Annotated in this window: 54 protein-coding genes and 2 tRNA genes (1 of these 56 cut by a window edge); 31 read left to right on the forward strand and 25 right to left on the reverse strand. The window is 65.8% G+C overall.

All coding sequences use genetic code 11. From position 1 onward, the window contains the following. A partial coding sequence (locus VIR62_RS10800) for a helicase HerA domain-containing protein (RefSeq protein WP_431871175.1) occupies positions 1-1,418 on the reverse strand: 1,418 nt, incomplete at its 3' end. A gap of 41 nt (positions 1,419-1,459) precedes the next feature. On the opposite strand from VIR62_RS10800, the gene VIR62_RS10805 reads away from it, so the two are divergent. The 7 genes from VIR62_RS10805 to VIR62_RS10835 all read left to right on the forward strand — a co-directional run bounded on the left by VIR62_RS10805 (position 1,460) and on the right by VIR62_RS10835 (position 6,755). Then, the gene (locus VIR62_RS10805; RefSeq protein ID WP_431871176.1) at positions 1,460-1,831 is read left to right on the forward strand and encodes a hypothetical protein; all 372 of its coding nucleotides are present in this window, start codon (positions 1,460-1,462) and stop codon (positions 1,829-1,831) included. Positions 1,832-1,871: 40 nt separating this feature from the next. Then, positions 1,872-2,123 (forward strand): hypothetical protein, encoded by a 252-nt coding sequence (locus tag VIR62_RS10810; protein WP_431871177.1) that lies wholly within the window; start codon positions 1,872-1,874, stop codon positions 2,121-2,123. A 121-nt stretch (positions 2,124-2,244) separates the two neighbouring features. Beyond that, positions 2,245-4,026: a copper resistance system multicopper oxidase gene (locus tag VIR62_RS10815; protein ID WP_431871179.1), complete on the forward strand. Its 1,782-nt coding sequence runs from the start codon at positions 2,245-2,247 to the stop codon at positions 4,024-4,026. Continuing rightward, positions 4,023-5,069 (forward strand): copper resistance protein B, encoded by a 1,047-nt coding sequence (locus VIR62_RS10820; RefSeq protein ID WP_431871181.1) that lies wholly within the window; start codon positions 4,023-4,025, stop codon positions 5,067-5,069. The genes VIR62_RS10815 and VIR62_RS10820 overlap by 4 nt, the downstream gene beginning before the upstream one ends. Beyond that, positions 5,069-5,686 (forward strand): DUF2231 domain-containing protein, encoded by a 618-nt coding sequence (locus VIR62_RS10825; protein WP_431871183.1) that lies wholly within the window; start codon positions 5,069-5,071, stop codon positions 5,684-5,686. Before VIR62_RS10820 ends, VIR62_RS10825 begins: the two co-directional genes overlap by 1 nt. Positions 5,687-5,822: 136 nt before the next feature. Next, on the forward strand, positions 5,823-6,173 hold the full coding sequence (locus VIR62_RS10830) for a DUF4396 domain-containing protein (RefSeq protein ID WP_431871185.1): 351 nt from the start codon (positions 5,823-5,825) through the stop codon (positions 6,171-6,173). Between the two features lie 69 nt (positions 6,174-6,242). Continuing rightward, on the forward strand, positions 6,243-6,755 hold the full coding sequence (locus VIR62_RS10835; RefSeq protein ID WP_431871187.1) for a DUF305 domain-containing protein: 513 nt from the start codon (positions 6,243-6,245) through the stop codon (positions 6,753-6,755). A gap of 51 nt (positions 6,756-6,806) precedes the next feature. Here VIR62_RS10835 and VIR62_RS10840 read toward each other — a convergent pair whose 3' ends face one another. The 6 genes from VIR62_RS10840 to VIR62_RS10865 all read right to left on the reverse strand — a co-directional run bounded on the left by VIR62_RS10840 (position 6,807) and on the right by VIR62_RS10865 (position 13,132). Further along, the gene (locus tag VIR62_RS10840) at positions 6,807-7,553 is read right to left on the reverse strand and encodes a PepSY domain-containing protein (RefSeq protein ID WP_431871189.1); all 747 of its coding nucleotides are present in this window, start codon (positions 7,551-7,553) and stop codon (positions 6,807-6,809) included. 14 nt (positions 7,554-7,567) lie between these two features. Next, positions 7,568-7,966 carry a Cu(I)-responsive transcriptional regulator gene (gene cueR, locus VIR62_RS10845; protein ID WP_431871191.1) on the reverse strand — a complete coding sequence of 133 codons (399 nt, stop codon included), beginning with the start codon at positions 7,964-7,966 and terminating at the stop codon, positions 7,568-7,570. Then, positions 7,963-10,158 carry a copper-transporting P-type ATPase gene (locus VIR62_RS10850; RefSeq protein ID WP_431871193.1) on the reverse strand — a complete coding sequence of 732 codons (2,196 nt, stop codon included), beginning with the start codon at positions 10,156-10,158 and terminating at the stop codon, positions 7,963-7,965. Before VIR62_RS10850 ends, cueR begins: the two co-directional genes overlap by 4 nt. 64 nt (positions 10,159-10,222) lie before the next feature. Further along, the gene (locus VIR62_RS10855) at positions 10,223-11,065 is read right to left on the reverse strand and encodes an AAA family ATPase (protein ID WP_431871195.1); all 843 of its coding nucleotides are present in this window, start codon (positions 11,063-11,065) and stop codon (positions 10,223-10,225) included. A gap of 41 nt (positions 11,066-11,106) precedes the next feature. Then, positions 11,107-11,775, reverse strand: a complete 669-nt coding sequence (locus VIR62_RS10860; protein WP_431871197.1) for a DUF6975 family protein — start codon at positions 11,773-11,775, stop codon at positions 11,107-11,109. 1,069 nt (positions 11,776-12,844) lie between these two features. Next, positions 12,845-13,132: a PspC domain-containing protein gene (locus VIR62_RS10865; RefSeq protein WP_431871198.1), complete on the reverse strand. Its 288-nt coding sequence runs from the start codon at positions 13,130-13,132 to the stop codon at positions 12,845-12,847. A 288-nt stretch (positions 13,133-13,420) separates the two neighbouring features. Here VIR62_RS10865 and VIR62_RS10870 point away from each other — a divergent pair, with 288 nt between their 5' ends. Further along, entirely contained in the window at positions 13,421-13,771 is a 351-nt protein-coding gene (locus tag VIR62_RS10870; protein ID WP_431871200.1) for a cupin domain-containing protein, read from the forward strand. A 167-nt stretch (positions 13,772-13,938) separates the two neighbouring features. On the opposite strand, the gene rpoD is transcribed toward VIR62_RS10870, so the two are convergent. From rpoD to VIR62_RS10890, 4 genes are read right to left on the reverse strand one after another with little or no spacing between them, the layout of a single operon-like run. After that, positions 13,939-15,966 (reverse strand): RNA polymerase sigma factor RpoD, encoded by a 2,028-nt coding sequence (gene rpoD, locus VIR62_RS10875; protein WP_431871202.1) that lies wholly within the window; start codon positions 15,964-15,966, stop codon positions 13,939-13,941. Between the two features lie 13 nt (positions 15,967-15,979). Beyond that, the gene (dnaG, locus tag VIR62_RS10880) at positions 15,980-17,830 is read right to left on the reverse strand and encodes a DNA primase (RefSeq protein WP_431871203.1); all 1,851 of its coding nucleotides are present in this window, start codon (positions 17,828-17,830) and stop codon (positions 15,980-15,982) included. After that, complete coding sequence (locus VIR62_RS10885) at positions 17,827-18,237, reverse strand: endonuclease domain-containing protein (RefSeq protein ID WP_431871205.1); 411 nt, start codon at positions 18,235-18,237, stop codon at positions 17,827-17,829. Before VIR62_RS10885 ends, dnaG begins: the two co-directional genes overlap by 4 nt. Positions 18,238-18,277: 40 nt before the next feature. Next, on the reverse strand, positions 18,278-18,730 hold the full coding sequence (locus tag VIR62_RS10890) for a GatB/YqeY domain-containing protein (RefSeq protein ID WP_431871206.1): 453 nt from the start codon (positions 18,728-18,730) through the stop codon (positions 18,278-18,280). 145 nt (positions 18,731-18,875) lie between these two features. On the opposite strand from VIR62_RS10890, the gene carA reads away from it, so the two are divergent. Further along, a complete protein-coding gene (carA, locus tag VIR62_RS10895) occupies positions 18,876-20,063 on the forward strand; it encodes a glutamine-hydrolyzing carbamoyl-phosphate synthase small subunit (RefSeq protein WP_431871208.1) in 1,188 nt (395 codons plus the stop codon). A gap of 50 nt (positions 20,064-20,113) precedes the next feature. On the opposite strand, the gene VIR62_RS10900 is transcribed toward carA, so the two are convergent. After that, the gene (locus VIR62_RS10900) at positions 20,114-20,323 is read right to left on the reverse strand and encodes a hypothetical protein (RefSeq protein WP_431871209.1); all 210 of its coding nucleotides are present in this window, start codon (positions 20,321-20,323) and stop codon (positions 20,114-20,116) included. Positions 20,324-20,389: 66 nt separating this feature from the next. On the opposite strand from VIR62_RS10900, the gene carB reads away from it, so the two are divergent. From carB to VIR62_RS10915, 3 genes are all read left to right on the forward strand, one after another. After that, the gene (gene carB, locus VIR62_RS10905) at positions 20,390-23,737 is read left to right on the forward strand and encodes a carbamoyl-phosphate synthase large subunit (protein WP_431871211.1); all 3,348 of its coding nucleotides are present in this window, start codon (positions 20,390-20,392) and stop codon (positions 23,735-23,737) included. 78 nt (positions 23,738-23,815) lie between these two features. Continuing rightward, complete coding sequence (gene greA, locus VIR62_RS10910; protein ID WP_431871213.1) at positions 23,816-24,295, forward strand: transcription elongation factor GreA; 480 nt, start codon at positions 23,816-23,818, stop codon at positions 24,293-24,295. Positions 24,296-24,297: 2 nt separating this feature from the next. Then, positions 24,298-24,939 carry a rhomboid family intramembrane serine protease gene (locus VIR62_RS10915; protein WP_431871215.1) on the forward strand — a complete coding sequence of 214 codons (642 nt, stop codon included), beginning with the start codon at positions 24,298-24,300 and terminating at the stop codon, positions 24,937-24,939. A gap of 33 nt (positions 24,940-24,972) precedes the next feature. Here the strand turns inward: VIR62_RS10915 and VIR62_RS10920 are convergent, their stop codons facing one another. From VIR62_RS10920 to VIR62_RS10945, 6 genes are all read right to left on the reverse strand, one after another. Then, a complete protein-coding gene (locus VIR62_RS10920; RefSeq protein WP_431871217.1) occupies positions 24,973-25,200 on the reverse strand; it encodes a DUF4170 domain-containing protein in 228 nt (75 codons plus the stop codon). Positions 25,201-25,258: 58 nt separating this feature from the next. Continuing rightward, on the reverse strand, positions 25,259-25,840 hold the full coding sequence (locus tag VIR62_RS10925) for an MlaC/ttg2D family ABC transporter substrate-binding protein (protein WP_431871219.1): 582 nt from the start codon (positions 25,838-25,840) through the stop codon (positions 25,259-25,261). A 110-nt stretch (positions 25,841-25,950) separates the two neighbouring features. Then, positions 25,951-26,460, reverse strand: coding sequence for a hypothetical protein (locus VIR62_RS10930; RefSeq protein ID WP_431871221.1), 510 nt, complete (start codon positions 26,458-26,460; stop codon positions 25,951-25,953). Then, positions 26,457-26,855 (reverse strand): DUF3618 domain-containing protein, encoded by a 399-nt coding sequence (locus VIR62_RS10935; protein WP_431871222.1) that lies wholly within the window; start codon positions 26,853-26,855, stop codon positions 26,457-26,459. Before VIR62_RS10935 ends, VIR62_RS10930 begins: the two co-directional genes overlap by 4 nt. Continuing rightward, the gene (locus VIR62_RS10940) at positions 26,852-27,235 is read right to left on the reverse strand and encodes a phage holin family protein (protein ID WP_431871224.1); all 384 of its coding nucleotides are present in this window, start codon (positions 27,233-27,235) and stop codon (positions 26,852-26,854) included. Before VIR62_RS10940 ends, VIR62_RS10935 begins: the two co-directional genes overlap by 4 nt. A 2-nt stretch (positions 27,236-27,237) precedes the next feature. Further along, positions 27,238-27,834, reverse strand: a complete 597-nt coding sequence (locus VIR62_RS10945; RefSeq protein ID WP_431871226.1) for a hypothetical protein — start codon at positions 27,832-27,834, stop codon at positions 27,238-27,240. 163 nt (positions 27,835-27,997) lie between these two features. Between VIR62_RS10945 and eno the strand changes: the two genes are divergently transcribed. The 6 genes from eno (at position 27,998) to VIR62_RS10975 (ending at position 33,360) form a co-directional block, all read left to right on the forward strand. Beyond that, the gene (gene eno, locus VIR62_RS10950; protein ID WP_431871228.1) at positions 27,998-29,284 is read left to right on the forward strand and encodes a phosphopyruvate hydratase; all 1,287 of its coding nucleotides are present in this window, start codon (positions 27,998-28,000) and stop codon (positions 29,282-29,284) included. 32 nt (positions 29,285-29,316) lie between these two features. Continuing rightward, positions 29,317-29,634 carry an FtsB family cell division protein gene (locus VIR62_RS10955; RefSeq protein WP_431871230.1) on the forward strand — a complete coding sequence of 106 codons (318 nt, stop codon included), beginning with the start codon at positions 29,317-29,319 and terminating at the stop codon, positions 29,632-29,634. A 115-nt stretch (positions 29,635-29,749) separates the two neighbouring features. Continuing rightward, positions 29,750-30,823, forward strand: a complete 1,074-nt coding sequence (gene pdhA / locus VIR62_RS10960; protein WP_431871232.1) for a pyruvate dehydrogenase (acetyl-transferring) E1 component subunit alpha — start codon at positions 29,750-29,752, stop codon at positions 30,821-30,823. Further along, positions 30,823-32,238 carry a pyruvate dehydrogenase complex E1 component subunit beta gene (locus VIR62_RS10965; RefSeq protein ID WP_431871234.1) on the forward strand — a complete coding sequence of 472 codons (1,416 nt, stop codon included), beginning with the start codon at positions 30,823-30,825 and terminating at the stop codon, positions 32,236-32,238. The genes pdhA and VIR62_RS10965 overlap by 1 nt, the downstream gene beginning before the upstream one ends. Positions 32,239-32,242: 4 nt before the next feature. Beyond that, the gene (locus VIR62_RS10970; RefSeq protein ID WP_431871236.1) at positions 32,243-32,887 is read left to right on the forward strand and encodes a squalene/phytoene synthase family protein; all 645 of its coding nucleotides are present in this window, start codon (positions 32,243-32,245) and stop codon (positions 32,885-32,887) included. A gap of 74 nt (positions 32,888-32,961) precedes the next feature. After that, entirely contained in the window at positions 32,962-33,360 is a 399-nt protein-coding gene (locus VIR62_RS10975; protein WP_431871289.1) for a histidine kinase, read from the forward strand. Here the strand turns inward: VIR62_RS10975 and trmFO are convergent. Continuing rightward, a complete protein-coding gene (gene trmFO / locus VIR62_RS10980; RefSeq protein WP_431871238.1) occupies positions 33,332-34,720 on the reverse strand; it encodes a methylenetetrahydrofolate--tRNA-(uracil(54)-C(5))-methyltransferase (FADH(2)-oxidizing) TrmFO in 1,389 nt (462 codons plus the stop codon). The two genes, VIR62_RS10975 and trmFO, sit on opposite strands and share 29 nt — an antisense overlap. A gap of 111 nt (positions 34,721-34,831) precedes the next feature. Continuing rightward, on the reverse strand, positions 34,832-37,558 hold the full coding sequence (gene gyrA / locus VIR62_RS10985; protein ID WP_431871239.1) for a DNA gyrase subunit A: 2,727 nt from the start codon (positions 37,556-37,558) through the stop codon (positions 34,832-34,834). A gap of 330 nt (positions 37,559-37,888) precedes the next feature. Between gyrA and VIR62_RS10990 the strand changes: the two genes are divergently transcribed. From VIR62_RS10990 to VIR62_RS11015, 6 genes are all read left to right on the forward strand, one after another. Next, a complete protein-coding gene (locus tag VIR62_RS10990) occupies positions 37,889-39,112 on the forward strand; it encodes a hypothetical protein (protein ID WP_431871241.1) in 1,224 nt (407 codons plus the stop codon). A gap of 38 nt (positions 39,113-39,150) precedes the next feature. Beyond that, positions 39,151-40,383, forward strand: coding sequence for a tetratricopeptide repeat protein (locus VIR62_RS10995; RefSeq protein WP_431871243.1), 1,233 nt, complete (start codon positions 39,151-39,153; stop codon positions 40,381-40,383). 182 nt (positions 40,384-40,565) lie between these two features. Next, a complete protein-coding gene (locus VIR62_RS11000) occupies positions 40,566-42,215 on the forward strand; it encodes a histidine kinase dimerization/phospho-acceptor domain-containing protein (RefSeq protein WP_431871244.1) in 1,650 nt (549 codons plus the stop codon). A gap of 91 nt (positions 42,216-42,306) precedes the next feature. Next, positions 42,307-42,381: transfer RNA gene (locus VIR62_RS11005), tRNA-Ile, on the forward strand. 97 nt (positions 42,382-42,478) lie between these two features. Then, a tRNA-Pro gene (locus VIR62_RS11010) sits at positions 42,479-42,555 on the forward strand. A gap of 110 nt (positions 42,556-42,665) precedes the next feature. Further along, positions 42,666-43,007 carry a GFA family protein gene (locus tag VIR62_RS11015; RefSeq protein ID WP_431871246.1) on the forward strand — a complete coding sequence of 114 codons (342 nt, stop codon included), beginning with the start codon at positions 42,666-42,668 and terminating at the stop codon, positions 43,005-43,007. Positions 43,008-43,105: 98 nt separating this feature from the next. Here VIR62_RS11015 and VIR62_RS11020 read toward each other — a convergent pair whose 3' ends face one another. Next, positions 43,106-44,509, reverse strand: coding sequence for a M20/M25/M40 family metallo-hydrolase (locus tag VIR62_RS11020; protein ID WP_431871248.1), 1,404 nt, complete (start codon positions 44,507-44,509; stop codon positions 43,106-43,108). Positions 44,510-44,686: 177 nt separating this feature from the next. Here VIR62_RS11020 and ettA point away from each other — a divergent pair, with 177 nt between their 5' ends. Together ettA and VIR62_RS11030 are read left to right on the forward strand one after the other, a co-directional pair. Continuing rightward, the gene (gene ettA, locus VIR62_RS11025) at positions 44,687-46,366 is read left to right on the forward strand and encodes an energy-dependent translational throttle protein EttA (RefSeq protein WP_431871250.1); all 1,680 of its coding nucleotides are present in this window, start codon (positions 44,687-44,689) and stop codon (positions 46,364-46,366) included. Positions 46,367-46,471: 105 nt separating this feature from the next. Continuing rightward, positions 46,472-46,705: a hypothetical protein gene (locus VIR62_RS11030; protein WP_431871251.1), complete on the forward strand. Its 234-nt coding sequence runs from the start codon at positions 46,472-46,474 to the stop codon at positions 46,703-46,705. Between the two features lie 9 nt (positions 46,706-46,714). Here the strand turns inward: VIR62_RS11030 and VIR62_RS11035 are convergent, their stop codons facing one another. Together VIR62_RS11035 and VIR62_RS11040 are read right to left on the reverse strand one after the other, a co-directional pair. Continuing rightward, entirely contained in the window at positions 46,715-47,425 is a 711-nt protein-coding gene (locus VIR62_RS11035) for an NYN domain-containing protein (RefSeq protein WP_431871253.1), read from the reverse strand. Positions 47,426-47,449: 24 nt separating this feature from the next. Next, positions 47,450-48,091 (reverse strand): carbonic anhydrase, encoded by a 642-nt coding sequence (locus tag VIR62_RS11040; RefSeq protein ID WP_431871255.1) that lies wholly within the window; start codon positions 48,089-48,091, stop codon positions 47,450-47,452. Between the two features lie 88 nt (positions 48,092-48,179). Between VIR62_RS11040 and lipA the strand changes: the two genes are divergently transcribed. Both lipA and VIR62_RS11050 read left to right on the forward strand, forming a co-directional pair. Beyond that, complete coding sequence (lipA, locus tag VIR62_RS11045) at positions 48,180-49,100, forward strand: lipoyl synthase (protein ID WP_431871256.1); 921 nt, start codon at positions 48,180-48,182, stop codon at positions 49,098-49,100. Between the two features lies 1 nt (position 49,101). Next, entirely contained in the window at positions 49,102-49,584 is a 483-nt protein-coding gene (locus tag VIR62_RS11050) for a type II toxin-antitoxin system RatA family toxin (protein WP_431871258.1), read from the forward strand. Here VIR62_RS11050 and VIR62_RS11055 read toward each other — a convergent pair. Together VIR62_RS11055 and VIR62_RS11060 are read right to left on the reverse strand one after the other, a co-directional pair. Continuing rightward, positions 49,524-50,093 (reverse strand): CinA family protein, encoded by a 570-nt coding sequence (locus VIR62_RS11055; RefSeq protein ID WP_431871260.1) that lies wholly within the window; start codon positions 50,091-50,093, stop codon positions 49,524-49,526. The genes VIR62_RS11050 and VIR62_RS11055 overlap by 61 nt on opposite strands. Further along, the gene (locus tag VIR62_RS11060; RefSeq protein ID WP_431871262.1) at positions 50,090-51,256 is read right to left on the reverse strand and encodes a bifunctional 2-C-methyl-D-erythritol 4-phosphate cytidylyltransferase/2-C-methyl-D-erythritol 2,4-cyclodiphosphate synthase; all 1,167 of its coding nucleotides are present in this window, start codon (positions 51,254-51,256) and stop codon (positions 50,090-50,092) included. Before VIR62_RS11060 ends, VIR62_RS11055 begins: the two co-directional genes overlap by 4 nt. A gap of 67 nt (positions 51,257-51,323) precedes the next feature. On the opposite strand from VIR62_RS11060, the gene dusB reads away from it, so the two are divergent. The 3 genes from dusB to VIR62_RS11075 all read left to right on the forward strand — a co-directional run. After that, complete coding sequence (gene dusB, locus VIR62_RS11065; protein ID WP_431871263.1) at positions 51,324-52,322, forward strand: tRNA dihydrouridine synthase DusB; 999 nt, start codon at positions 51,324-51,326, stop codon at positions 52,320-52,322. Positions 52,323-52,401: 79 nt separating this feature from the next. Next, positions 52,402-54,651: a sensor histidine kinase gene (locus VIR62_RS11070; protein WP_431871265.1), complete on the forward strand. Its 2,250-nt coding sequence runs from the start codon at positions 52,402-52,404 to the stop codon at positions 54,649-54,651. Positions 54,652-54,655: 4 nt separating this feature from the next. Next, positions 54,656-55,969, forward strand: partial view of a sigma-54-dependent transcriptional regulator gene (locus tag VIR62_RS11075; protein WP_431871267.1) — the 5' portion only. 72 nt of this gene lie beyond the right edge of the window; only the first 1,314 of its 1,386 coding nucleotides appear in the window; it begins with the start codon at positions 54,656-54,658; its stop codon lies beyond the right edge, outside the window.

Here is a 55,969-nt window from a genome sequence, read left to right on the forward strand (position 1 = left end):
GCGGTGGTCCAGCCAAGGCGGGGAATGGCGATGGAACGCCTCCCGGAAAGGTCGGTGCGCGAGGCGATGATCTGCCGCTCCTCCATCCAGGCGAGGAGTCTACGGACGCGCGCGGGGGAACTGGTGCCATAGGCCTCGGCCAAGGCTTCGTCCGATGGGCAGGGCGAGCCCTCCCGCGCAGCCCGGGCGACAAGGAGGAAGGGCGCCAGTATGTCCTCCGGCAGCTCCGCGCCGATAGCGAGAGTAGGCTCCCATTCCTCACACAGATCGAGAATGCCGGCTCGCGCCATCGCGAGGCGGCGGCGGAAGCCGGCGAGGTCGAGTGGCGGCAGACCCAGGCGCCGCATCCGGCAGCGGAGCACGAAATCCTGATAGAGAGCCGGAACGGGCTGGAAGGTCGAGCCCGGCTCCTCGGTCAGCTCGCGCAGGATCCGGGAGACGATGGCCTCCTGCTCCCCCTCGTCGAAGGTCGGAAGGGAGGGCGCCGCGCGGGCTGACTCGGGCGCCGGGATCAGGTCGTCGGCCGGGACGAGCGCGGGTGGCGGCGGTGGGGGAAGCGCTTCCTCGGGCGCGGGGGCGAGGAGAAGACTCTCCATATCCTCGGCGGCGGACGGGAGTGGCACCAGCTTGGGGCTGCCGCTGCGGGCGGCGGTCTTCACCTCGCCGATGCGCACGCTGATGGGGCGGCGGGAGACGGCGGGACCGAGCGCCAGGAAATGGCCGCGTTCAAGGTCTCGGATGACCTCGGCCTGCCGCCGCTCCATGCCGAGCAGATCGGCCGCGCGCGCCATGTCGATATCGAGGAAAGTGCGGCCCATCAGGAAGTTGGACGCCTCGGCCGCCACGTTCTTGGCGAGCTTGGCGAGCCGCTGCGTGGCGATCACTCCGGCCAGCCCGCGCTTCCTACCCCGGCACATCAGGTTGGTCATCGCGCCCAATGACGCGCGACGGGCCTCGTCGGGGACCTCCCCCGCCGCGGCGGGCGCGAAGACCTGGGCCTCGTCGACGACGACCAGCGCCGGGTACCAATGGTCGCGCGGCGCGTCGAACAAAGCGGAGAGGAAGGTCGCGGCGCAGCGCATCTGCGCCTCCATCTCGAGCCCCTCCAGATTGAGTACGACGGAGGCCCGATGCTCCCGCACCCGAGTGGCAAGCCGGGCGATCTCGGCGAAACTATAATCCGCCGCCTCGATCGCGACATGGCCGAAGGCGTCGGAGAGGGAGACGAAATCGCCCTCCGGATCGATCACCACCTGCTGCACGAGCCCGGCGCTGCCTTCGAGGAGGCGGCGCAGCAGGTGCGACTTGCCCGAACCCGAATTGCCCTGGACCAGGAGGCGGGTGGCGAGGAGCTCCTCCAGGTCCATCGCGACGGCCGCGCCCGAACCGTCCAGCCCCATGTCGATTTTTACAGTCACCAGCCGCTCTTGGCCGATGGGCGGGCCGCTCCGCAAGGGGCATGATCCGCCTGTTGCCAGCCCGTCGCAAGCGGCCTATTTGTCCGCCGGTGAAGCGCTTCCTTCAGCTCCTGACCGCACTGGCCATGCTGCTGGCGCCGCTGACGATGGTCGGCGGCGGCGCGGCGATGGCGATGCCGCATGATATGGCTACCGAAGCCGGAATGGATCATTGCGCCGGCATGGACGAGCCTTCGAAGGACCAGCCACGCGGCGACATCGAATGCATGATGGCCTGCGCGGCGATCCCGCCACTGGCTTCACGATTCGAGGCGCGGCTGATGGCGTCGGCGCCTTTGCCGCGCGCTTTCGTGGCGACCGAAGCCCGCGGCCTCGATCCCGAAGCCGAAACGCCGCCTCCCCGATCCTCCTGAAGCGAATCCCCGATACAGACGCTTTTCAGGAGATTTAGACATGAAGACGCTCATTGCCGCGATCGCGCTGACGATCGCCGTTCCCGCCGCCGCGCAGACCACCGCCGATCCCCACGCCGCCCACAAGACGACCGAGCATGAAGGCCATGAAAAGGGCCAGCATGAGGGCCACATGATGGACTGCTGCAAGGATGCCGACGGCAACGGCAAGATGGACTGCTGCGAGGCGATGGAAAGCGGCGAGGCCGACGAGTCCAAGGCCGGCCACGAAGGCCATCAGATGAAGCATTGACGGGCGCCGGGCGGGGGCTCGGCGCCTCCGCCCACGCTTTCGCGACCGGCGCTTGACCTTGGCATCGTGTCAGGCCTGACAAGGCGCGCCGGACGGCGTTCGGCCGCCTCGGGATTTTGAAATGAACCATATATCCACATGGGACCGCCGCGCGCTGCTGCGCGGCGCCGCGCTCGGTGGCCTCGGCGTCGGGCTTCACGGATTGTTCCCCGCCTGGGCACAGTCGGGAAGCCCTGGCCTCGCCCCACAAATGCCCATCCTCTCGGGCGAGGACATACACCTCAAGGTCGCGCACAGCCCGTTCACGGTCGGCGGCCGCACCGGCCATGCGATCACGATGAACGGCGTTCTCCCGGCCCCACTCATCCGTCTGCGTGAAGGGCAAAATGCCCGCATCCACGTCGAGAACGCGCTCGATGAGGACACGTCCATCCACTGGCACGGCTTCATCCTGCCGTTCCACATGGACGGCGTGCCCGGCATCAGCTTCCCGGGCATCCAGCCAAGGACCACCTTCACCTACGAGTTCCCAGTCATCCAGAACGGCACCTACTGGTATCACAGCCATTCGGGGCTCCAGGAGCAGATCGGCCATTACGGCCCGATCGTCATCGATCCGGTTAATACCGATCCGGTCGCCTCCGACCGCGAGCATGTGATCGTCCTGTCCGACTGGACCTTCCTTCATCCGCACCAGGTGATGGGCAAGCTCAAGAAGCAGGGCGGCTATTTCAACCGTCAGAAGCAGACGCTCGCCGGCCTGCTAGGCGAGGGCGATCCGGAAGAGGCCATGTCCCTCTCCGATCGCCTGATGTGGGGCGGCATGCGCATGGACCCGACCGACATCGCCGACGTGACGGGTTTCACCTATACCTACCTCATCAACGGCCACGGCCCCGCCGAGAACTGGACCGGCCTCTTCCGCCCCGGCGAGCGGGTACGCCTGCGCTTCATCAACGCCTCGGCCATGACCATCTTCAACATCCGCATTCCCGGCCTGCCGATGACCATGGTCAACGCGGACGGGCAAAATGTGCGGCCCGTCGAGGTCGACGAATTCCAGATTTCGGTGGCGGAGACCTACGACGCCATCGTCACGCCGACCGAGGACAAGGCCTTCACCCTCGTCGCGGAATCGATAGACCGCTCGGGTCTGGGTCGGGCGACGCTGGCGCCGCGCATGGGCATGCAAGCGCCGGTTCCGGCGCTAAGGCCACGTCCGACCCTGTCGATGAAGGACATGGGCATGGGTGGGATGGACCACGGCGCGATGAGTCATGGCTCCATGCAGGAAATGGATCACGGCTCCGGCACTGGCGGCATGGACGGAATGAGCCACGACATGCGCGACAAGTCGCTCGTTCCGCCCGACGTGAAGGTCGGCGTCGGCGTCGACATGATCGCGCCGATGCCGGTCGACCGCACCGGCGACCGGCCGCTGGGCCTGGAGGACGTGCCGCACCGCGTCCTCACCTACCACGACCTCGCGCCGCTGACGCCGTTCCACGACACACGCGAGCCGACCCGCAGCGTCGACATCCACCTCACCGGCAACATGGAACGCTTCATGTGGTCGTTTGACGGCAGGAAGATGAACGAAGGGGCCGAGCCGATCCGCTTCGCCCTGGGCGAGCGCGTCCGCGTCAACCTCATCAATGACAGCATGATGAGTCACCCCATCCACATCCACGGCCATCTTTTCGAGGTCGTGACCGGCATGCCGCACGGCAATCCCGTGAAGCACACGGTGAACGTGATGCCCGGCGGCAAGGCGAGCTTCGACCTCACTGCCGACGCCCCCGGCGACTGGGCCTTCCACTGCCACCTCCTCTACCACATGCACGCCGGCATGATGAACGTGGTGAAGATCCGGCCGATGGACGATGAAGGAGAGGTCGCATGAAGCCCTTCCTGATCGCGCTCGGCGCCTCCGTGTTCGCCTTCCCCTCGGCCGCGCTCGCCCAGCATGCCGGCCATTCTTCCCCTCCCGCGCCCGCGCAGGACGCGCATGCCGGCCACGAGATGCCGCCTCCGCCCGCGCCGGAACCGGCCGATCCGCATGCCGGTCACGACATGGGCTCCGAGCCGGAGCCGCAGCCCACGGATCCGCACGCCGGGCACGTCATGCCCCGGGAAGCGCCCGCCGACCCGCATGCGGGCCGCGCCATGCCGGGAATGGCCGCCGAGAATGCCCCGCCGGTCGCCCCGCCTCCACCGGAGGCCTTTCAGGGGGCGGAGCATGCCGGGACGACCGTCTGGGACCGCGAACTCTTCCTCCGCAAACGCGAGACGGCCCTGATCAAGGAGCATGGCGGCTTCACCACGGGCATAGTGCTCGTCGACCGGCTCGAATACCGGGCGCTGGAGGGGCGCGACGGCTACAAGTGGGACGGCCAAGGCTGGTACGGCGGCGACTATCACAAAATCTGGTTCAAAAGCGAAGGCGAGGGCGGCTTCGGCGAAGCCCCGGAACAGGCCGAGGTGCAACTCCTCTACAGCCGCGCCCTCGACCCATGGTTCAACCTCCAGGCCGGCATCCGCCATGATTTCCGCCCCTACCCGGAGCGCACCCATCTCGTCCTCGGCATCCAGGGCCTCGCCCCCTATTGGTTCGAGGTGGATGGCCAGCTGTTCCTCTCGGACAAGGGCGATGTAACCGCCCGCTTCGAGGCGGAATATGACCAGAGGATCACGCAAAAGCTGATCCTCCAGCCACTCGTCGAATTCGATCTCGCCGCCCAGGACGTGCCCGAGCTGGGCATCGGCGCTGGTCTGTCCTCGGTCGAGGCCGGCCTCCGCCTCCGCTACGAATTCGCCCCCGAGTTCGCGCCCTATATCGGCGTCGAATATGAACGGAAATTCGGTGACACGGCCGACTTCGCTCGCACGGCGGGCGAGGATGTCGGCGGCTGGGCCCTCCTGATCGGGCTCAGAAGCTGGCTCTGATGCATTGGGCGGCCGTCGCCATACTGTTCGTCGGCCTCATGCTCGGTGGGGTGTCGCCCGCCTCGGCGCATAAGGCCCATGAGCGTAACGAAGTCGCCGAAGCCCTGTCTGAGGCGCCCAAGTCGTTGTCCAGCTCTTCGGCCGCGCCGTCACCCGAAACGCAAACGAAGGTGACGGAGGAGGCGCGGTCTCCCACGTTCGAGCGGCTGCTCGACTGGCTTGGGCGGCTACATCCGTCGATCGTCCATTTCCCGCTCGCCTTCGTGCCGGCGGCCCTGTTCACGGCGGTCGTCGGACGCCGGAGACCCGGATTTCAAGAGGCGACGCGCTTCCTCATTCTCGCCGGTGGTCTCACCGCGCCGGTGGCGATGCTCCTCGGCTGGCTCGATGGCGGCTGGTCTCTCTGGGACAAGGATCGGATAATGACGGTGCATCGCTGGCTCGGCACAGCCATCGGCATTGGCGGCCTCGCCTTGGCGGCATGGGTTCTGGTTCGGCCGAGGCACGTCCACGGGAACGTCATGCTGGCCGTCCTCGTTGCCATGACGGCCGCCATCCTTGTGCAGGGCTGGCATGGCGGCGCGCTGATCCACGGCGTCGATCACTTGGCGTGGTGAGCCCGTGGCATCCGGAGTCGCGCGCTCCGTTGGCGCATCTTCGGCCTGCGGGATTGACGGTCCGGATTTCGATCGGAGGGGTTCATGGATCACGAGCACCCACGACGAGGCGCGGGCGCAGGCGCACTCGGCCGGGATGTCGCTCAATCGCCTGGCCTTTACCGCGACCGTTCACTGCCTGTCCGGCTGCGCGACCGGCGAAATGCTGGGCATGGTGATCGGCACGGCGCTCGCTTGGTCGAATGTGCAAACCATCGTGCTCGCCGTCATCCTCGCCTTCCTCTTCGGCTACGCCTTCACGATGGTGCCGCTCGTGCGCGCGGGCCTCGCCTTCGGCGCGGTACTGAAGCTGGCTCTCGCGGCCGACACCGTCTCGGTCCCGATCATGGAGATTGTCGACAACGCGATCATGCTGATCATCCCCGGCGCGATGGACGCGGGGCTTGACAGCTTTCTCTTCTGGGGCAGCCCGCGCTCGCGCTCCTGATCGCCGGCGCGGCCGCCTTTCCCGTCAACCGATGGCTGATCGCGCGTGGCAAGGACCATGCCGTCGTTCATGAACACCATCATCATTGAGGGGCCTTTCATGCCGGAACATGCAGGACATCGGGAGTCGGGCCACGGAGTGAAGGGACACTATGGCGCGCTTGGCATCGAGATGGCGGCCCATTTCGTCATCATGTACCTCGTCATGTACACGATGATCGCGACGCTCGATCATTTCTATTTCAACAACAACACTCTCTGGATGACGCTGATGATGGTGACGCCGATGGCGCTCATCATGATGCTCACCATGCGCCCGATGTTTCCCTCAAGATCGCTTAACGTCGCCGTCGCCACAGTCGCGATGCTGGTGTTCGCCGGCAGCTTCTGGGCCATGCGCGTGCAGGGCGGCATCGGCAACGAGGAGTTTTTGAAGTCGATGATCCCGCACCATTCGGGCGCCATCCTGATGTGCGAGCAGGCGTCGATCACCGACCCGGAAATCATCGACCTCTGCCGGGAGATTGTAGAATCGCAGAGGCGCGAGGTCGCTCAGATGCGACGGCTTCTCGAGCGCTACTGAACGCGCGAGCCACAGAACGAGAGTCCGACCCCTTCGCGCGGGCGCGAACCTTTAGGCCCGCGCTTCAGCGGCCCTGGCCTCCCGCCGGGCCTTCCGGCGTTTCCGCCAGCCGTGATAGCCGAAGCGGCTCGGGAACATGATGATTCCGGTGACGATCACGATCAGCGCCAGCGCCGTCGAGATGATGAGCAGCGGCGTGTTGAAGTCCTCGTGATTCTTGAAGTCCATGATGTGGAGCGACCAGAGGAAGTCGAAGGTGCGCCACAGAGTCGATCGCCGCGCCGTGACCGCGCCGGTGTCGGCGGCGACATAGAGGGCGCGGTTGGCGCCGTCCTCGAAATCGATCCGCCAGGCGGGGAGGGGGCCGCGATATTCGGTGGTGTTCTCGGTCACCTGGCTGACGCGCGCCGCCCGCTCGTCCCCGTCATGGTCGCGCTCGGCGATGGCCACGGCCATGGAAGCGGGGATGGGGGAAATCTGCTGCCCGGTGGAAAGATTGTAGAGGCGGGGACGCGCTTCGCCGTTGCTGACCAGGGCCACCGGCTTGTCCAGCAGGCTGCGGAGCTCGATCTTGTCCGCCGCGGCCGCCTGCGATCCCGCGATCCGCTGGAGGCCGATGGCGGCGGTGCTGAGGGAGACCGGCTGGATCGGCAACTCGGCGATGCGATGCTCGCTCCGTACCGTCTCGATCGGCGCGATGGCGAAGAACAGCCCGCTGACGAACCAGAACAGGATCTGGATCGCCATCAGCAGCGCCAGCCATTTGTGAACCTTCGCCGAAACCCGCGCCCAACTCATTTGGGATGCTCCCTCTACTGGGGAGAGGGCGTAGCAAGCCTTTCTATGATGGGGCAATCCGGGCGATCGTTGCCGTGGCATTTTTCGGCAAGGTCGAGCAGGGATGCCCGCATAGCCTCCAGCGCCTCCGCCTTCCGATGCAGTTCCTCGGCGCGGGCGAGGGCGAGCGCCTTCACCTCGGCGCTGGCGCGCTCCTTGTCCGACCAGAGCGAGAGAAGCCGCCCGATCTCCTCGATCGGAAAGCCGAGGTCGCGGGCGTTGGCGATAAAGCGGAGGCGGGCGACGTCGGCCGGCGCATAGTCGCGATAGCCCGAGTCGCGGCGCGGCGGCGCGGGGATGAGGCCGATCTTCTCATAGTGGCGGATCATCCGCTGCGAGACGCCGCTCGCCTTCGAGGCCGCGCCGATATTCATAGCCTCACCCTGTTGAGCCTCAGCGCGTTGGCTACCACGGTCACCGACGAAAGCGCCATCGCCGCTCCCGCGAACATCGGCGACATCAGGGTGCCGAACGGCGGGTAAAGTATACCAGCGGCGATCGGCAGGCCGATGCCGTTGAACAGGAACGAGAAGAACAGGTTCTGCCGCACGTTCCGCATCGTCGCATCGGCGAGACGCCGGGCGCGGACGACGGCGGAAAGGTCGCCGCGGGTGAGCGTGATGCCGGCGCTTTCGATGGCGACGTCGGTGCCGGTGCCCATGGCGAGGCCGACATCGGCGGCAGCGAGGGCGGGGGCGTCGTTGATGCCATCGCCGGCCATGGCGACGCGGGCGCCGGAGGCCTTGAGGCGGGCAACGAAATCGGCCTTGTCCCCGGGCCTCATCTCAGCATGGACCTCATCGACTCCGACCTGCCGCGCCACGGCGTCGGCGGTGATCGGGTTGTCGCCGGTCAGCATGATGACGCGGATGCCCTCGCGGTGGAGGTCGGCCATCGCCTGATGGGCGTTGGCGCGAACGGGGTCCGCGACGGCGAGGAGTCCCGCGAGCTTGCCATCCACGGCCACAAACATCACGCCCGCGCCATTGCGGCGGCGTTCGTCGGCTGTCACCGATAGCGGTGACGGATCGACGCCAACCCGCTTCATCTGGGCCTTGTTGCCGACGACGACCGAGCGCCCGCCGACGTTGGCGCTGACGCCCAAACCGGTCTGTGAATCGAAGTCCTCGGCCGGGGCGATCTCGCCCTTCTCGGCCGCTGCGACCACGATCGCGTGGGCGAGGGGGTGCTCCGATGGCTGCTCAACAGAGGCGGCGAGCGACAGCAGCTCCCGGTCGGCGAAGCCGTTCACCGTTTCGATCGCGGCGAGAGCGGGCTTGCCTTCGGTCAAGGTGCCCGTCTTGTCGACGACGAGCGTGTCCACCTTTTCCAGTCCCTGCAACGCCTCGGCATGTTTGACGAGCACGCCGACATGGGCGCCGCGCCCGGTCGCGACCATGATCGACATGGGTGTGGCGAGGCCCAGCGCACAGGGACAGGCGATTATGAGGACGGCGATGGCGTTGAGGAGACCGTGCCCCATCGCCGGCTCGGGGCCGACGAGGCTCCAGACCACGAACGTCCCGGCGGCGAGCACGAGCACGAGGGGCACGAACCAGCCCGCGATGCGGTCGGCGACGGCCTGGATGGGCGCGCGGCTGCGCTGCGCCTCGGCGACCATGCGGACGATGCCGGCGAGCATCGTTTCCGAACCGACGGCCCGCGCCTCGATGACCAGGCTGCCGCGGCCGTTGACCGTGCCGGCGGCGACGGTGGAGTCCTTTTCCTTGGCGACCGGCACCGGTTCGCCGGTCAGCATCGATTCGTCCACCGAAGAACGTCCGTCGAGCACGACGCCGTCGACCGGCACGGCCTCGCCGGGACGGACACGGAGTCGATCGCCGCCATGGACGGCGTCCAGCTCGACCTCCTCTTCGGAGCCATCGTCGCGAATCCGCCGCGCTGTTTTCGGCGCGAGGTTGAGCAGGGCGCGGATGGCGCGTCCGGTCGCGGCGCGGGCGCGAAGCTCCAGCACCTGGCCGAGCAGCACCAGCGTGACCACCACGCCGGCCGCTTCATAATAGACGGGCACGCCGCCGCCATGGGTGCGGAAGCCGGCGGGGAAGATATCGGGCGCGAGCGTGGCGACGAGGCTGTAGAGGAACGCCGCGCCGACGCCGATGGCGATCAAGGTGAACATGTTGAAATGGCGGCTCTTGAGCGACGCCCAGCCCCGCTCGAAGAACGGCGCGCCGGCCCATAGCACGATCGGCGCGGTAAGCGCGAGCTGAACCCAGGCCGAAACCTGCGGGCTGAACAGTCCCAAGCCCAGCATCTCCGCGCCCATCGCCAGGAAGAGCAGCGGCACGGCGAGGACGGCCGCGACCTTCAGCCGCCGCGTGAAATCGACCAACTCCGGGTTCGGACCCTCGTCGAGCGAAGGCTCCATCGGTTCCAGCGCCATGCCGCAAATCGGGCAGTTGCCGGGCCCGACCTGCTGGATTTCCGGATGCATCGGGCAGGTCCAGATCGCCCCTTCCGGCGCGTCCGCTATGGGCCGTGGTCCGGAGCTCGCGGAGCAGCAGTCATGATGATGGTCGTGCTTGATCGCTCGGGCCTGATTCATGGCAAGAATTCTCCTCACCACGACCAGATAATGTCTGACACCATGTCAGGGTCAAGCCTCCCGGCTATACGCTCCGCCGGCTCATGAAGGCCAGCCGCTCGAACAGCATCACGTCCTGCTCGTTCTTGAGCAGCGCGCCGTGGAGGGGCGGGATAGCCTTCTTGGGATCGCGCGACTGGAGGACGTCGAGCGGCATGTCCTCGTGCAGCAGCAGCTTCAGCCAGTCGATCAGCTCGCTGGTCGACGGCTTCTTCTTGAGGCCGGGAACCTCCCGCACCTCGTAAAAAACGTCCATCGCCTTCGAAACCAGCATCTTCTGGATGCCGGGGAAGTGCACGTCGATGATCGCCTGCATCGTCGCCCGATCGGGAAAGGCGATGTAGTGGAAGAAGCAGCGGCGCAGGAAAGCGTCCGGCAGCTCCTTCTCGTTGTTCGACGTGATGACGACGATCGGGCGCTCGGCCGCCTTCACCGTCTCGCCGGTCTCATAGACGTGGAACTCCATCCGGTCGAGCTCCTGGAGGAGGTCGTTCGGGAACTCGATATCGGCCTTGTCGATCTCGTCGATCAGCAGCACCGGCAGGCGCGGCGAGGTGAACGCGTCCCAGAGCTTGCCGCGCTTGATGTAGTTGGCAATGTCGTGGACCCGCTCGTCGCCCAGTTGCCCGTCCCGCAGCCGCGCCACCGCGTCATATTCGTAGAGGCCTTGGTGGGCTTTGGTGGTCGACTTGACGTGCCATTCGATGAGGGGGGCGCCGATTGCGTCGGCGATCTCGTGGGCGAGGATGGTCTTGCCGGTGCCGGGCTCGCCCTTGACGAGGAGCGGGCGGCGCAGCGCCACCGCGGCGTTGACCGCGACCTTGAGGTCGTCGGTCGCAACATAGCTTTTGGTGCCTTCGAAACGCATGGCCCGCGAATAGGGGAGGGGCCGGGTGCGCGCAACTCCCGCTAGGCGCCACGCGCCTGGGCTCTCGCCTCGAGGAGATCCCACAGCCCGAAATGCTGGATGACGACCTGCTCGGCGCCGAAATACATGGCGCGCTGGACCGACGGCGAGGTCGCGAAGCTGTCGGCGAGGAGATGGATTGCGGCCGGATCGGTGAACGGCCAGACCGGGCTTTCGACGCCGAAACGCCGCGCGGCCGTGTCGAGCACGCCGCGGATCGCGCTCCAGTCGATGACGACCGCCATCGCCGCGCCCAGGGCGCAGCCGTTCCGCTCCGACTGCGACAGCATCTCCATCGCGTGACGCTGCCCGAGCACGGCGCCTTCGCTGTCGCCCGATCCCGGGGTGCTGGGAAGCGGCCCGGCGGCGACGGCGAGCCGCGCGAGATAGGCGCGCTCGGCGGCGAAGGCATAGGTCGCGTCCGCCAGCCAGCGCCGTGCCCCGGCATCGACGCAGCGGTTGGAGGCGTGGTCGACCACGCCCGGATAGCGGCCGTGAAGGGCGCCGAGGAAATGCACCGCGTCGGCCAGGTTGCGGGCCGCGTCCGGGCCTTTCAGCAGCGGGTCGGAGGTGAGCCAGGCATGCGCCGCGCTGCCCTGGGCGGCCGCGCAGCCCAGCAACAGCTCGCCGGCGCGAATGCCGCCTGCAAGACCGACCGATGCTGAAGCCATGTGAGGCCCTCCCGAAACGATAAACCCGAAGTCCGCGGCCTTATCCACCATCTACCTAAACCGATTGGCGTAAAAACGAGGTTTACGCGGCGTTAGGGGCGCAGAAAGCTGTGGAAAACTTGCCGTGGCCCCTTCGAACCAACGACTTGCCGCCGCCCCGCGCCCGCCGCCCGCCCTCGTAATGTATAACCATATAGGATAATTCCCTTGACATTTCCGCCCAAAAATAGAACATACCAAGAACTGCGGGAGGCGCGGATGGCGAAGGCGGCGGGGCGCGGCGGCTCGAGAAACCGGGGCAGGCGGAAGGTCGGCGGACCGTGGTGGTAGGTATGGCTGCACGGCCGCTTCCCCGAGCTGGAAGCGGAGATGATGGGGATGATCGCGGGCGGGGGTTATGAGGGACCCGGCGCGTTGCCGGACCGGGCGGATGCGATGGTGTGGGGATTACGGAGTTGCTTCTGGGGAAGGAGAGGGCGGAGCCGAGTGTTGTGAGGCCGAAGTGTAAGCTTCACAACAGGGGGGAGGTCACCTTTGGTTGCTGTTAGAGCGCCCGTACTTGACCATCAATTCACGCTTTCTCTCCTGAAGACTGGCCACCATCTTGTCTAGCTTCGCGCGAGCCTAGTTTGCTTCCTTTCGCTTCCATTTCAGCAGCTGGATCGTGCGCTCAACAGCGACAACAATCTTCGACGCCTCTTCTACAGACGCATAGGATGGCCCCTACTAAGCTGCTGGCGCCGGAATTCACGGCGTGGAGCAGGTTTACCGACTATTCGTTGGCTCTACCAAGTTCCTCGTCGAGAATTGATTTCGCTTCTATAGCAAGTGCTTTGAACGTAGCGGAATGCTCTGTGGGGAGGAAAAGGCCGGTTATGCTGCTCCCTTTGACAAAGAGAGGGAGCAGAGCGGCCATATCGTCGGCAATTTTTGTCACCTCTTCGATCACGGGTAGAACGTCGCTGGACAGCTGGTCGCGGACTACCCCAATTTGCTCTGTCACCGCGGATGACGCCGTGCGACCTACATTGGAGTTGACGCGGAGCGGCGGCGATAAATCGCCGCCGGATCACGCAGCCAACCGCACCCAATCCTGCTCGGCCTCGACCGGCTCGGGCTCCGCGTGGGCCTCGACGTCGGCGGCCTGGCGCGGCTCCGGATAGACCCAGCGAGACACGAAAACGACCGCACCGGCCGCCGCATAGCCGGCGAGGGTCACGACCGGGTTGAAGAAGAGCAGCAGAGGAAGCGCCAGCCGCAGCCAGATGGGATTGAAACCGAAATCGTCGCCGATCGCCTGGCACACGCCGAAGAAAGTGTCGTCGCGGGCGATGAGGGAAGGCTGGGCGGTTGGCATGTTGGGGCTCCTGTTGAGTTGGTTGCGGGGTGTAGAGCAGGAGCCGTGCCAGATTGGGGAAGGCGGGGGCTTTCAGGGGGTTGATGGGGATAAGGGTTCGGCGCGGGCGCTGATGTAGTGAGATGCGCCACCAATTGTTGGGAAATTTCGCCAATGCCCGTATACCCGCATCCGTGGTGCTAAGCGTTTCTTCGTGGGAGTGAGCGTCCGGGCCATATAATTCGGCCTTATCGACCGACCCGGGATTTTAGTTGGCAATCCCGCTCGGGACGGGCGACCTTTCGGTCCATGTCAGCGGAACCCCCGGCCATCCCTTCGCCCGTCGAACCCCTCGTGATCAGCGGCGCGGTCACCGACGCGTACGACAACCGAAGCATCGCGACGGTGAACGATCATGAGATTCGCCTGAGCGTCATGACCTCCGGCTTTCCCTGGCATCGCCACCCGGACTCGGATGAAACCTTCGCCGTTCTCGAAGGCGAGCTGGTCATCGAGTTCGAAGCCGGCGAGGTCATCTTGAAGCCGGGCCAGATGCTGACGGTGCCGCGGGGCGTCCTCCACCGCACCCGGCCAAAGGGTGCGCGATCGGTCAACATCACGTTCGAACGGGTGGGGGCGGGGACGGAGTTTGTGGGGTGAGGGTAAGAGCGATGAGGCGGGGTGTTGAAGAGAAGAGGCCGTCACGGGAGTGAATCCCGTGACGTCGATCGGGTTCAGCCTTGCTGACCCGTCGGCCGGCCTGCGCGGTCTCTTCGACATAAGCTCGGATTTGCTGCGCAAATCAGAGCTTATGCTCGGCCGCTTGGCTATTGATCCAGGAAACTCCGCATCTTCCGGCTGCGGCTCGGATGCTTCAGCTTCCTCAGCGCCTTGGCCTCGATCTGGCGGATGCGTTCGCGGGTGACGCTGAATTGCTGGCCGACTTCCTCCAGCGTGTGATCGGTGTTCATGCCGATGCCGAAGCGCATGCGCAGGACGCGTTCCTCGCGGGGGGTGAGGGAGGCGAGGACCCGGGTGACGGTCTCCTTGAGGTTGGCCTGGATGGCGGCGTCCACCGGGATGACCGCGTTCTTGTCCTCGATGAAGTCGCCCAAATGGCTGTCTTCCTCGTCGCCGATGGGGGTTTCGAGGCTGATCGGCTCCTTGGCGATCTTCATCACCTTGCGGACCTTTTCGAGCGGCATGGAGAGGCGCTCGGCCAGCTCCTCCGGAGTCGGCTCGCGGCCGATTTCGTGGAGGATCTGGCGGGAGGTGCGGACCAGCTTGTTGATCGTCTCGATCATGTGGACCGGGATGCGGATGGTGCGGGCCTGGTCGGCGATCGAGCGGGTGATCGCCTGGCGAATCCACCAGGTGGCGTAGGTCGAGAACTTGTAGCCGCGGCGGTATTCGAACTTATCGACCGCCTTCATGAGGCCGATATTACCTTCCTGAATAAGATCAAGGAATTGCAGGCCCCTGTTCGTATATTTTTTCGCGATGGAGATGACGAGGCGCAGGTTCGCCTCGACCATTTCCTTCTTGGCGATGCGGGCCTCCCGCTCGGCCTTCTGGACCTGGTTCACGATGCGGCGGAATTCGGCGAGGCTCATGCCGGTGGCCAGGGCGATCTCGGCGATCTCGGTGCGGATGCGCTCGATCGCGGCGGCTTCCTCGGCGCAGAAGGCGGCCCATTTCTTGTCGGTCTTGCAGACGCGCTCCGACCAGCTCTCGTCGAGCTCGTGGCCCATATAGGATTCGAGGAAGGCTTTCCGCGGCACCTTGTGGCGCTCGGCGAGGCGCAGCATCTGGCCGCCGAGCGCGGTGAGGCGACGGTTGTAGCTGTAGAGCTGGTCGACGAGATATTCGATCTTGGCGCCGTGGAACTGGACGCTCTCGACCTCGGCGGTGAGCTGCTCGCGCAGCTTCTGGTATTTGTTCTCGTCGGCCTTGGGGAAATCCTGGCCGGCGCCCATCGCGTCCATGCGGGAGGTCTGGAGCTTCGAGAATTTCTTGAACAGCGAGGTGATGGTGGCGAATTTTTCCAGCGCCTGGGGCTTTAGCGCCTCCTCCATCTGGGCGAGGGAGAGGGTGTTGTCCTCCTCGTCATCGTCGGTCTGGCGCGGGGTGCGGCGCTCGACGAGGCTGTCCTCCTCGTCCTCGGCGCCGGCCTCGGGCTCGTCCTCGACCTCCTCTTCCTCCTTGTAGGAGGGGCCGGCGGTCTTTTCGGAAATGTCACCGTCCTCGCCGGATTCGTCACCTTCGACCTGCTCTGGGGTCGGGCCCTTGGAGAGCATGGCGTCGAGATCGAGGATTTCGCGCAGCTGCATGTTGCCCTCGTTGAGGGCGTGCGACCATTCGATGATGGCGTTGAAGGTGATCGGGCTCTCGCACAGGCCCCAGATCATCGTGTCGCGGCCGGCCTCGATGCGCTTGGCGATGGCGATCTCGCCCTCGCGAGAGAGCAATTCGACGGCGCCCATCTCGCGCAGGTACATGCGGACGGGATCGTCGGTGCGGTCGACCGTCTCCTTCTTCTTCTCGACGACGAAGGTCTGGCTGTCGCCGGCATCGACTTCCTCGACGCCCGGATCGGCCTCCTGCTCCTCCTCGTCGCCCTCCTCATTCTCGACGACGTTGATGCCCATCTCGGACAGAGCCGACATCACGTCCTCGATCTGCTCGGAGGCCATCTGGTCCTGGGGCAGGCCCTTGTTGAGCTCGTCATAGGTGATGTAGCCGCGCTTTTTGGCGCGGGCGACCAGCTTCTTGAGGGAGGCCTCGTTGAGGTCGATGAGGGGCGCATCGCCGCTCTCGGTCTTTTCGTTCGTCTCGGCCGTATTCGTCTTCGCCATTCGCACGCCTTAATCAATTCGCCAGGTCGGCCGCGTCGCCCTCGATCAGGGCCGCGAGCCGGCTGTCCGCTTCATCCCGCGCCGCCCGGAGCCGTTGCTGCTCCGCGAAAGCGGCTTCGTCGCCTTCTTCCTTCAACCGCGTGGTCGCCGCCTCGAGCGCCGCGTCAAGTCCTGGCCGTGCCGCCAAAGTCTCGATGACCAGAACGAGATCGCGGCGAGCACGTTCCGGGTCGGCGTCACGTCGGATAAAGGAAAAGGCCAAACCTTGCTTTAAGCGCAGCTCCTCCATGAGAGCCGCCGCGCCCGTCTGCGCCAATATGGTATTCAGGCCCTCCTGATCAAGCTCGCCGTGATGGAGGGCCGCATCGAGCAGCGCGGCGCGGAGCCCGGCGGCGGCTTTTTCGGCAAGCGGAAGAGCGGCAATCGCCTCGGCGTGCCCCCCGATGACGTCCGGAAAGCGCAGCAATCCGTGGAGTACCGCGCGCCCGGTCTGGCCGCCGAGGCCGCCCGTGCCGACCGCCCGGGCCTGCGGCGAAGTCGGGCGTTGAGGCACGAACTTGCCGCCTTTCGCCCAAGGCTGCTTCGGGCTCCAGGGTTCGCGTTTGGGGCGAGTGAGGGTGTTGAACCGCTCCAGCAGATCGTGGCGATACTGGTCGCGCACGTCGGGATCGCCGATCGCGGAGACGTGGTCGAGGAGGCGGCGCTTGAGGCCGGCGCGCTGTTCGGGCGTGGCGAGGGTCTCGGATATGCTTTCGTGGCGCCAGAGCCGGTCGACCAGGGATTCCGGCTTTTCGAGCAGCTCTTCGAGCGCGGCGCGGCCTTTGGCGCGGAGGAGATCGTCGGGATCCTGGCCCGGCGGCAGGGTGACGAAACCCAGCGAGCGGCCCGGGCTGACATGGGGAAGGGCGCGGAGGGCGGCGCGGACTCCGGCCTTCTGCCCGGCCGCGTCGCCGTCGAAGCAGAGGATGGGGGAGGGCGCGAGCCGCCAGAGCAGCCCGAGTTGCCCTTCGGTTAGGGCGGTGCCGAGCGGGGCCACCCCCTCGCCGATCCCGGCGCGGTCGAGGGCGATCACGTCCATCTGGCCTTCGACGACGATCACCCGCCCGGCGGCCCGGCTGGCGGGCCCCGCCTTGTCGAGATTGAACAGGGTGCGGCCCTTGTCGAACAAAGGCGTATCGGGCGAGTTCAGATATTTGGGCTCGCCGGCGCCGAGGATGCGCGCGCTGAACGCGATGCAGCGGCCGCGCGCGTCGCGGATCGGGAAGGTGAGCCGGCCCCGGAAGCGGTCGTACGGTTCCTTCCCCTCCTCGGGGAGGATCAGCAGTCCGGCCTCGACCAGCTTGTCGTTGCCGAAGGCCTTGAGGGCGCTTTTCAGCTTGCCGCGCGCGTCCGGCGCGAAACCGAAGCCGAACTTGCGCCGCGTCGCCTCGTCGATGCCGCGCAGCTCGAGATAGTCGCGGGCCGGGCCGCCCTCTACGCCGCCCAGCTGTTCGGTGAACCAGCGGGCCGCCGCTTCCATGACTTCGTATAGCCCGGCCGCGCGCTCCGCCTTGGCCTGGGCTCGCGGGTCTGGCGCGGGCACGTCCATCCCCGCAGCGTCGGCCAGCTCTTTCACCGCGTCCATGAAGCCGAGGCCCTGGGCATCGGTCAGCCACGAAATGGCGTCGCCATGCGCCTGGCAGCCGAAGCAGTGATAGAAGCCTTTCTCGTCATTGACGTAGAAGCTGGGGGTCTTCTCGCTGTGGAACGGGCAGCAGGCTTTGAATTCGCGACCGGCGCGGGTGAGCTTCAGCTGTTTCTGTATAAGGGACGAGAGCGCGGTGCGGGCGCGGAGTTCGTCGAGGAATTGGGGGGAGAGGCTCATTTATCTCCCCTCCCGCCTGCGGGAGGGGTTGGGGAGGGCCTGTCCAGCAACGCACGCTCGATCACCTGAACCACGCCGTCGGTGTTTTCGAGCACATCGTTGTTCCAGAACCTGATCACGCGATAACCTTCAGACTTCAGATAAGCGGTCCGCCCGGCACCCGTTTTCGCCTGCTCCGCGTGCTGCCCGCCATCTACTTCTATAATCAGCTTTGGGCCCCGCGACACGAAATCGCAGATGAAGGGCCCGATCGGGAACTTGGTGTTGAAACGTGTGTCGACAATTTGGCGCGCCCGAATCCTTGACCAAAGCCGGCGTTCGGCGGGGATCATGTTTCGGCGGAGTTCGCGCGAGCGGGCGGTCGGGCGGTTGGAGGCCTTGTCGGTGTAGGGCTTTCTTTTGGTCACAGGCCCTCCCCCTACCCCCTCCCGCAAGCGGGAGGGGAGATTAGCCCAATCGCGCCTTCACCATCCCGCTCGCCTTGGCCATGTCGATCTCGCCCGCGTGGCGCTCTTTCAGGACGGCCATGACCTTGCCCATGTCCTTGATCGAGCTGGCGCCGGTTTCGGCGATGATCTGGTCGATGGCGGCGTTGGCTTCCGCCTCGCTCATCTGCTGGGGGAGGAAGTCCTCGATCACGGCGACTTCCGCCTTCTCCGCGTCGGCCAGCTCCTGGCGGCCGCCCTGCTCGTACATGGTGATCGATTCGCGGCGCTGCTTGATCATTTTCTGCAGCACCTCCGTCACCAGCGCGTCATCCTCGGGCGCCTTTTCGGCGCCGCGAAGCTCGATGTCGCGGTTCTTGAGCTGGGACTGGATGAGGCGGATGGTGGCGGTGCGCGGCTTGTCGCCGGCCTTCATGGCGGCGATCTGCGCCGCTTTTAATCGCTCGCGAATCATGGGTCTCTCTATGTCGGATTTCACCGGAAAGGGAGCACGATAGCCCCCGCGTTCCGGTTTTAATAGATTGACGCTCACCGCGCCGGCCACTAGCGGACAAGTCTTAGCGACATCGTCAAAACCGACCCCAGGAGTGCCCGACCAGATGGCCGACACCAGACACACGCCCGCGCCCCTAGGAGCGACGGGCGTATTGGTCCTGGCCGACGGCAGCGTGATCTGGGGACATGGCTTCGGCGCCGAGGGCGAGGCGGTGGGCGAGGTCTGCTTCAACACCGCCATGACCGGCTATCAGGAGGTGATGACCGATCCCTCCTACGCGGCGCAGATCGTCACCTTCACTTTTCCCCATATCGGCAATGTCGGCGCCAATTATGAGGATCTGGAGGCGGACAACCCGTTCGCATTGGGCTGCGTGGTGCGGCAGGATGTGACGGCGCCGAGCAATTTCCGGGCGGTGCAGGGTTTCGATCAGTGGATGAAGGCGAACGGACGGATCGGGCTTTCGGGCGTCGATACGCGAGCGCTGACGCGGAAGATACGGGTGGGCGGGGCGCCCAATGGGGTGATCGCGCATAACGCGAAGGGCGAGTTCGATGTCGAGGCGCTGCTGCGCAAGGCGCGGAAATGGCCGGGGCTGGAGGGGATGGACCTCGCCAAGGAGGTTTCGTGCCGGCAGATGTTTCGGTGGTCGCAAGGGTTGTGGCGACTGGGGCAGGGGTATGAGGGATCCCCCTCCCGCCTGCGGGAGGGGCTGGGGGAGGGGCCCCATGTCGTCGCGATCGACTATGGCTCCAAGCGCAACATCTTCCGCAATCTGGCCGATGCCGGGGCGCGGGTGACGGTGCTGCCGGCCACCGCGACCTTCGACGAGGTGATGGCGCACGAGCCGGACGGCTTCTTCCTCTCCAACGGCCCCGGCGACCCGGCCGCGACCGGCGAATATGCAGTGCCGGTGATCCAGAAGCTGCTGGAGACGGGCAAGCCGCTCTTCGGCATCTGCCTCGGCCACCAGCTGCTGGGGCTGGCGGTGGGGGCGAGGACCACCAAGATGTTCCAGGGCCACCGCGGCGCCAACCATCCGGTGAAGCGGCTGTCGGACGGGCGGGTGGAAATCACCAGCATGAACCACGGCTTCGCGGTGGAGACCGAAAGCCTGCCGGAAAATGCGCGGGCGACGCATGTGTCGCTGTTCGACGGGAGCCTGGCGGGGCTGGAACTGACGGATCGGCCGGCGTTTTCGGTGCAATACCACCCCGAGGCGAGCCCGGGGCCGCAGGATAGCACCTATTTGTTCGAGAAGTTTGTCGACCAGTTGGAGAAAGCCAGTTGATGCGCGCTCCTTTCTTAGCGGCGTCTGCTATCGTGCTTTGCCCTGCCTGCTCAAATGACGATCAAGCGATAAAGGCATACGAATTGACCGCTTTCGAGGCGGTTGGTGTGCAGCCAGATAGTCCTCAGCCGATTGTTCCCAATGCTCGCGAAGCGCTGCCGAGAGTCCTGACGCAATGCGGGATAACCGACCATAAGCTTGTTGATGCGAGCGATAGCGCGGTCGTTTTGCGTTTCGATCTCGACGAGAGTGATACGCACGTCGGGGACTGCGTCCGCAGGTCAATGCCAGCCGGTGCAACTTTAGAAGAAGCGGTTTTCCCCTAAATGCCCAAACGCAACGACATTTCCTCCATCCTCATTATCGGCGCGGGCCCGATCGTTATCGGGCAGGCGGCGGAGTTCGATTATTCGGGGACGCAGGCGGCCAAGGCGCTGAAAGCGGAGGGGTATCGGATCATTCTGGTCAACTCCAACCCGGCGACGATCATGACCGATCCGGAGTTGGCCGACGCGACTTATGTCGAGCCGATCACGCCCGAGTTCGTCGCCAGGATCATCGAAAAGGAGCGGCCGGACGCGGTGCTGCCGACCATGGGGGGGCAGACGGCGCTCAACACGGCGCTGGCTTTGTTCAAGGACGGCACGCTGGAGAAATATGGCGTCAGGATGATCGGCGCCGACGCCGACGCTATCGAGATGGCCGAGGATCGGCTGAAGTTCCGCGAGGCGATGGACCGGATCGGGCTGGAAAGCCCGCGCTCGGCGATCGCGCACAGCCTCGATGACGCCATGGCAGCGTTGGAGGATACCGGCCTGCCGGCGATTATCCGGCCCAGCTTCACGCTCGGCGGGACGGGGGGCGGTATCGCCTATAACCGCGAGGATTTCGTCGAGATCGTGCGCGGCGGGCTCGAAGCCTCGCCGACCACCGAAGTGCTGATCGAGGAATCGGTGCTGGGGTGGAAGGAATATGAGATGGAGGTGGTCCGCGACCGCGCGGACAATTGCATCATCATCTGCTCGATCGAGAATGTCGACCCGATGGGCATCCACACCGGCGATTCGATCACCGTCGCGCCGGCGCTGACCCTGACCGACAAGGAATATCAGATCATGCGCAACGCGAGTATCGCGGTGCTGCGTGAAATCGGCGTGGAAACAGGGGGTTCCAACGTCCAGTTCGCGGTGAATCCGAAGGATGGGCGGCTGGTCGTCATCGAGATGAACCCGCGCGTTTCGCGATCCTCGGCGCTGGCCTCGAAGGCGACGGGCTTTCCGATCGCCAAGGTCGCGGCGAAGTTGGCGGTGGGCTACACGCTCGACGAGATCGACAACGACATCACCGGCGCGACGCCGGCGAGCTTCGAGCCGACGATCGATTATGTCGTGACCAAGATCCCGCGCTTCGCCTTCGAGAAGTTCAAGGGATCGGAGGCGTTGCTCTCGACGGCGATGAAGTCGGTCGGCGAGGTGATGGCGATCGGGCGCAACTTCCACGAGAGTCTGCAGAAGGCGCTGCGGGGCTTGGAGACTGGGCTGATCGGGTTGGATGGCGTCAAGGCGCTCTACGGGGCGCCCAAGGTCGAGATCGAGGCCGCGCTCGCCCGGCCGACGCCGGACCGGCTGCTGGTCGCGGCCCAGGCGCTGCGCGAGGGCTTCACCGTCGCCGAGATCCACGCCATCGCCAAATACGATCCCTGGTTCCTGGAGCGGATCAAGGAGATCGTCAAGGCGGAGGAGGGGATTTGCCGCGACGGCATTCCCAACGACGCGGCCGAGCTCAGGCGCCTCAAGGCGATGGGCTTTTCCGACAAGAGGCTGGCCGAGCTGGCGGTCAAGTCCGCGAACATCCCGCACGGCGTCGGCAAGGTGCTGGCGCGGGGCCATGGGCTTATTCATGACGCGGTGAAGGCGATGGCGGGCGCGACCACCGAGGACGAGGTGCGGCGGCTGCGCCACAAGCTGGGGGTCAGGCCCGTGTTCAAGCGGATCGACACCTGCGCCGCGGAGTTCGAAGCGAAGACGCCCTACATGTATTCGACCTACGAGGCGCCGAGCTTCGGCGAGCCCGAGGATGAGAGCCAGCCGAGCGACCGGCGCAAGATCGTGATCCTGGGCGGCGGGCCGAACCGGATCGGGCAGGGGATCGAATTCGATTATTGCTGCTGCCACGCCGCCTATGCGCTGGGGTCCGACGAGGGCGGGGCGGGCTATGAGACGATCATGATCAACTGCAATCCGGAGACGGTCTCGACCGACTACGACACGTCGGACCGGCTCTATTTCGAGCCGCTGACGGTCGAGGATGTGCTCGAGATATTGCATGTCGAGCAGTCGCGGGGCGAGCTGGTCGGCGTCATCGTCCAGTTCGGCGGGCAGACGCCGCTGAAGCTGGCCGCCGCGCTGGAGAAGGCGGGCATTCCGATCCTCGGCACGTCGCCCGACGCCATTGACCTCGCCGAGGACCGGGAGCGGTTCGCCATGCTGGTCGACAAGCTGGGGCTCCGGCAGCCGCGCAACGGCATCGCCCGCAGCCGGGACGAAGCGCTCGCGGTGGCGGAGCGCATCGGCTACCCGGTGCTGACGCGGCCCTCCTATGTGCTGGGCGGCCGCGCCATGGAGGTGGTCGACGGGCCGGCCCAGCTCGACGATTATATCCACACTGCGGTCCAGGTCTCGGGCGACAGCCCGGTCCTGATCGACCAGTATCTGCGCGACGCGATCGAGGTCGACGTCGACGCCATCTCCGACGGCAAGGACGTCTGCATTGCCGGCGTCATGCAGCATATCGAGGAAGCCGGCGTCCATTCGGGCGACAGCGCCTGCTCGCTGCCGCCCTACAGCCTGGAGCCGAACATCGTCGCCGAGATCGAACGGCAGGCGAGGGCGCTGGCCCTGGCGCTGGGCGTGGTCGGCCTGATGAACGTCCAGTTCGCGGTCAAGGACGGCCTGGTCTATCTGATCGAGGTCAATCCGCGCGCCAGCCGCACCGTGCCCTTCGTCGCCAAGACGATCGGGGCGCCCATCGCCAAGATCGCGGCGCGGGTGATGGCGGGCGAGCCGCTGATGAACTTCCTGCCCATAAGGCGCGATGTCCCGCACATTGCCGTCAAGGAAGCGGTTTTTCCGTTCGCCCGCTTCCCGGGAGTCGATCCCGTTCTATCGCCTGAAATGAAGTCCACCGGCGAAGTCATGGGGATCGCTAATGATTTCGCATCCGCGTTCCTCAAGTCGCAGATCGGCGGAGGCGTGATCCTGCCGAGCGGGGGAACGCTGTTCGTGTCGGTCAAGGACAGCGACAAATCGGCCATCGTGCCGGCCGTGCGCGCCATTATCGACCTCGGCTTCAAGGTGATCGCCACCGTCGGCACGGCCGACTATCTGGCAGGGCAGGGTCTGGACGTCGCCCAGGTCAACAAGGTGGCGCAGGGGCGGCCGCACATCGTCGACAGGATCAAGGACGGCGAGGTCGACCTCATCTTCAACACCACCGAAGGCTGGCAGAGCCACAAGGACTCGGCGTCCATCCGCGCGTCGGCGCTGATGGCCAAGGTGCCCTATTTCACCACCGCCGCGTCCAGCGCCGCCGTGGTGCGGGCGATCGCCGCCCAGCGCGACCACCACCTTGAAGTCCGCTCGCTCCAAGACTATTATTCTGTTTCCAGAGCTTGATCCTGACAAATTGCGTTAAAGTCAGGCGGTCTTTTCAAGAGAAAGACGGCTGAAACAGGTTTTACGAAAGGCATTGAAATGGCGACGGTGGACAAGATGCCGATGCTGGCCGAGGGCTATGAGAGGCTTCACACCGAGGTCAGGCACCTGAAATCCGTCGAGCGGCTCGCGATCATCGACGCCATCGAGGAAGCGCGCGCGCACGGCGACTTGTCGGAGAATGCCGAATACCATGCCGCCAAGGAGCGGCAGGGCCACGTCGAGGCGCAGATCGCCGACATCGAGGATCGCCTCAGCCGCGCCATGGTGATCGACCCGGCGACGCTCTCGGGCGACAAGGTCGTGTTCGGTGCCACCGTCCATCTCGTCGACGAGAACGACAAGCCGGTGAAATACCAGATTGTCGGCCAGACCGAGGCCGACGCCAAGATCGGCCGGATCAGCTATTCATCGCCGCTGGGGCGCGCCCTGATCGGCCGCCAGGTCGGCGACGAGGTCGAGGTCACGACTCCCTCGGGCGACAAATATTACGAGATCGAGAAGATCGAGTTCATCTGAGGGTGAGACCGCCGGAAAACTGGCGGCGCGCGCGTGTCACGCTGGCGATAGCGGGCGCGACCGCCTTCGCCTGGTTGGCCGCGGGCCTGATCGGGTATAGCAATTTCGCGGCGCTGTGGGGCGGCTTCATTCCGGTACGGATGATGGGTGTCGTCGGTGACGAGGGACTCGCGCCGGCTTTCCTGACGCCCCTGACGGCGACTTTGGTCCATGCCGGGATCATCCATCTCGGCTTCAACCTCCTCATCCTCCTCTTCTGCGGCCGGTCCGTCGAAACGATCATCGGGGGTAAACAGCTCGCCATCCTCTACATCGTCGGCGCTTATGCCGCCGCGGCCGCTCAGTATGCGGTCGACCCCATCGACCAGACGCCGATGGTGGGGGCCAGCGGGGCGATCTCGGCGGTGCTGGGCGCCTATTCGATGATGTTCGGGCGCAATCGCGTGAAGGTCGCCAATCCGACCCTCGCGCTCTGGCTCAACGCCCTCTGGCTGGCCGGGGCCTGGATAGGCCTTCAACTCGTGGTCGGCTTCACGTTCGAAACAGCCGGCGCCCGCATCGCCATCGCCGCCCATATCGGCGGCTTCCTCGCCGGGCTGCTTCTGGCGAAGCCGTTGCTTCTGCTTCGATATCGGGGGGCCTAATTTACTCCCGATCGCTTCGCGACAGGGAGTAAATTAGGCCTTCTTCTGATCGAGTTCCGGTTCCATCAGGCGGTGGAGGTGGACGACGACATATTTCATCTCGGCATCATCCACCGTTCGCTGGGCATTGGCGCGCCAGGCGTCGAGCGCGCTCGCATAATCGGGGAAAAGGCCGACCATGTGAACCGATGGAAGGTCGACGAATTCCAGGCCCCGCGGATCCTTGACGCGGCCGCCGAAGACGAGATGAAGCTTGCTCATGGATACCTCGAACGTGGGAGTTGGGCTCGCCTAACACGCTCGTTGCTCGAGGCAAGGGTCAGCCGCGCTTCTCCATGAAGTTCACGAGGGCATCGAAGCCGTTGCGCTGGATATAGCTGCTGAAATCGGCCTCTTGAGCCACGGCGATGTTGACTCCGCTGACGGTCAAATTCGTGACCTTGTAACCGCCGCCAACTTTCGCGAGCGACCAGATCGCCGTCGCCGGACGCGCGCCGGGCCGCGTGACCTGGGTGAGAACGGCGGCGTTGTTCCCCTGATCCTGCACGCGCACGATTTTGATGTCGGCATCGGCATATTGGTAGAGGCGGTCGGCATAGGTGCCGACGATGAAGCTCGGGAAGGCGGCCTTGTAGGCCTTGTACTGGGCGTCGCTGATCTTGGGGCGCCACCGGCGGATCAGCCGGTCGCCGATCGCGTCCACCGCGAAATGCTGGGCCAGCAACGACCGGAACCGGCCGCGCGCGGAGGCCTTCTCTCCCTGAAGCGCGGCGAAGCCGGTCGTCGCCAGGCTGTGCACGAATTTGCCCGGATCCTGATTATTGACCTCAGCAGCGGCGGGAACGACGGCGATGGCCGCGACCGCTAAGGCAACGCCGGCGGCGCGAGTAATGGGACGCATAAGACAAGCCCTCGGAAATTGGTCGATTTCGTAGATGACGCGCGGACACCCTCGCAAGTTACGGAAATCGCCTTGGAATTCCGAAGCAACGAGGATGCCCTGGCTTGCCTTTACCGGGCCGGCGTCCGCTTCAGGGTTTGCGCCGCCGCGCTCGCGGATGTCCGCGCGGCTTCGCCGGCGCTGCTGGCGAACTCGTCCAGCCTCTGCTTGGCCGTGTCCTTGTTGAAACCCATTTCATCTAGCTTGCTGGTGCCGGCGTCGCGCGCCGCGAGAGCCGCTTCCCGGGCCCGGTCGTTGAGGCGCCGGCCATAATCGCCGAACATTTCGTCCTCACGCCGTGTCTTGGGCAGGATCGCCGCGACGAGCGCGCCCAGAGCGAGGCCGCCGATCAGAGCGGCCGCGGGGTTGGCGTCGATGCCGTCGGCAGTGCGCTGGCGGGCGTATGAGGCGTTCTCGCGTGCGCTGCCATAAGCGGCGCCGGTGCGCTCCCGCGCGCTGTTGTAGGCGTCGCTCGCCCGCTCGCGGGCGGCGCTCGTCTTTTCGCGCACCTTGTCCCTAGCGGCGGACACGCGGCCGCTCCTGCCGGTTTCGGTATCGCGATCCATATCCGTCGTCGTCATACTTTCACTCCTTCCTTCTTCGACCGTCCGATCGTGGGGGCGGTGAGATCATAACCCTTGTCGTGATGGTCGAGATCGGCCTCGATGGTGCCGGCATCGACATCGTCCTCGTTCTCGCCGAGGAATCCCGAAGCCAACCGCCACAAAGGCTCGCGCGCCAGAAAGATGACCAGGGCGGCGAGGACGCCCGAGGTCGCGACGGGGCGATCCTTAACCGTCCGCAGCGCCCCGTTGGCCATCTCGCCGCTCTTTTCGCGCACGCCCTCCCAGGCGCTGCTTACGAGATTGCCGGGCTTCAGCCTGTACTGGAGGGCGCCGGTGGTGGAGGCGAGTTGCCGCCGCGCCTGTTCCACCTCTCGCTTCGCCTGTTCGATTCGGGCTGTCGGATGCGTCATGGGTTGCGCTCCCCGGTGAGCAGCGCGGCCTTCTCTTCGGCATCGCCGGACAGCGCGGCCATCTTGCCGATGCCGTAACGGACGAGCAGGTAGCCGACGGCTCCAGTCATCGCGAGCACGACAAGCCCCGCTGCCACGGGGCCGATCAGGTTGGCGAGACCCATTAGCAGGCCGACCAGCGCGGCGATCAACCCCGCGAAGGCGAGAAATCCACCCGCGGCGAGGGCGATCGCCCCCGTCCTCGCCTTGCCGATCCGATAGAGCGCAATCTGCTTGTAGAGATTGGCCTCCGCGCTGGCGACGTTGCGTCCCTCATCGACGAGCTGCTGAACCAGATCGCCGATCGAGTTGTCGTCCGGATTCTCGATTCGCCCGTGCAAAGTTAGCGGCCCGTGCCGGGCTTGGTGTTCGTGGGCGAGTGGTCAATTTCGGGTGGCGTTCCGGGTTGGTCGCCTTGGCCCTCGGCCAGGCCGGCCTTGACCAGCCGCACCAGCGCGAAGCCGATAGCCGCCGCCGTGCCGATAGCGATTACCGGGCTTTTGCGAACGATCGCCCGGGCGTCGTCGAGCAACTCGTCCACGTCTTTGGTGCGCAGCGTATCGGCGAAGCCGGAAACGGAGTCCGCGGCGCGGCGGGCATAGTCGCCATATTCGGCGCCGAGCCTTTCATCGATCGTCCGAGCGGATTCGCTGACGGCCTCGGAGAACTCACCCAGCACGTCGGCGGCGCGGACCTTGCCGTCCACGGCATATTCGCGGGCCTTGCCGGCGGCCTGATCCCGAAGCGATGCGGCGTTTTCCTTGATTTGCGTCACGGCCTTCCCCCTTCTGCTTGTGCCGGCGGTCCCGCCCGTGTCGTCGGCCTGTCCGCTGCCCACGAAGCCGCCGCCGGGACCGGTGCTCGCGCTCGTGCCCCTTTCCATCGCGCCGTTGATGATGTGATCGGTTCCTTCGGGGAGTTCTCGGTTGCGCGGGGGCATTGGTGTTCCTCCAGACTGTAGGGATTGGACCCGTTCCTCGATGGTCAAAAACTCGCGCGGACCGCCTTCCGTTCCGCCCTCAAGATGGAAAGTTGCTTCTCAAGGACCGCGCCGATAGAGCGCGGCCTGCCAGCCACCATAGCCCGAAAAAGAGGCCATATAAATGACCGCCATTCTCGACGTGCATGCTCGCCAGATTCTCGACAGCCGCGGCAATCCCACGGTGGAGGTGGATGTCTACCTGGAGAATGGCGGCATGGGACGGGCGGCGGTCCCGTCCGGCGCCTCGACCGGCGCCCATGAAGCGGTCGAAAAACGCGACGGGGACAAGGCGCGCTGGCTCGGAAAGGGTGTTTCCCAGGCGGTCGAAGCCGTGCGTGGCGAGATATCCGATGCCCTCGTCGGCATGGATGCCGAGGATCAGTCGGAGATCGACGCGCTGCTAATCGAGCTCGACGGGACCGAGAACAAGTCGCGCCTCGGCGCCAACGCGATCCTGGGCGTCAGCCTGGCGGCGGCGAAGGCGGCGGCCGACGCGCGCGGCCTGCCGCTCTACCGCTATGTCGGCGGCGTCGCGGCCGATCTGCTGCCGGTGCCGATGATGAACATCATCAATGGCGGCGAGCATGCCGACAACCCGATCGACTTCCAGGAATTCATGGTCATGCCGGTGGGCGCGGACAGCATCGCCGAAGCGGTGCGCTGCGGCTCCGAAATCTTCCACACCTTGAAGAAGGGACTTTCGGAAGCGGGACTGTCGACCGCGGTCGGCGACGAAGGCGGCTTCGCGCCGGCGCTCGCTTCGACGACCGATGCGCTCGACTTCATCATGAAGTCGGTCGAGCGCGCTGGCTACAAGCCCGGCGATGACGTCGTGCTGGCCCTCGACTGCGCCTCGACAGAGTTCTTCAAGGATGGCGCCTATCGCATGGAAGGGGAGGGCACGACGCTCTCGCCCCGGGAGATGGCCGACTATCTCGCCGACCTCACCCGCCGCTATCCGATCCTGTCGATCGAGGACGGCATGGCGGAGGACGATTTCGACGGGTGGAAGGCGCTGACCGACCTTATCGGCGACAAGGTCCAGCTCGTCGGCGACGACCTGTTCGTCACCAACCCGAAGCGGCTCGCCATGGGCATCGAGAAGGACCTCGCCAATTCGCTGCTGGTGAAGGTCAACCAGATCGGCACGCTCACCGAGACGCTGGACGCCGTCAACATGGCACACCGGGCGGGCTATACCGCCGTCATGTCGCATCGCTCCGGCGAGACCGAGGACACGACCATCGCCGACCTCGCCGTCGCCACCAACTGCGGCCAGATCAAGACCGGCAGCCTCGCCCGTTCGGACCGGCTCGCCAAGTACAATCAGCTCATCCGGATCGAGGAGGAGCTGGGGTCCACCGCAAAATATGCAGGACGGAGCATCTTCGCCTCGAAAACAGCTTGATTCCGGGGCATTTTACTGATTCTGTCAGCCCCGTGAGCACCGGTACTCGACACACGATTGAACTGATCAAGCGGGCGGCGCTGCCGGCGCTCGCCGTGCTCATCATCGCCAACTTCCTCGGCTATGCCGTGGTCGGCTCCAACGGCGTCCTCGCCTGGGGCGACTATCGGCGCCTGAAGGAGGAGAAGAGCCTGGTCCTCGCCGAGCTCCAGGAAGAGCGGGCCAGGCTGGCGCACCGGGCGGACCTGCTCGACCCGAGCAGCGCCGATCCCGACCTCGCCGACGAGATGGTGCGGCGCCAACTGGGCGTCATTCGCCCGGACGAAGTGATCATCCAAATCCCTGAGTAATTCTTCCCGGTCGCGAAGCGATGGGAGGGCAGTGGTGGCCCCATGTTGCACCCCTCAACGTTTGCGGCCATAGAGCCGCCATCGCATCCCATGAGCTTGAGGAAGGGGCCGAAGAGTGGCCAAGGCAGCATCGTCGAAGCGCGCCAGCACAAAGAAGGACGCTACGGCCGCACCGCCGCCCACGCCCAACCGCCCGCGTCCGCCCGAGCCGAAGCGGCACAAGGCCGACAAGGCCGAGATGCTGGAATATTATCGCCAGATGCTGCTCATCCGCCGCTTCGAGGAGCGCGCCGGGCAGCTTTACGGGCTCGGCCTCATCGGCGGCTTCTGCCATCTCTACATCGGCCAGGAAGCGGTGGCGATCGGCCTCCAGACGGCGCTCGATCCGGACAAGGACAGCGTCATCACCGGCTATCGCGACCACGGCCACATGCTCGCCTACGGCATCGATCCCAAGATCATCATGGCCGAGCTGACCGGGCGCGAGGCCGGTATCTCCAAGGGCAAGGGCGGCTCGATGCACATGTTCAGCGTCGAGCATAAATTCTACGGCGGCCACGGCATCGTCGGCGCGCAGGTGCCGCTGGGGACCGGGCTCGCCTTCAAGCATAAATATGACGGCGACGGCGGCGTCTGCCTTGCCTATTTCGGCGATGGCGCGGCCAACCAGGGCCAGGTCTACGAAGCGTTCAACATGGCATCCTTGTGGAAGCTGCCGATCATCTTCGTGATCGAGAACAACCAATATGCGATGGGGACCAGCGTCAACCGCTCCAGCGCCGAGGACCAGCTCTACAAGCGCGGCGAGAGCTTCCGCATTCCGGGGCTGCAGATCGACGGCATGGACGTGCTCGCGGTGCGCGGCGCCGCGACGACGGCCCTTGAATGGGTGCGGGGCGGCAATGGACCGATCCTGCTCGAGCTCAAGACCTATCGCTATCGCGGCCACTCCATGTCCGACCCGGCCAAATATCGCTCGCGCGACGAAGTCCAGGCGGTGCGCGACAAGTCCGATCCGATCGAGGCGATCAAACGCGAGCTGGAGAAGGCGGGCGTGTCCGAGGATGAGCTGAAGGAGATCGACAAGGATATCCGCCAGATCGTCGTCGAGGCCGCCGACTTCGCCGAACAATCGCCGGAGCCCGATCCTTCCGAACTTTATACTGACGTTTTGGTCGAGAGCTACTGATGCCCATAGAGCTTAAGATGCCGGCCCTCTCTCCCACGATGGAGGAGGGGACCCTCGCCAAATGGCTGGTGAAGGAAGGGGACAGCGTATCCTCCGGCGATATCCTCGCCGAGATCGAGACGGACAAGGCGACGATGGAGTTCGAAGCCGTCGACGAAGGGACGATCGCCAAGATCCTCGTTCCCGAAGGGACCGACGAGGTGAAGGTCGGCACCGTGATCGCAGTCATGACGGGCGAGGGTGAGGACGCCTCGGCGACAAGCGCGGCGCCGAAGGAGGAAGCCAAGGCCCCGGCGGCGGAGCCTAAGGAACAGGCTGACGTCCCGGCGCCCGAATCCGCCGAGCCGCACCAGATGGAGACGGGCGCGCGTGATCTGGTCGCGTCGGTCGAGAAGACCGAGGTGAAGGACCCAGACGTGCCCGAAGGCACCGAGATGGTCCGGATGACCGTCCGCGAGGCGCTGCGCGACGCGATGGCCGAGGAGATGCGCAAGGACGACCGCGTCTTCGTGATGGGCGAGGAAGTGGCCGAATATCAGGGCGCCTACAAGGTCACACAGGGCCTGCTCGACGAGTTCGGCGACAAGCGCGTGATCGATACGCCGATCACCGAATATGGCTTTGCCGGCGTCGGCACCGGCGCGGCGATGGGTGGGCTTCGGCCGATCGTCGAGTTCATGACCTTCAATTTCGCCATGCAGGCGATCGACCACATCATCAATTCGGCGGCTAAGACCAACTACATGTCCGGCGGCCAGATGCGCTGCCCGATCGTGTTCCGCGGACCCAACGGCGCGGCGGCGCGCGTGGGGGCACAGCATAGCCAGAATTACGGGCCCTGGTATGCGAGCGTGCCGGGACTCGTTGTCATCGCGCCTTATTCGGCGGCGGACGGGAAGGGTTTGTTGAAAGCTGCCATCCGGTCTGAAGACCCGGTCGTGTTCCTCGAGAATGAATTGCTTTATGGCCAGAGCTTCGACGTGCCGAAGCTGGACGACTATGTCCTTCCCATCGGCAAGGCGCGGATCGCCCGCGAGGGCAAGGACGTGACTTTGGTCAGCTATTCGATCGGCGTCGGCGTGGCGCTCGACGCCGCCGGCAAGCTGGCCGAAGAGGGCGTCGAGGCCGAAGTGATCGATCTTCGCACCCTGCGCCCGCTCGACCGGGAGACGGTGCTGAAGAGCCTCGCCAAGACCAACCGCCTCGTCTGTGTCGAGGAAGGCTGGCCGACTTGCTCCATCTCCTCGGAGATCGCCGCTATCGCGATGGAGGAGGGGTTCGACGATCTCGACGCGCCGGTGCTGCGCGTCACCAACGTCGACGTGCCGCTCCCCTATGCCGCCAATCTCGAGAAGATGGCGCTCATAAAGGTGGACGATGTCGTCGAGGCGGCGAAGAAGGTCTGTTACCGCTGACGGCATGACGCCGCTCGATCCGGACCGCACGCTGGCCCTGTCCTATGTTCCGGCGAAGCACCGGCCCGCCGTGGAGGCCCTATGGCGGCTCGATGCGGCGCTCGGGGCAGTTCTGGCGGGCGGGCGGGAACCGCTGATTGGCCAGATCAAGCTTGTCTGGTGGCGCGACGCCTTGGAGAAGCTCGACCGGGAGAGGGCGCCTGCCGAGCCGGTTCTGCGGGCGGTGGCGGAGCATGTGGTGCCGATCGTGCCCGGCGCGGCGCTGGCCGAGTTTGAGCAGGCCTGGACCGTCCTGTTGAACCAGGAGCCGCTTTCTTCGTCCGACTTTGACGATTATGCGGCGCGCGGGCGCTTGCTGTTCCGGTTTTCCGCGACCCTGCTCGGTGACGTCTCGACGGCGGAGGTCGAGGATGCCGGAGAGGCGTGGGCTTTGGTCGATCTCGCCCGTCATAGCGGCGAGCCGGACAAAATGGCCGTCTTCAACGCCGCGCGGGAGCGTGCGCGCCCGCGCAATCGCTGGCCCGTCCCTTTGCGCCCGCTCGGTATGCTGCATGCGCTGGCGCGCCGCGATATCGAGTACGGCCTCGGAACCCAGGGCTCGCCGGGGCGGATGCTCCGGATGCTGAGGCACCGGTTCACGGGACGGTGATTCTGGACTAACCTCACCCGATCACAGGGGGAGGGGACCCATGCTGCGCTTTCTCGCGGGGGGCCGTGTCGGCGATGCTTTTCATGGCGGCGGGCTTCGTTATCTGGGCGAGCGATTCGGATGCCGACGATCCGATCCCGCCCGCTCCCGCGGCGGCTCCCCTGCTGATGGCACCGCAGAAGCCGCCGACGCCGCCCGCCGCGCCCGAGAAATCGCGCGAGGAGAAGCGCTTCGCCCGCTATGACGACAATGAGGACGGCATCATCACCCGCGCGGAGATGATGGGGAGCCGGCGGGGCTCATGGGAGCGGCTCGACGCCAATGGCGACAATCGCCTGGATTTCGAGGAGTGGGCGATCACGACGTCCGAGAAGTTCGCCAAGGCGGATGCGGACAGGTCCTGCACCCTCAACGCTGCCGAGTTCCTGACGACGCGACGGAAGTCTAAGCCCAAGCCGAAGTGCGAGTGCTAGCTGTCCTCCCGACGCTTTTAGCGCAGGGAGGATGATCGGCGATCCACTCCTTCAGGGCCTCTCTAGCGCGGCCGGTGTAGGCGGCCTTGCGTTCCTTCTTCTTCACTTTGCCTTCTATGGGCGGGAAGAGGCCGAAATTGACGTTCATCGGCTGATAGCTGTCGGCCTCGGCGCCGCCGGTGATGTGGCCGAGAAGCGCGCCTAGCGCGGTCGCCGGCGGGGGAAGGGTGATCGCGTCTCCGCTGATCTCGGCGGCGGCGAAGCGGCCCGCGAGGAGACCCATGGCCGAGGATTCGACATAGCCTTCGCAGCCGGTGATCTGGCCGGCGAAGCGGATATGCGGCGCCTTTCGCAGACGTAGCTGCCCGTCGAGGAGCTGGGGCGAGTTGATGAAGGTGTTGCGATGGAGGCCGCCGAGGCGGGCGAACTCGGCATTCTCGAGGCCCGGAATGGTCCGGAACAGGCGGACCTGCTCGGCATATTTCAATTTGGTCTGGAAGCCGACCATGTTCCAGAGCGTGCCGAGCGCATTGTCCTGGCGGAGCTGGACGACGGCATAAGGCCAGCGGCCGGTCTTCGGATCGTCGAGGCCGACCGGTTTCATCGGGCCGTAGCGGAGCGTGTCGACGCCGCGTTCCGCCATCACCTCGATCGGCATGCAGCCCTCGAAATAGGGCGTGTCCTTCTCCCACTCGCGGAATTCGGTTTTCTCGCCGTCGAGCAGCCCCTGATGAAAGGCGAGATACTGCTCCTTCGTCATCGGGCAGTTGATGTAGTCCTTGCCGTCGCCTTCCGGGCCGACCTTGTCCCAGCGCGAGGCCATCCAGCAGATGTCCATATCGATGCTGTCGCGGTGGACGATGGGGGCGATGGCATCGAAGAAGGCGAGGGAGTCGCTTCCCGTCTCGGCGCCGATGGACTCGGCCAGCTTCGCCGCCGTCAGCGGGCCGGTGGCGACGATGGCGAGGCCGGAGGCGGGGAGGGCGTCGACCCGCTCGCGCACGACCTCGATATTGGGATGGTTGCGGATGGTTTCGGTGACCTGGGCGGAGAAACGGTCCCGATCCACCGCCAGTGCCGACCCCGCCGGCACCTTGTGCGCGTCGGCGGCGGCCATGATGAGGGAGCCCAGCGCCCGCATCTCGGCGTGAAGCAGGCCGACCGCATTGTTCTCGGCATCGTCGGAGCGGAAGCTGTTCGAGCAGACCAGTTCGGCAAGCCCGTCCGTCTGATGCGCCGGCGTCATCTCCCCCGACCCGCGCATTTCCGACAGCCGCACCTTCACGCCCGCCTCGGCGAGCTGCCAAGCCGCTTCAGAGCCCGCGAGGCCGCCGCCTATGATGTGAACCTGATGAGTCATGATCCCGGACCCGATACTCGTTCGTCCCGAGCGAAGTCGAGGGGCGTGTGTGATGACTCCGTGCCAGCGCCCCTCGACTTCGCTCGGGACGAACGGATTCTTAGGGCTCCATTAGTTCTCGTCTCCGCCTTCGACGGCCGCGTCGCTGGCGCCGGGGGTCTGGTCTTCGGCGTCGACGACGGCTTCGGCTTCGTCCTCGCCTTCCTCGATGCGGGCGGCGGAGACGACGTGTTCGCCTTCGGCGACGTTGAAGAGGCGGACGCCGGCGCTGTTGCGGCCGATGACGCGGGTGCCGCCTACCGCCATGCGGATGAGCTTGGCCTGGTCGGTGACCAGCATGAGCTGCTCGCCGTCATGGGCGGGGAAGCTGGCGACGACCGGGCCGTTGCGGGCGATGTTGTCGATGTTGGTGATGCCCTGGCCGCCGCGGTTGGTGCGGCGGTATTCGAAGGCGCTGCTGCGCTTGCCGTAGCCGTTGGCGCAGACGGTGAGAATGAATTCCTCGGCGTCGGCGAATTGCAGCATCCGCTCGGGGCTGAGGGTGGGCTCGTTCTCATTCTCCTTCCACGGTGCGGCGCGGAGATAGGCGTCGCGTTCTTCTGTCGTGGCGTCGAAGCCCTTGAGAATGGAGAGCGAGATGACCTCGTCCTTGTCCTTGAGGGTGATGCCGCGAACGCCCGTGGAGGTGCGGCTCTGGAATTCGCGTACCGCCGTCGATTCGAAGCGGATCGCCTTGCCGTTGCGGGTCGCGAGGAGGGCGTCGTCTTCCCCGGTGAGGAGAGCGACCCCGATGAGGCGATCCGTCGCCTCATTGTCGAAGCGCATCGCCAGCTTGCCGTTCGAAGGCACGTTGGCGAACGCGTCCATGGAGTTGCGGCGGACGCTTCCCTCGGCCGTCGCGAAGATGACGTGGAGGTTCTTCCACTCCGCCTCGTCCTCCGGCAGCGGCAGGACGGTGGAGATGGTCTCGCCCTCGGCCAGGGGCAGAAGGTTGACCATCGGGCGGCCGCGGGCCTGGGGGGCGCCTTCGGGGAGGCGCCAGACCTTGAGGCGGTAGACCTTGCCGGCCGTCGAGAAGAACAGGACCGGTGTGTGGGTGGAGGTGACGAACAGGTTCGTGACCGCATCCTCTTCCTTCGTCCCCATGCCGGCGCGGCCCTTGCCGCCGCGGCGCTGGGCGCGAAAGGTGGCGAGCGGGGTGCGCTTGATGTAGCCGCTCATGGTCACGGTCACGACCATGTCCTCGCGCTCGATCAGATCCTCGTCCTCGATGCCGTCGGCGGCGGCGACGATCTCGGCGACGCGGGGCGTGGCATAGGCGGCCTCGATCTCGTCGAACTCCTCCCGCATCACGGCGTAGAGCTTGGCGCGGTCGCCGAGGATTTCGAGCAAATCGCCGATCGAGGTGGCGAGCTCACGCAACTCGCCGGCGATCTCGTCGCGGCCGAGCGCGGTCAGGCGGTGGAGGCGCAGCTCCAGGATGGCGCGCACCTGGATGTCGCTCAGCTGATAGGTCGTGCCGTCCACCTCGGGCTCGACCGCCTCGACCAGCGCGATATAGGGCGCGATCTCCGCGATCGGCCATTCGCGGGCAATCAACGAGGCGCGCGCTTCGGCGGGGGAGGCCGAGGCGCGGATGATCCGCACCACCTCGTCGAGATTGGTGACCGCGATGACCAGGCCGAGCAATATGTGGGCGCGGTCGCGGGCCTTGGCGAGCTCGAACTTGGCACGGCGGGTGATGACCTCCTCGCGGAACTTGACGAAGGCCTCGATGATGTCGCGGAGGTTCAATGTCTCGGGACGGCCGCCGCGGATGGCAAGCATGTTGGCGGGGAAGCTCGACTGCGCGGGCGTGTGGCGCCAGAGTTGATTCAGCACCACCTCCGGCGTCGCGTCGCGCTTCAGCTCGATGACGACGCGGACGCCCTCGCGGCTCGATTCGTCGCGAATGTCAGAGACGCCCTCGATGCGCTTATCCTTAGCGGCCTCGGCGATCTTCTCGACCAGTCCGTTCTTGCCGACCTGGAAGGGGATGGCGGTCAGCACGATCGAGCGGCGGTCGCCACGGCCTTCCTCTACCACATGGCGCGAACGCATCATGATCGAACCGCGGCCGGTATGGTAGGCGCTGCGGGCGCCGGCCTGGCCGAGAATCAGCGGCCCGGTCGGGAAATCGGGGGCCGGGACGATCTCGATGAGCTCGTCGATGGTGATGCCGGGATTGTCCATATAGGCTTTGCAGGCGGCCAGTACTTCGCCGAGATTGTGCGGCGGAATGTTGGTCGCCATGCCGACCGCGATACCGCCGGCGCCGTTGACCAGGATGTTCGGGAAGCGGGCGGGGAGGACCTGCGGCTCGCTTTCCGAGGCGTCGTAATTGGGCTGGAAGTCGACGGTGTCCTTGTCGATGTCGTCGAGCAGGGCGTTGGCGACGCGGGCGAGGCGCGCCTCGGTGTAGCGCATCGCCGCCGGCGGATCGGGATCCATCGATCCGAAATTGCCCTGGCCGTCGATCAGCGGCACGCGCATCGACCAGTCCTGGGTCATGCGGGCCAGAGCGTCGTAGATCGAGGAATCGCCGTGCGGGTGGTATTTACCCATCACCTCACCGACGAGGCGGGCCGACTTGCGATAGGGCCGTCCGGCGACGAAGCCGGCCTCCTGCGCGGCGTAGAGGATGCGGCGGTGGACGGGCTTGAGGCCGTCGCGCACGTCGGGAAGGGCGCGCGCGACGATCACCGACATCGCATAGTCGAGGTAACTGGTCTTCATCTCCTCGACGATGGAGACGGGGGAAATGTCGCTGTTTTCGATGGTCGGCGGTGCGCTGGCCACTATGGGTTCCTGATGTTGTGACGAATGAAGCGCTTCACGCGCGGGAAAGAATGGGCCCTTTCTAGACCATGGCCCAAGGGAACGCCACCCCGCGCGCGTACACGCGCACGCGCGAGGCGGGCAGGCTCGAATGCCGGCGGCGTTAGTCGGGCGCGGTCCGCCGGTCAAACGGAGGATTCGGCGAATTCCCGTTCCATCGCCGAGGGTTGCGGTTCAAGCGCCGTTCACCGCAACTCGGCTAGAAAGGAGGGGTAATTGGCGATAGAAGCACGCGTTTCCCCGCGAAACCCGCTTCAGGCGAAAAGTGCGCAAACAGGAGGTTTCCACCCGATGATTTCCGTTTCCAGGGCCGCGCTCGGCCTGGCGCTTGCATTGGGTGGGGGCCTGATCGCGGCCGCGTCGCCGGGGCTGGCCCAGGAGCAAAGGGCCATTACCCTGAACGAGCAGGAGCGGACCGCGCTCCAGGCTCTGAAGACCGCGCTCGAAACCAAGAATTACGCGGCGGCGACCAGCGCGCTCACGACGGCCCAGCAGGTCGCCCGCTCGGGCTACAGCCGCTATCTCGCGTCCGCGCTCCAGCTTCGCCTGGGTCTCGAGACGAAAAGTTACGGCCTTCAGAAGACGGCGATCGACGCGATGGTCGGCAGCGGTTCGGCGCCCGCCGGGGCCCTTCCGCAGCTTTACAAGAGCCAGGGCGCGCTGGCGATGAGCGCGGGCAAATATGAGGATGCAGAAGAGGCCTTTACCCGCTGGACCCAAGTGGCCCCCAACGATCCGGAAGCCTTCCTCGCGCTCGCCAAGGCCAAGGAGGTCCGCAAGAAGGTACCGGAAGCGGTCGCCATGATCTCCCATGCGATCAAGATTCAGTCGGCGGGCAATCGTCCAGTGCCCGAATCCTGGTATCTGCGGGGGTTGAAGCATGCCTTCGACGCGAAGATGGTGCCGCAGAGCCTCGACTTTAGCCGGGCGCTGGTCGCGGCCTATCCGACCGTCCAGAACTGGCGCGACGCGCTGCTCGTGCGAAGCGATCTCGGGCAGCTCGATCCGGCCGCCACGCTCGACCTTCTAAGGCTGCTTCGCGGGAGCAAGGCCCTGGCCGGCGAGCGCGATTATTACGCCTTCGCCGAGGCTTTGATCGCCGCCGATTTCGGCGCGGAGGCCAAGGCCGTGCTCGACGAGGGTATCGCCGCCAAGATGGTCGATGCCTCCGAAGGGAAGACCAAGGAGCTGCTCACCTCGGCCAAGAAGGCGACGACCGCGTCTTCCGCGCTGGCGGGCCTCGAAATCAAGGCGACGTCGGCAGCGACCGGCGCGGCCGCGATGACGGCCGCCGACGCCTATTTCGGCCATGGCGACTATGCCAAGGCGGCGGCGATGTACCGTGCGGCCCTCCAGAAAGGGTCGATCGATCCGAACGTCGCCAATACGCGCCTGGGCATGGCCCTCGGGCTTGCCGGGCAAAAGGCGGAGGCGGAAACTGCGCTCCGCACTGTCACCGGCCCCCGCGCCGATCTCGCATCCCTCTGGCTGCTCTGGCTCGCCCAGCGCGGCTAATATCGCTAGAAGACCCCATCCTGCAGGAGACGATACTCATGAAATTCACTTCGATCTTCGCGATCGGCATCGCGCTCGCCCTCGGCGGCGTGTCCGTCGCCGCGCCCGCTTATGCCGCTCAGGAAGAGGGCCAGGCAGAACGCAAGTATGCATTCAGCGATGCGGCTCGCCCCGCTCTCGCGGAACTGCAGAAGGCTATGCAGGGAACCGATGCCGCGGCATTCCAGGCCGCGCTCGCCAAGGCCCAGGCCGCCGCGCAGACCAGCGACGACCGCTACGTCATCGCGCAGTTCCAGCTCAACCAGGCGATCAAGACCAGTGACGAGGCGGGCAAGCTCGCCGCGATCGAGGCGATGATCGCGAGCGGCGGCGCCACCGCGGCCGAGCTTCCGACGCTCTATTCCAACCTCGGCGCGATCACCTTCAACGCCGGCGACTATGCGAAGGCCGCCGCGGCCTTCAAGAAGCTGATCGAGCTGCAGCCCGATAATGCGGATGCGAAGTCCAACCTTGCCGCCGCGCTGGCGCAGCAGGGCAACCCGGCGGAAGCCGCGGCTCTTGTGCAGCAGCGTATTGCCGCGGCGGAAGCGGCCGGTCAGGCCGTTCCGGAGGGGCTTTACAAGCAGGCGCTCGCGCTGGCCTATGAAGCGCGCTCCCCGCAGAGCCTGGAGCTCAGCCGCGAGCTCGTCGAAGCTTATCCGACCGCCGAGAACTGGCGCGACGCGCTGATGATCTTCCGCGATCTCCGCAATCCGACCGGCGATGCGAATCTCGATCTGATGCGCCTGATGCGGGCGACGAAATCGCTGAACGGCGAGCGCGATTATTATGAGCTGGCCGAGGCGGCCAACTCGAAGGGCCTGCCGGGCGAGGCCAAGGCGGTGCTCGAAGCGGGTATTGCCGCCAAGGCGGTGAACGCCACCAAGCCGGCTTTCAAGGAACTCCTCGCCTCCGCCTCGAGCAAGGTCGAGCAGGACCGGGCGTCGCTGTCCGGGCTCGAGGCGAAGGCGAAGGCCGCGTCCGACGGCAAGCTCGCGCTCAACACCGGCGATGCCTATTATGGCTATGGCGAATATGCGAAGGCGGCTGCCTTGTATCGCGTTGCCCTCGAGAAGGGCTCGGTGGACGCCAATGTCGCCAACACGCGCCTCGGCATGGCCCTCGCCCTGGCCGGCCAGAAGGCGGAGGCCGAGGCGGCGCTGAAGGCGGTGACCGGCCCGCGCGCCGACATCGCCGGCTACTGGCTGACCTGGCTCAACCAGAGCGCCTGATCGACGCGTCAGACTGTACGGAAGGGGCGTCGGCTTGTGCCGGCGCCCCTTCTGTTTGCGCGACGCGGCGTCCCATATTGCAACGCGCTCCAATTCCGGCTTCCGCGCCCTTCGGCAGGAGGGTAGCGTCGGCAAATGCGAGACTCCGGAAGAACGGCGTTTCGCGAGTTGGGGAACTGGGCGTGCGCTTCGACGACAGATTCGCGACGGTGATGGCGCTGCCTGCGGACAACCCCTCCGCCCGGGCGGCGAAATGGCGCCAGCTCGTCGATCTCCTCGCCCAGCGGGGCGACGGCGACGAAAGCACCCAGCTTGACGAAGCCTATGCCTGGCTCGAGGCGCGCCGCATCGAAATCGATCCGGCGACGCGCCGTGAAGCCGCCCGGGCGCTCGCCGGCCGCGCGATCGCGCCGGACCTCTTCGCCTTCTTCGCCCGGGATCATGCTTCGGTCGTGGCGCCGCTCGCGGCCGGCGCTCGCCTGGAGCGCGAGGACTGGATCCGGCTCCTGCCGTCCCTGACGCCCACCGCGCGCGCCCTGCTGCGCCATCGCCGCGACCTCGATCCCAAGGTCGCCTTGGCCCTCAACAGCTTCGGCCCCAGCGATTTCGTCATTTCCGGCGCCGTCGCGGCGGGAATCGGGGCAGGGGGGCCGCCCGCTCACCCGGCGGCGGAGGCCGGGGAAGCGCAGATTCGCGACCTCGTCGCCCGCATCGAGGCTTTTCGCCAGCAGCGCGCGACCCGACCTTCCGATCCCTTTCCGGATCGGGCCCAGGCCGACGCGATCGAGGCGTTTCGCTGGGAGGCGGGCGCCGATGGCGTGGTCGTCTGGGTCGGCGACGCGCCGCGCGGGCCGCTGGTCGGCCAGACGATCGCGAGCATCGCCGAGCAGGGCCATTTCGGTGTCGACGGCCAAGCCGCCGGCGCCTTCGAGAAACGGTCGCCGTTCCGCGACGCCCGGTTCAAGGTAGCCGGGTCCGGCCCCGCAGCGGGCGACTGGCGCATCTCCGGCGTGCCCTTTTTCGATCCGGCGACCGGGAGCTTCCTGGGCTATCGGGGCAGCGCCCGCCGGCCGCGCGTCGACGAGATAGCCCGGGCCCAGTCCGCGCCGGACACCGTCTTCGGCCCCAATCTCCCAGCGGATTCGCTCCGCCAGCTCGTGCACGAGCTGAGGACGCCCCTCAACGCGATCGTCGGCTTCGCCGAGATGATCGACGGTCAGTATATGGGGCCGGCGGGCGCTAACTACCGCTCGCGCGCGGCCGAGATCATGGATCAGGCAAGCCGTCTGCTCTCCGCCGTCGACGATCTCGACACCGCCGCCCGCATCGAAACGAGCCGCTTGTCCCTGGACGAGAGCACGACCGACGTCGTCGCGCTGCTCTGCCGCCTGCACGATGCCTATGAGCGTGTGGCGAGCCAGCGCCATTCCCGCATCGCCATCGAGATCGCCAGCGGCCTCCCTCCCGCCCGGGTCGAGCTGGGCGCCGCCGAGCGCATGTTCGCGCGCATGCTCGCCGCCACGATCGGCCTTGCCAAGGACGGCGAAACCATTTCCGCCACCCTCGGCATGGATCCCGTCGGCGCATCCCGGATGCTATGCCTGTCGATCGACCGCCCGAGCGCCATCGAGGGGCCCGACGAGGCGGCTTTGCTCGATCCCGGCTACAGCCCCGACGGCGACTGGCCCGGCGCACCCGCGCTCGGCCTCGGTTTCGCGCTGCGCCTGGTCCGTAACCTGGCCGAGGCGGTCGGCGGCGCGCTCCACGTCGGCATGGATCGGTTCTCTCTCTACCTCCCGCCGGCCGAGGCCGGCGAACGCTCGACCGGCTAGACCGCTTTGGCGGGCGCCTGGTGCGGAGTTTCGCGCGGCTTGCCAAGCGTCGATCCGCTCCGCTATCGGCGTGCCCGAGCACAACGGGTGAGGGCCTGTAGCTCAACGGTAGAGCCGGCCGCTCATAACGGCTAGGTTGGGGGTTCGAATCCCTCCGGGCCCACCAGGATTTCGATCAAAGTGGTACTTTGATCGAGGGCGGAAGGAGGAGGCTTTCCTCTTTCCTCCTGCCGCGGGTCGAAGTAGCATTTTGACCCGATGATCGGGGAGTAGCGCAGCCTGGTAGCGCATCTGCTTTGGGAGCAGAGGGTCGCAGGTTCGAATCCTGTCTCCCCGACCATTTTTCGCCCAGACCGCCCGCTGAACCTGGAGCCGAGCTTGGGGAGCATCCATGAGAGCCGGACGGGGAAGGCGGGGGAGGGGTGCCGATTTGGGTAGAGGAGGGGCTCAATGATCGAAGGTAGCTGCCATTGCGGCGCGGTTCGCCTCACGCTGCCGGAGCCTCCGCCGGATCTTGGCAGCTGCAACTGCTCCCTGTGCCGCCGCATCGGCGGGCTTTGGGGCTATTATCGGCCCGATCAGGTCGCGGTCCACGATCCGGACGCCCAACTCGCGGGCTATGTCCAGGGCGATGCGACGCTGACCTGCTGGCACTGCGCGCGCTGCGGCTGCACCACCCACTGGTCGCCGCGCGATCCGGCGCTGGAGCGGATGGGCGTCAATTTACGCCTTTTCGATCCCGCCATCTGGGAGCCGCTGCCCCGCCGGCTGATTGACGGCGCGAACTGGTAGGGCTTCGCTCAACTATCCGCCAACTCCTGCTGCCGCTTATTTGGGAAGCAGAGGGTCGCAGGTTCGAATCCTGTCTCCCCGCCCAGCCTTCGCTGAAGCTATGGCTGGCGAGCCGGAGCTTTTTCCGACACCCGCTCGATCGTCTCCGGCGCGTTCGCCGTGATCGACAGCATGGTCGTCCAGGCGGCGACATTCTGGCGCAGTTCTTCCGGATCGATCTTGTCGAGCGTGTCGTCGGGGGTGTGGTGATAGTCGAAATAAAGAGTGCCGTCCTGATTGAGGTCGATCGCGGCCACGCCGGCGTTGGCGAACTCGCTGAGGTCGGCGCCGGCATTGGCCTTGCCCTGACCGCGGGTGACGCCGAGCGGAGCAAGCGCCCGGGCCAGCCGGTCGCCTAAGTCCTTGTTGGCTTCGGCAAGGCCGGTCTGGACCCGCCAGACTTTGCCCGCGCCGAAATCGGATTCGCCGACGAGGACGATATTCTCGTCCTTGTGCGCCTCGAAATAGGCGTCGCTGCCGAAACCTCCGGTTTCCTCCGAGCCGAACCAGACGACCCGTATGGTGCGGCGGGGCTGGCCCGCCTCCATGATGCGTTTCGCCGCGGCGGCCGTGATGGCGACTCCCGCGGCATTGTCGATGGCGCCGGTGGCGAGGTCCCAGCTGTCGAGATGGCCGCCGATCACGATGATCCCGGCCTTGGGATCGCTGCCCGGCACCTCGGCGACGACATTACCCGAAGGCTGGTTCTCCAGCGTGCGGGACGTGAGGACGAGGCGCAGCGTGACATTGTCGCTACGCTCCAGCATCCGGGCGAGATTCTCCGCGTCCGGGACCGACAGCGCGCCGGCGGGAATCGGGGAGACGCCCTCGGCGAAGTTGGTCTGGCCGGTATGGGGATTGCGATGATAGTCGGTGCCGACCGAACGGATGACGACCGCCGCGGCGCCTTTTGTCGCGGCCACGGACGGCCCCACGAAACGCGCGCCGCCATAATAGCCATAGCCGGAGCCATCCTGGGTCCGCTTCATCTCGTGGGAAATAAAGGCGATCTTGCCCTTGAGGCTACCTTCCGGCGCCGCCCGCAGGGCATCGAGAGTCTCGAAGCGGACGACCTCGGCCGTGATGCCTTCCGCGGGCGTGGCGCCACTGCCGCCCAACGCGGTTACGAACAGTTTCTGCGGGAAGGGTGCGACCACCTCGGCGGTTTCGGCGCCGCGCACCCACACCGGCATGCGGTAATCCTCGACGTGGACATTCTTGAACCCGAGCGACTTCAGCTTGGCGACGGCCCAGTCCCGGGCACGAGCTTCTTCAGGCGTGCCCGCGGGGCGGGCCCCGACTTCGGTGGTAAGGCCTTCCGCGATGTCCCAGGCGATATCGTCCTGGAGCGCGGCTTCGCGAAGCTGCTTTACCTCAGCCGGCGCCGTCTGTGCCAGAACGGGGAGGGGCGCTGCGAGCGAGAGGAGGGGAAGGGCGGCGGCGGAAAGCAGATACGTTTTCATGGACGCCATGCCTAACGGGATCGTCACGGCTGCGAAAGCATGAATTGGCGCAACGTCCAATAAGCGGAGCTTATCGTGCCCTCGGGATCACCGCGCACGCGGCGTTTGCCAAGCGGGGCGCCGCGCACTAACTAGCGGCGCAAATTCCCGTCACCTGAATCCGGAGAAAGCGCCGCCATGGCCGCACAGTATAGTTTCGTCATGAAGGGCATGACCAAGTCCTTCCCGGGCGTGCCCAAGCCCATCCTCAACAACATCAACCTGCAATTCTATCCGGACGCCAAGATCGCGATCATCGGCCCCAACGGCTCGGGCAAGTCAACGCTGATGAAGATCATGGCGGGGCAGGACAAGGAATTCTCCGGCGAGGCCTGGCCCGGCGAGGGCATTCGAGTCGGCTACCTGCCGCAGGAGCCGCATCTCGATTCGGGCAAGACGGTGAAGGAAAACGTGATGGACGGGGTGCGCCCCGTCGCCGACCTCGTCGACCGATTCAACGAGATTTCGAATCTGATGGCCGACCCGCCCGAGGATGCCGATTTCGACGCGCTGATGACCGAGATGGGCGAGCTTCAGGAGAAGATCGACGCCGTCGATGGCTGGACGCTCGACAACCAGCTCGAGATCGCCATGGACGCGCTCCGCTGCCCGCCGGGCGAGGCCAACGTCGCCAACCTCTCGGGCGGCGAGAAGCGCCGCGTGGCGCTCTGCAAGCTGCTGCTGGAGAAGCCCGACATCCTTCTGCTCGACGAGCCTACCAACCATCTCGACGCCGAGAGCGTGCAGTGGCTGGAGAAGCACCTCGTCGATTATGCGGGCAACGTCATTCTCGTCACCCACGACCGCTACTTCCTAGACAATGTCGTGAACTGGGTGCTCGAGCTCGATCGCGGGCGCTACTACATCTACGAGAGCAATTATTCGGGCTACCTCGAAACCAAGGCGAAGCGTCTGGCGCAGGAAGAGCGCGAGGATGCCGGCAAGCAGAAGGCGATCCAGGAAGAGCTGGAATGGATTCGCCGTTCGCCCAAGGCGCGCCAGACCAAGTCCAAGGCGCGAATCCGCGCGTTCGACGAGCTGGTCGAGGCGCAGGAGAACCGTTCGCCCGGCAAGGCTCAGATCCTCATACAGGTGCCCGAACGGCTCGGCGGCAACGTCATCGAGGCGAAGGGCGTTTCGAAGGCCTATGGCGACAAGCTCCTGTTCGAGGACCTGTCCTTTAACCTGCCCCCCGGCGGCATCGTCGGCGTGATCGGCCCCAACGGCGCCGGCAAGACGACGTTGTTCCGCATGATCACCGGCCAGGAGCAGCCCGACGGCGGCGAGATCAAGATCGGCCCGACAGTGCACCTCGGCTATGTCGACCAGAGCCGCGACGCCCTCACATCGAACAATAACGTCTGGGAAGAAATCTCTGGCGGGCATGATATTTTTCGATTCGGAAAGCACGAGGTCGCGACCCGCGCCTATGTCGGCGCCTTTAACTTCAAGGGCCCCGACCAGCAGAAGAAGGTCGGCCAGCTCTCGGGCGGCGAGCGCAACCGCGTCCACATGGCGAAGATGCTGAAGGAGGGCGGCAACGTCCTACTATTGGACGAGCCGACCAACGACCTCGACGTCGAGACGCTGCGTGCGCTCGAAGAGGCGCTGGAGAATTTCGCCGGCTGTGCCGTGGTGATCAGCCACGACCGCTTCTTCCTCGACCGTCTCGCCACCCATATCCTCGCCTTCGAGGGCGACAGCCATGTCGAATGGTTCGAAGGCAATTTCGAGGCCTATGAGGAAGACAAGAGGCGGCGGCTCGGCGACGAGGCCGATCGCCCGCACCGGATGACCTACAAGAAGCTGACGCGGTAGGAACCCGCCCTGGCTCGATCGGTTGATTTGGCGATGGCGGTTCCTTGACGGGCATGGCCTTCCCGGTGCACCCGTCCCGAAACGCTTGAGAATGAGGTGAGCATCGTGTTGTCCAAAGTCCCGGCCCTGCTGGCCGCCGCTGCCCTGGCCGTTCAGGCCGTCCCGGCCCTCGCCCAGGCGGAAACGACGCCCACGCCCACCGCCCAGGCGCGCCTGATCGGCGACCAGTCCTTCTTCCGTTCGGACCTGCTCATCATGCTCGGCGCGATCGCCGTCGCCGGTCTGATCAATGTCGTCCTGATCATGTCGGACGACGACGAGGAGCCGGTCAGTCCGTGACGACCGGCGCTATCGCACGCGCTTGATGTAGACGGCGCCGCCTTCGCGCTTTTCCGTGACGAAATTGGGCACCGCCTCGATCAGCTCCGACAGGCGCGCATAGCCGTAATTGCGGGTGTCGAACGACGAGCGGTTGCCGGCGCGCTGGCCGACGGCGCGGATGCTGGCGAAGCCGCGTTCGTCCCGCTTTACCGCATTGTAGGCATCGACGAGGAGGTCGAGCAGTTCCTGGTCCACCGCCTTCTTAGCCTCGTCGGGGCCGGCCTTACCCGTCTCTACCAGGGCCCCGACGTCGATGAAGCGGGTGCAGGCCTGGCGGAAGGATTCGGGCGTCTTGGCGGTGCCGAAGCCGTAGACCGGAAGGCCGTCCTGGCGAATGCGCATGGCGAGCGGCATGAAATCGCTGTCGCTCGACATGATGCCGAAACCGTCGACCTGGCCGCGATAGAGCAGGTCCATCGCGTCGATGATCATCTTCATGTCGGTGGCGCTCTTGCCCTTGGTGATGTCGAACTGCTGCTGCGGCTCGATCGCGTGGCGGTGTGCGATCCCGCTCCAGCCCTTGAGCGCCGGTTTCTGCCAGTTGCCGTAGGCACGGCGGATGTTGACTGTGCCGAGCTCCGCCAGGACGGTCAAAACCGGGTCGAGCGAATCGGGCGACGCGTTGTCGGCGTCTATCAGGAGCGCGATGTTGGCGGTGGGGGCGGGTTCGCTGGCCATGTGAACGGTCTCCCTTGAAAAAGGTCAGGCGGGCGCGAAGGCGCCGGTCGCCTGGTCGAGCAAGTGAAGCTCGCCGCTGGCGATGGCGAACCAAGCGCCGTGGAGGGTGAGGCGGCCCGCCGCCTCGCGTTCCCGGATGCAGGGGAACGTGCGCAGGTTGGCGAGGCTGACCTTCACCGTTTCATGCTCCATGGCGCGCAGCGCCGGCCGCTCATTGGCTTCGCCATGTTCGGCGACGACCCGCTCGCGGGCTTCATCGAGCAAGTCGATCCAATGGGCGATGAAGCCGCCTTCGCCCGGCCGCGCCCCCTTGAAGGACTGGGTCAGCGCCGCATGACAGCCACCGCAGCGGCCATGGCCCATCACGACGATCTGCTCCACCTCAAGGATCGTGACGGCGAATTCCAGCGCGGCCGAAACGCCATGGCGGCCGCCGCCGAGCTCCAGCGGCGGCACGAGGTTGGCGACGTTGCGAACCGTGAATATCTCGCCGGGTGCGGTGTCGAAGATGGTGGCGGGATCGGCCCGGCTGTCGGAGCAGGCGATCACCATCACCCTGGGACTTTGTCCCTCGGCGAGATCGGTCCAGCGCTCGCGTTCATGTTTCCAGCCCGTCTCCCGAAAGCGGCGATAGCCGGTGAGGAGGGCATCGGGAAAATGGGCCACGCTCGGTCTCCGAAACTGCATTCGCCTGTCGCCTAAACGCAAGCGGGGAGGGGTGGCAAGTCGCGCGCGACATCGCTATCTGGCGCCCATGACCGAAGCCCTCGCCCCGATCACGGCGCCCAAGCAGCGCAAGCCCGACTGGATCCGCGTGAAGGCGCCGACCAGCACCGGCTTTGCGGAGACGAAGAAGCTGATGCGGCGTCTCAATCTCGCCACGGTGTGCGAGGAGGCGGCCTGCCCCAATATCGGCGAGTGCTGGACCAAGAAGCACGCCACGGTGATGATCCTCGGCGACACCTGCACGCGCGCCTGCGCCTTCTGCAACGTCAAGACGGGCATGCCGCGTCCGGTCGACCCGCTGGAGCCGGAGCATGTCGCGGTAGCGGCGGCCGAGCTGGGGCTTGAGCATATCGTCGTGACGTCCGTGGACCGGGACGATCTTGCCGATGGCGGCGCGAGTCAGTTCGTGAAGGTCATCCAGGCGCTGAGGCGCAACACGCCTTCCACCACGATCGAGATTCTGACTCCGGATTTCCGCAACAAGGCGGACGCGGCGGTCGAGGCGATCATCGAGGCGGCGCCCGACGTCTACAACCATAATCTGGAGACGGTGCCGCGGCTCTATCCCACGATCCGGCCGGGCGCGCGTTATTATGCTTCGCTGCGCCTGCTGGAGAGCGTGAAGCGGCATGATCCCCGCATCTTCACCAAGTCCGGAATCATGGTGGGCCTCGGCGAGGAGCGTCTGGAGGTCCATCAGGTAATGGACGACATGCGTTCGGCCGACATCGATTTCCTCACCATGGGCCAGTATCTCCAGCCGACGCCGCGGCACGCCAAGGTGGCCGAGTTCGTGACGCCACAAACCTTCAACGCCTATGCGGCGATTGCCAGGGCGAAGGGTTTCCTGCTGGTCGCGGCGAGCCCGCTCACCCGATCCAGTTACCATGCCGGCGACGATTTCCAGAAGATGCGCGCGGCGCGCGAGGCACGGTTGGCGAAGGCCTAGAATGCCGAGGCACAGCGAGAAGCGGAATCTTCCCTACAGCCCCGAGGAGATGTTCGACCTCGTGGCCGACGTGGGCCGCTATCAGGAATTCCTTCCCTGGGTCGCGGCGGTGCGCATTAGGTCCAATAGCGAGACGCTGATGGTGGCCGATCTCGTCGTCGGCTTCCGGTCGCTGAAGGAAACCTTCACATCGCGGGTCGAGAAGCGGCAGCCCAAACACATTACGGTCGATTATGTCGAAGGCCCCCTCAAATATCTGAAGAACGACTGGGAGTTCATCCCCGACGGCAAGGGCGGCACCGACATCGATTTCTGCGTCGATTTCGCCTTCAGATCGCGCATTTTCGAGGCACTGGCGGGCCAGATGTTCGACCGCGCGCTTCGTCGGATGATCACGGCGTTCGAGGAACGCGCGCATGCGCTTTACGGCGAGCCTTCTTCCTCAACCGGCATGAGCAGCTCGAGGGCGCAAAGCGCCGCCTGAAGTCGGACACCGCCGCGGCCGAGATCCCCGAATTCCTTGAGGTCGGCGACGATCTCCTTGGGATTCGCGCCTCGCCGCGCTCTCGCGAACACCACGGTTCCCACCGGCTTCTTGTCGCTGCCGCCCTGGGGACCGGCGATGCCGGTGATGGCGACCGCCGTATCGGCATCGGAATGCTCCAGTGCGCCCTGTGCCATCGCCCACGCGACCGCGATCGACACCGCGCCGAACGTTTCCAGCACGTCGAGGCTGACATCCAGCATCGCCATCTTCGCTTCGTCCGAATAGGTGACGAAGCCAGCCTCGAAAACGTCGGACGAACCCGGGATTTCGGTGAGCGCCGCCGTCACCAACCCGCCGGTGCAGCTCTCCGCGACGACGATCTTTTTGCCCCGCGCGCGATTGGCCTCGATCACCTTGCGGGCGGGATCGACCAGCTCGTTCGGGAGAGTGAATTCGCGGACGGATTGACGCGCGGTGTCCGGTTGATCGGTGGGTGATGGATTCATGAGTCCTCCGGAACTCGAACAGTAGCGACGGCCTGTGCCGCCATGCCTTCGCCGCGTCCGGTGAAGCCCAATTGCTCGGTCGTCGTCGCCTTGATGCTAACCCTCGACAAGGGGAGCCGCAACAAGTCCGCGACGGATTGCCGCATCGCGTCCCGATGTGGGCCGATCCTAGGCGCCTCGCAGATGATGGTCATGTCGACATGGTCGATGCGGCCGCCGCGCTCTTCGATCAGCGCGCGTGCATGCTCCGCAAAGCGCGAGGAGGGGGCGCCGCGCCATTGCGGATCGCTGGGCGGGAAATGGTCGCCGATATCGCCTTCGCCGATCGCGCCGAGCAGGGCATCGGTGAGGGCATGGAGGACCACATCGGCGTCGCTATGCCCGGAAAGGCCTTTGTCGTGCGGGATCAACAGTCCGCCCAGCCAGAGCTCCTCGCCCTCGGCGAAACGGTGGACGTCGAAGCCTAGCCCCGTGCGGCTTACCAGAGCGGCGGAGAGACGTTGCTCGGCTCGCATGAAATCCTCTTCATAGGTCAGCTTTTCCAGGCTTTGACTGCCGATGACCGTCGCCACCTGAAATCCCGCCTCTCGCGCCACTTGCGCATCGTCCGTAGCATCCGCCGGCGCCTCCCGCCGCCGGTGCGCTTCGAGGATGGCGTCGAAACGGAAGGCCTGCGGCGTCTGCACCCGTATCAGGCCATTCCGGGACACTTGAGCGCCCAGTGCGCCGTTTCCTTCGGCCAGACTGTCCACCACCGGCAGAACCGGCACCGCTCCGTCGGCGGCGTCCAGCGCCTCGATAAGCCGCTCGATGACGTCGGGTGGGAGGAACGGACGAGCGGCGTCGTGGATGAGTACCGCACCGACACCGCCCTTTGCGGCAAGCGCCTCAAGCCCGTTGCGCACCGACTGCTGGCGCGTCGCGCCGCCGACTGTCGGGGAGGGGAGGGAGCGATGTCCCACAGCGTGGTGGAAAAGCCCCTCCTGGCCCTCGCCGATCACGATCTGGATGATATCTATGCGGTCGTGCTTCAGATGGTCGATCGTATGAGCGAGCAGGGGCCTTCCGCCGATTTGGCGATACTGCTTCGGCATCCCGCCGCCGGCGCGGCTGCCGCTCCCCGCCGCCACGACCAATGCGACGATCTTGCCCTTTATCCCCATGGCCGCCCCCTAGCCCAGCGAAACCTTGCCCGCCAGCGCCTTTGAGTTTAAGGGCTTGGCGCTTCCCATGCCTCGCCTCGCCCCCATCTCCATCGGTCCTGTCCGTATCGATGCGCCGGTCATTCTGGCGCCGATGACGGGCGTCACCGACCGGCCGTTCCGGCGGATCGTCAAGCGCTACGGCGCGGGGCTGACCGTGACCGAGATGATCGCAAGCCAGGCGATGATCCGCGAGACCCGCCAGTCGCTGCAGAAGGCGGCCTGGGACCCGATCGAGGATCCGGTGTCGATGCAGCTCGCCGGCTGCACGCCGCACGAGATGGCGGAGGCCGCGAAGCTCAACGAGGATCGCGGCGCCGCGATCATCGACATCAACATGGGCTGCCCGGTGAAGAAGGTGGTGAACGGCGACGCCGGCTCCGCCCTGATGCGCGACCTGCCGCTTGCCGCGTCGATCATCGAAGCGACGGTGAAGGCGGTCTCGGTCCCCGTCACGCTCAAGATGCGCATGGGCTGGGATCATGGCAGCCTCAACGCGCCGGAACTGGCGCGGATCGCCGAGGACCTCGGCGTCAGGATGATCACCGTCCATGGCCGCACCCGCTGCCAGCTCTACAGGGGCGAGGCCGACTGGCGCTTCATCCGCGACGTGAAGGACGCCGTCTCGCTGCCGGTGATCGCCAATGGCGACATCAATTCGATCGACGATGTCGAAACCGCGCTCGACCAGTCCGGGGGCGGCGGCGTGATGATCGGACGCGGCGCTTACGGAAAGCCCTGGCTGCTCGGCCAGGTCATGCATTGGCTGAAGACCGGCGAACGGCTGCCGGACCCCAGCATGGATGAACAATATTGCGTGATCATCGAGCAATATGAGGCGATGCTGGATCATTATGGTCCGGAGATCGGCGCCAATTGCGCGAGGAAGCATATCGGCTGGTACACGCGCGGCCTGCACGGCTCGGCCGAGTTCCGTAACGCCTTCAACAAGGAGCCCGATCCAAGGCAGGCCATGGCGATGCTCCGCGACTTCTATTCGCCCTGGATGACGAGGGCCGCCGCCTGAGCCGAAAGCCCCGTCCGGCACGCCGAGCCGAGACTGAAACTGTGTTCTTTATGCCACTATCTTGTGGTAGAGCCGCCACGTGAACGCCGAAGTGTCGATTACCTCTGAACCCCGGCCGCGCTGGCGGCGACGTCTATCGGTGGCTCTGCGCCGCAGCCGCTTTATCACCCTGCTGGAGATCATGAGCGTGGTGGCCTTGGTCGCCATGATCACGATCAGCTATTTCATCATTACCGAGCAGGGGTCGCCGCAGTCTCTGCTGACGCCGCCGACGGTAGCGATGCTGCTGGTCGCCAATCTCGTCCCGGCCATGGCGCTGATGGTGCTGGCGGCCCGGCGAGTCGCGATGGGCCGGGCGGCCCGGTCGCCGGTCGGCGGGCGAGGGCGCCTCCATGTCCGGCTCGTCGCGCTCTTCTCTGTCATAGCGAGCGTTCCGACGCTGCTCGTCGTGATTTTCGCGTCGCTGCTATTCCAGCAGGGCGTCCAGTTCTGGTTCTCCGACCGGGCACGGACGATCCTCGAGAATGCCGATACGGTGTCGCAGATCTACGCCGAGGAGAACAAGGAGCGCATCAACCGCGATATCGTCGCCATGGCCGGCGACATTATAGGCTATGTCAACGAATTCGACATCGAGAGCCCCGAATTCGCCGACCGCTTCTTCTATCAGGTCGTGGCGCGCGACCTCACCGAGGCGGCGATCATCAACGTAAGCCAGAATAGCGGCCTTCAGATGATCGCCGGCGTCAACCTGGACGATCGTCCCCTGGATAAGCGGTTTCCGGCGGCTGTACTCACCCAGCTGCGGGGCGGCGAAACCCGGGTCATCACCGATGCCGGCGACCGAGTGGAGGCGGTGCTGCGCCTCGATCCCGAGGAAGAGGTCTATCTCTATACGTCGCGCAAGGTGAATCCGGCCGCAATCCAGCAGATCGAGGAAGCCCGGAGCGCCGCCAGCGATTATCAGAAGACGCTGCTCACGAGCCGCACGCTTCAGTTCCGGTTCAACGCGGTGCTGCTGCTCGTTTCGCTGTTGATCGTCGCCCTTTCCATCTGGATTGCACTCACCCTGGCGGACAGGCTGGTGCGTCCGGTCGGGCAACTGGTCAACGCGGCGCGGCGGGTGACGGCGGGCGACCTTTCGGCGCGTGTGCCGACCTCCAAGGTAAACGATGAAGTGTCGACGCTGGGCAATGCCTTCAACCGGATGACGGAACGCCTCGAAGAGCAGACGGGGGCATTGGTTTCGGCCAACAACCAGCTCGAGAACCGCCGCGCCTTCATCGAGGCCGTGCTGTCGGGTGTGACGGCGGGCATCATCTCGGTCGACAGCAATCGCGAGGTACGTCTCATCAACAGCTCCGCCGAAGCGTTGCTGAAGACCGGTGACAAGAGTGCAATCGGCCAGAAGCTGGCCATCCTGGCGCCGGAGCTCGACAAGCAGCTCGACAGCGACGAGCGCGAGGACATCATCCAATTCGCGTCGGGCGGTGAGCCGCGGACCCTGGCTGTGAAGCGGGTAAAGGTGGAGGGCGGCCACGTCCTGACCTTCGACGACATTACCGAGCAGCTACTGGACCAGCGCCGCGCCGCCTGGTCCGATGTCGCTCGGCGTATCGCCCATGAAATCAAGAACCCGCTGACGCCGATCCAGCTCGCCGCCGAACGGCTGCAACGGCGCTATGGCGGTGAGGTCACATCCGATGCGTCGACCTTCGAGCGGCTGACCGGCACGATCGTGCGCCAGGTCGGTGACCTTCGGCGCATGGTCGACGAATTTTCCTCCTTCGCGCGCATGCCCAAGCCCGTGTTCCGCGATGAAGCCGTTGTCGAAATCGCCCGGCAGGCGCTGTTCCTGCACGAAGTCGCTCATCCGGAGATCAACTTCACCCTCGACGCGCCGGAGCCATCGCCGATCCTGACCTGCGACCGGCGGCAGCTGGGGCAGGCGCTCACCAATATCGTGAAGAACGGAGTCGAGGCGATCCAGCAGAAGCTTGAGGAAGGCGGAACTGGCGAGCGCGACCGGATCGCCATGAGGATCAGCGAGACAAATGGGCAGGTCGGCATCGAGATCAGCGATACAGGCGTCGGCTTACCGGCCGACCGGGGACGACTGACCGAGCCCTATATGACGACGAGGACAAAGGGCACCGGCCTGGGGCTCGCGATCGTCAAGAAGATCGTCGAGGAGCAATTCGGGTCGATCGAGTTCGAGGACAGACGGGAGGGGGGCTCGCTCGTCCGGCTCGTTTTCGACGCCGAGACGCTCGCCCGCCTGGGCGGAGGGGGCAGCATTCATCCTGAAGACACTGCAATGAACGGTTGAGCACATGGCGCTAGATATTCTCGTCGTCGACGACGAACAGGACATTCGCGAACTCGTCTCCGGCGTGCTCGAGGATGAAGGCTTTTCGACGCGGAGCGCCGGCAACAGCAGCGAAGCGCTGGCGGCGCTCATGGATCGCCGCCCGTCGCTGGTCCTGCTCGACGTCTGGCTCCAGGGGTCGAAGCTCGACGGCCTCCAGCTTCTTGACGAGATCAAGCGCCGTGATCCAACCCTGCCGGTCTTGATGATCTCAGGTCACGGCAATCTCGACACCGCCGTCGCCGCGATCCGCCAGGGCGCGGTCGACTTCATCGAGAAACCATTCGAGGCGGGCCATCTTCTCCATCTGGTCGAACGTGCGACCGAAACGGACCGACTGCGCCGCGAAAACGAGACGCTCAAGGCCCAGATCGGCCAGGAGACGGAGCTCACCGGGTCGAGCGTGGCGATCAATTCCGTTCGGGCAACCCTGAAGCGGGTAGCGGGGACGGGGAGCCGCGTCCTGATCACCGGCCCGGCGGGCGTCGGCAAGGAAGTGGCGGCGCGCCTGCTCCACAATTGGAGCCCGAGGGTCAACGCGCCGTTCATCGTCGTCAGCGCGGCCCGGATGACGCCGGAGCGGGTGGAAGAGGAATTGTTCGGTGTGGAGGAGGGGGGCGAACTCGCCCGGCCGGGCCTCCTCGAGCAGGCCCATGGCGGCACCTTGTTCCTGGATGAGATCGCCGACATGCCGATGCCGGCCCAGGGGAAGATCCTGCGCGTCCTTACCGACCAGAGCTTCACGCGCGTCGGTGGCCAGCGGATGGTGAAGGTCGACATGCGGGTCGTTTCGTCTACCGCGCGCGTGCTTTCGGAAGAAATATCCGGGGGGCGGTTCCGCGAAGACCTCTTCTACCGGCTGAATGTCGTGCCGGTGCATCTTCCGGCGCTGTCGGAGCGGCGCGAGGACATACCGGAGCTCGTCGCCCATTTCGCGGCGCGCTATGCCGCCGAGCAGCGGCTGCCGACGCCGAGCCTGTCCGACGACGCGATAGCGGCGCTTCAAGCCTATGACTGGCCGGGCAACGTCCGCCAGCTGCGCAACGTCATCGAGCGCACGATCATCCTCGCGCCCGGCTCGCGGATCGGCTGCATCGAGATCGACATGCTTCCGCCCGAGATCCTCAACGAGCAAGCCTCGCTCGCGCCCGGCGAGGCGGTGAAAGCGATCATGGGAACGCCGCTGAGGGAAGCGCGCGAGACATTCGAGCGCGAATATCTGCGCGTCCAGATCCGCCGATTCTCGGGCAACATCTCGCGCACCGCCACCTTCATCGGC

The organism is Allosphingosinicella sp. (assembly GCF_036570505.1).
Taxonomy (GTDB): domain Bacteria; phylum Pseudomonadota; class Alphaproteobacteria; order Sphingomonadales; family Sphingomonadaceae; genus Allosphingosinicella.

What these genes read in the sequence shown, in the direction of transcription:
- VIR62_RS10805 (WP_431871176.1), top strand. Translation starts at nt 1,460, where the DNA reads ATGATCCGCCTGTTGCCAGCCCGTCGCAAGCGGCCTATTTGTCCGCCG.
- VIR62_RS10810 (WP_431871177.1), top strand. Translation starts at nt 1,872, where the DNA reads ATGAAGACGCTCATTGCCGCGATCGCGCTGACGATCGCCGTTCCCGCC.
- VIR62_RS10815 (WP_431871179.1), top strand. Translation starts at nt 2,245, where the DNA reads ATGAACCATATATCCACATGGGACCGCCGCGCGCTGCTGCGCGGCGCC.
- VIR62_RS10820 (WP_431871181.1), top strand. Translation starts at nt 4,023, where the DNA reads ATGAAGCCCTTCCTGATCGCGCTCGGCGCCTCCGTGTTCGCCTTCCCC.
- VIR62_RS10825 (WP_431871183.1), top strand. Translation starts at nt 5,069, where the DNA reads ATGCATTGGGCGGCCGTCGCCATACTGTTCGTCGGCCTCATGCTCGGT.
- VIR62_RS10830 (WP_431871185.1), top strand. Translation starts at nt 5,823, where the DNA reads ATGTCGCTCAATCGCCTGGCCTTTACCGCGACCGTTCACTGCCTGTCC.
- VIR62_RS10835 (WP_431871187.1), top strand. Translation starts at nt 6,243, where the DNA reads ATGAACACCATCATCATTGAGGGGCCTTTCATGCCGGAACATGCAGGA.
- VIR62_RS10840 (WP_431871189.1), bottom strand. Translation starts at nt 7,553, where the DNA reads ATGAGTTGGGCGCGGGTTTCGGCGAAGGTTCACAAATGGCTGGCGCTG.
- cueR (WP_431871191.1), bottom strand. Translation starts at nt 7,966, where the DNA reads ATGAATATCGGCGCGGCCTCGAAGGCGAGCGGCGTCTCGCAGCGGATG.
- VIR62_RS10850 (WP_431871193.1), bottom strand. Translation starts at nt 10,158, where the DNA reads ATGAATCAGGCCCGAGCGATCAAGCACGACCATCATCATGACTGCTGC.
- VIR62_RS10855 (WP_431871195.1), bottom strand. Translation starts at nt 11,065, where the DNA reads ATGCGTTTCGAAGGCACCAAAAGCTATGTTGCGACCGACGACCTCAAG.
- VIR62_RS10860 (WP_431871197.1), bottom strand. Translation starts at nt 11,775, where the DNA reads ATGGCTTCAGCATCGGTCGGTCTTGCAGGCGGCATTCGCGCCGGCGAG.
- VIR62_RS10865 (WP_431871198.1), bottom strand. Translation starts at nt 13,132, where the DNA reads ATGCCAACCGCCCAGCCTTCCCTCATCGCCCGCGACGACACTTTCTTC.
- VIR62_RS10870 (WP_431871200.1), top strand. Translation starts at nt 13,421, where the DNA reads ATGTCAGCGGAACCCCCGGCCATCCCTTCGCCCGTCGAACCCCTCGTG.
- rpoD (WP_431871202.1), bottom strand. Translation starts at nt 15,966, where the DNA reads ATGGCGAAGACGAATACGGCCGAGACGAACGAAAAGACCGAGAGCGGC.
- dnaG (WP_431871203.1), bottom strand. Translation starts at nt 17,830, where the DNA reads ATGAGCCTCTCCCCCCAATTCCTCGACGAACTCCGCGCCCGCACCGCG.
- VIR62_RS10890 (WP_431871206.1), bottom strand. Translation starts at nt 18,730, where the DNA reads ATGATTCGCGAGCGATTAAAAGCGGCGCAGATCGCCGCCATGAAGGCC.
- carA (WP_431871208.1), top strand. Translation starts at nt 18,876, where the DNA reads ATGGCCGACACCAGACACACGCCCGCGCCCCTAGGAGCGACGGGCGTA.
- carB (WP_431871211.1), top strand. Translation starts at nt 20,390, where the DNA reads ATGCCCAAACGCAACGACATTTCCTCCATCCTCATTATCGGCGCGGGC.
- greA (WP_431871213.1), top strand. Translation starts at nt 23,816, where the DNA reads ATGGCGACGGTGGACAAGATGCCGATGCTGGCCGAGGGCTATGAGAGG.
- VIR62_RS10920 (WP_431871217.1), bottom strand. Translation starts at nt 25,200, where the DNA reads ATGAGCAAGCTTCATCTCGTCTTCGGCGGCCGCGTCAAGGATCCGCGG.
- VIR62_RS10925 (WP_431871219.1), bottom strand. Translation starts at nt 25,840, where the DNA reads ATGCGTCCCATTACTCGCGCCGCCGGCGTTGCCTTAGCGGTCGCGGCC.
- VIR62_RS10930 (WP_431871221.1), bottom strand. Translation starts at nt 26,460, where the DNA reads ATGACGACGACGGATATGGATCGCGATACCGAAACCGGCAGGAGCGGC.
- VIR62_RS10935 (WP_431871222.1), bottom strand. Translation starts at nt 26,855, where the DNA reads ATGACGCATCCGACAGCCCGAATCGAACAGGCGAAGCGAGAGGTGGAA.
- VIR62_RS10945 (WP_431871226.1), bottom strand. Translation starts at nt 27,834, where the DNA reads ATGCCCCCGCGCAACCGAGAACTCCCCGAAGGAACCGATCACATCATC.
- eno (WP_431871228.1), top strand. Translation starts at nt 27,998, where the DNA reads ATGACCGCCATTCTCGACGTGCATGCTCGCCAGATTCTCGACAGCCGC.
- VIR62_RS10965 (WP_431871234.1), top strand. Translation starts at nt 30,823, where the DNA reads ATGCCCATAGAGCTTAAGATGCCGGCCCTCTCTCCCACGATGGAGGAG.
- VIR62_RS10970 (WP_431871236.1), top strand. Translation starts at nt 32,243, where the DNA reads ATGACGCCGCTCGATCCGGACCGCACGCTGGCCCTGTCCTATGTTCCG.
- VIR62_RS10975 (WP_431871289.1), top strand. Translation starts at nt 32,962, where the DNA reads ATGCTTTTCATGGCGGCGGGCTTCGTTATCTGGGCGAGCGATTCGGAT.
- trmFO (WP_431871238.1), bottom strand. Translation starts at nt 34,720, where the DNA reads ATGACTCATCAGGTTCACATCATAGGCGGCGGCCTCGCGGGCTCTGAA.
- VIR62_RS10990 (WP_431871241.1), top strand. Translation starts at nt 37,889, where the DNA reads ATGATTTCCGTTTCCAGGGCCGCGCTCGGCCTGGCGCTTGCATTGGGT.
- VIR62_RS10995 (WP_431871243.1), top strand. Translation starts at nt 39,151, where the DNA reads ATGAAATTCACTTCGATCTTCGCGATCGGCATCGCGCTCGCCCTCGGC.
- VIR62_RS11015 (WP_431871246.1), top strand. Translation starts at nt 42,666, where the DNA reads ATGATCGAAGGTAGCTGCCATTGCGGCGCGGTTCGCCTCACGCTGCCG.
- VIR62_RS11020 (WP_431871248.1), bottom strand. Translation starts at nt 44,509, where the DNA reads ATGAAAACGTATCTGCTTTCCGCCGCCGCCCTTCCCCTCCTCTCGCTC.
- ettA (WP_431871250.1), top strand. Translation starts at nt 44,687, where the DNA reads ATGGCCGCACAGTATAGTTTCGTCATGAAGGGCATGACCAAGTCCTTC.
- VIR62_RS11035 (WP_431871253.1), bottom strand. Translation starts at nt 47,425, where the DNA reads ATGGCCAGCGAACCCGCCCCCACCGCCAACATCGCGCTCCTGATAGAC.
- lipA (WP_431871256.1), top strand. Translation starts at nt 48,180, where the DNA reads ATGACCGAAGCCCTCGCCCCGATCACGGCGCCCAAGCAGCGCAAGCCC.
- VIR62_RS11050 (WP_431871258.1), top strand. Translation starts at nt 49,102, where the DNA reads ATGCCGAGGCACAGCGAGAAGCGGAATCTTCCCTACAGCCCCGAGGAG.
- VIR62_RS11055 (WP_431871260.1), bottom strand. Translation starts at nt 50,093, where the DNA reads ATGAATCCATCACCCACCGATCAACCGGACACCGCGCGTCAATCCGTC.
- VIR62_RS11060 (WP_431871262.1), bottom strand. Translation starts at nt 51,256, where the DNA reads ATGGGGATAAAGGGCAAGATCGTCGCATTGGTCGTGGCGGCGGGGAGC.
- dusB (WP_431871263.1), top strand. Translation starts at nt 51,324, where the DNA reads ATGCCTCGCCTCGCCCCCATCTCCATCGGTCCTGTCCGTATCGATGCG.